A 56,552-nucleotide genomic window follows, 5' to 3' on the forward strand; every position below is an offset into this window, starting at 1 on the left:
GTTTTTATTATTCCGAGCGGCAAATTACCCGGGCGATATCTTTTGAATTATTCAAGGTGCGCACTTCGCCGAACAGCTCGGTCGCCTCGTCATATTCCTTACGTAAATAACCCAGCCACTGCTTGATGCGTGCCACGTGATAAAGGCCGGTATCGCCCTGCTTTTCCAGCTGAACGTATTTTTGCAGCAGCTGCACCACCTGCGGCCAGGGCATGCGCGGTTCATTATACTTCACTACCCGGCTCAGGTTCGGCACGTTAAGCGCGCCGCGCCCCAGCATCACCGCATCACAGCCGGTGGTTTGCAGGCAATCTTGTGCGCTTTGCCAGTCCCAGATTTCACCGTTGGCGATCACCGGTATGGTCAGCCGCTTGCGGATCTCGCCAATCGCCGCCCAGTTGATGCGTTCCGCCTTGTAGCCGTCCTCTTTGGTGCGGCCATGCACCGCCAGTTCGGTGGCGCCCGCCTGCTGGACCGCGTCGGCAATTTCGAAACTGCGGCTGTCGCTGTCCCAACCTAACCGGACTTTTACCGTGACCGGCAAATGATCCGGCACCGCCGCACGCATCGCTTTGGCCCCCTGATAAATCAGCTCCGGATCTTTCAGCAGCGTCGCGCCACCACCGCTGCCGTTGACCAGCTTGGACGGGCAGCCACAGTTGAGATCGACGCCATAGGACCCGAGTTCAACCGCACGGGCGGCGTTTTCCGCCAGCCACTGCGGATATTGGCCCAGCAATTGGATGCGCACCAGGGTGCCGGATGGCGTGCGGCTGGCATGATGCAGTTCGGGGCACAGGCGATAGAAAGATTTGGCGGGTAACAGCTGATCGACTACGCGCAGGAATTCGGTGATGCACAGGTCGTAGTCGTTCACTTCGGTGAGTAACTCACGCACCAAAGAATCGAGAACGCCCTCCATCGGAGCCAATAATACGCGCATGATTACCCCTGCTAAAAAAGACGCGCAATGATACGGGCGAATACCCGCATCAGACAAGCATCCAGGGGAATAAAAGCCGGCTAGCTCAAACGGCGTATCGGTTCATTGGCGAGAAACGCCACGATGTCTTCGATCGCTTCGCGGAAATAAATGCCATAGTTATCATCCGCCACGTAGCCCAGATGCGGCGTCGCCAACACATTGGGCAGACGGCGGAAGATATCGTCGAGCGGCAGAGGCTCGACCTCGAATACATCCAGCCCGGCCCCGGCTATCCACTGGTTCTGCAAGGCGTCAATCAACGCAGCGCGGTCGACAATGGCCGCACGTGAGGTGTTGATCAGGTAAGCGGTTTTTTTCATTGCCTGCAGCTCCTGCTGGCCCACCAGCCCGCGAGTGCGTTCACTCAGCACCAGATGGACGGAAACAAAGTCGCTTTGTTCAAACAGCGCCTGTTTAGATTCCGCCAGGTGAACCCCCTGCTGAGCGGCTTTTTCCGCCGTCAGATTTTGGCTCCAGGCCACCACACGCATGCCAAAGGCCTGCGCGACCACCGCCATCTGACTGCCAATCTTGCCCAGGCCCAACAGCCCCAACGTTTTCCCTTGTAGCGTCACGCCCAGCGCCTGCTGCCAGGGGCCGTTATTACGCAGCCCGGCGTTTTCCGGCACGATATGCTTCGCCAGCCCAAGCAACAGCGCCCAGGTCAGCTCCATCGGCGCGGCCGAACCGCTGGCGGTACCGCAGACCACAACGCCACGTTGCGCCGCCGCGGCCAGATCAACAGACGCATTGCGCATACCCGAGGTGATCACCAGCTTCAACTTAGGCAAACGCACCAACAGCGAGGCCGTGATTGGCGTGCGCTCGCGCATGATCACCAGAATGTCGCAATCCTGCAGGTGCACGGCCAACTCCGCTTCGTCGGTAAAATGCTGGCTCATGGCGAATACTTCTACCCGATCGGCAATAGCCGACCAGTCCGCCATGCCAAGCGCCACCTGCTGATAATCATCAAGAATTGCACACTTCAATTTCATCTTCGGCTCCGGGAAGCAGAGACAGTCAATCAGCGCGTACGTCGATCAGCACCGGGCAGTCGGCGTTTTCTATTACCAAAGCGCTGTGCGAGCCTCTCAACAAACGGTTAAAGGGTGAAAGATGCCTGCGGCCCATAATAATCATGCTGGCATTCAGCTCTTTAGCCTGAGCCACTATGGTTTCCGCCGGTTCACCGGGCACTACCTTGCCACGCGCGCTGACACCGGCATCTTTCAATTCACTCAGCGCCTGACGCACTACGGCTGCCGCTGCGCCTTGTTCATCCTGTGCGCAGCCAAAATCCGCCGGATCTTCACCGACGGCAATCTCATAGGGGCCCGTCGTGGAATAGCTGAGGTCCACACAGCATAGCACCACTACCGTTGCCCGTTGGGCCAACCCCTGTTCAGCAGCCAGTGAAATAACTTTACGAGCAGTGGCGGAATTATCAACTGCGACCAACAGCGTTTTCATCGTCTTCTCCCGTCAATCTCGCGATGTGCCTTTACCAATCTCATCGATCAGCGCCTCTTTGCATTTGAGGATCTCCTCACGATAGCGAGCTTCGTTTTTGATCAAGCGACTGCTGGGCACTAACAGGCTGATGGAGAAGCGCCCGAGGATAGTGTCGATAGCCACCGCCATGGTGGAGACGCCTTCCAGCGTTTCTTCCCGGTCGTAAGCCAGCCCGGTACGGCGTATTTCAGCCAAGCGATCCATCAACCCGGCAAAATCACGTACCGTCAAGTCAGTCACCGCCTGATAGGCTTCACCCAACAGATCCCGCGCCGCATCATCGCTGTTCAACGCCAGTAGCGCCCGCCCGCCGGAGGTGCTGTACAGCGGCAAATTCATGCCGATGCGCGGTACGACTCGCAGTTCCCGATCCGCCACGATGTAGTGCACCACAGCCAACTGCAGCCCGCTGGCTCGTCCCAGAGATACCGTCTCACCGGTAGCATCGCTCAATGCCTGCAACCAGGGGGTGGCAATCGCCACCATTTCAGTATGTACGCTGGCAATCAGCCGCAACAGCGACGGCCCCAGGCGTACGCCGCCGGCTCCGCCACGCACCAGTTGTACAGAATCCAACGCATTGACAATACGCTGCACGGTGGAGCGCGGCAGATCGACCGCCGCAGCGATTTCCCCCAGGCTCATGCCGTTCGGTTTTTCACCCAGGGCATCAAGGATTTTCGCTGCACGGGTAATGACCTGAATACCACCGGCCCTTTCATCATCACAGTAGGTTGTAGGTTCAGACATTGAGGCTCTCTCCCTGACTTTTGGCCCACACTGTAACATTTTTTTATTCCCCCAGACACGATGTACCACATTGCAATACAGCGAACCACAATGTAGCATGCATCACATTGTACCACCATGCAATACAGTGCATCGTTAGTTTCGTTACCGGAGTCACACTATGAATGTTCAGCCTGCGCCTGCCGCTGCACCGCATCCTTTCACCCTGCGCCTGGCATTAGGCCTGGTGGGGGTACTGATTGCTGCCCTGACTTCGGGGCTGAATGACCGGTTAAGCGATCTGGCGTTGGCGGATATTCGTGCGGCTATCGGCATTGGCTATGACGAAGCCAGTTGGATCACCTCGTCTTATCAGGCTGCGGAGGTGGCAGCGATGATGGTCGCGCCCTGGTTTGCCGTGACGTTCTCACTGCGGCGCTTTGCCCTGGTGATGGTCAGCGGATTTGCTGCGGTCGGCGTACTCCAACCCTTAATCTCTGATCCCACGCTGTTTATTGCGCTACGAATCGTTCAAGGGCTGTTTGGCGGTGCCCTGCCGCCGCTGCTGATGACGGTCGCGCTGCGTTTTCTGCCGCCGGGTATCAAACTTTATGGTTTGGCCGCCTACGCGCTCACCGCCACCTTTGGTCCCAACGTCGCGGCGCCGCTGGCGGCGCTGTGGACCGATCATCTGGGCTGGCAGTTTGTCTTCTGGCAGGCTATCCCACTGTGTGTTATCGCTTCTTTATTGATGGGATGGGGGTTACCGCAGGATCCATTCCGCCTTGAACGTTTACACCAGATCGATCTGTTCGGCATGCTGACCGGTTGCAGTGGCATTGCATTGTTGATCCTGTCGCTAACGCAGGGAGAGCGGCTCGACTGGTTTAATTCGCCGTTGATTAGCCTGATGCTGCCGGTTTCCATCGCATTGCTGGTAACGTTTTTAATCAACGAATGGTATAACCCGCTCCCCCTGTTCAAGCTGCAAATGCTAAAGCGGATAAACCTGTCTCATAGTCTGCTGACGCTGGCAGGCGTACTGATACTGGGGCTGTCCGGCTCACTGCTTCCTTCATTCTATTTCTCGCAGGTTGAAGGTTTTCGCACCGCACAATTCGCGCCACTGGCGCTGACCATTGGCTTACCGCAGTTAGTGATAGCACCGCTCGTGGCTACCCTGCTGAATTTCCGTTGGATTGACTGTCGCTGGATGCTCGCCGCCGGCGCGGGCCTCATCGTCAGCGCTTGCTTGCTGGGTATGCAATTAACCGATGATTGGGCACGGCAAAACTTCTGGCTGATCCAGAGCCTGCTGGCGTTTGGTCAACCGATGATGATTTTGCCGGTCCTGATGACCTCCACCAGCGTCGTGCTGGCACCCGAGGGGCCTTTCGCCTCGGCAATGTTTAACACCGTACGCGGCTTCTCGACCGTGGCGGCGGGGAGTCTGGTGGAGAATTTCATGAGTCACCGGGAGAAGTTCCACTCTCAGGTGCTGGTGGATCGACTGGGCAATAGCCCATGGCTAATGACCGCAGAGAACTCAGAACAAGCTAGCGGCGCCATGCCGTTATTGCCGGACGGATCGGTCAGTTCTGCGGAAAACCTCGGGCATTTTTCAACGCTGGTGAAACATCAGGCGATGATCCTCAGCATCAGTGATGTCTATCTGCTGATTATTTGCTGTGCCCTGCTGCTGGTGCTGTTGACTGCCTGGCTACCGACCCGCGTCTACCCGCCGCAAACCCTTTTACCTTTAGTTCCAAAAACATCAGGATCATAACCATGAGCTTCACTCCTGCAAAACGAACCCTAACTCTGGCGCTGCTGCTGGTCATCCTGTTGGCCATCGCTTTCTTTGTCTATTCATCGCTTACCCGCCACCATTTTCGTACCGACGACGCGGTGGTGACGGCCGATTACACACTGGTGGCGCCCAAGGTTTCCGGCTATATCCGCAGCGTCAACGTGACCGATAACCAGCAGGTTAAACCCGGCGAAGTATTGGCCACTATCGACGACCGCGACTATCGCGTGGCGCTGGAAACGGCGGAGGCCAATCTGCAAATTAGCCAGGCCAAGCTGGCCAGTATCCAAGCGCAGCTGGATCAACAACAGGCTAATATTGCCCAACAGAAAGCCGGCGTCAGCGCCAGCCAGGCCACGCTCAACTACGCGGGGCAAAATGCCGACCGCTATCGCCGACTGCTAAAAACCGGCACCGCAACCGCCGATGAACAGCAAAAGTCCGCCTCCGCGATGCAAACCGCCGCGGCACAGCTGAAGCAAAACCAGGCTGGCGTGGTCTCTGCACGCAAAGAGGTCGGGGTATTGCAGGCCAGCAGGAAACAGGCCGAAGCCAATATTGCCGCCTCACAGGCCAGCGTTGACCAGGCACGCCTCAATCTTTCTTATACGCAAATCATCGCGCCCATTGCCGGCACCGTGGGCCAGCGAGCGGTACGCGAAGGGGCCTGGGTCTCTGCCGGGACGAGGTTGCTGGCGGTAGTGCCACTGCAGCAGAGCTATGTTGTCGCCAACTTCCTGGAAACCCAGTTGGCCAATGTCTCCGCCGGCCAACCGGTATCGATCCGCGTAGATGCGCTGCCCGGCATAACGCTGCGCGGTCATGTCGACAGCATAGCGCCCGCCACCGGCGCCACCTTTGCCGCCATCAGCGCCGATAATGCCACCGGCAACTACACCAAAGTGGTGCAACGCCTGCCGGTGAAAATTCTGCTGGAGCCGAACCAGGCTGACCTGGCACGGTTGCGGGTCGGTATGTCGGTGGTGCCGGAACTCGAAATGCGCTGAGAGTTTTTGCCCCTCGCTTTGAGGCGATCATCTGGGTTTTCACGTAAAAAAAAGCCACCGTAAACGGTGGCTTTTTTATCATCAGGTATCAGCTTACTCGGCCGGACGGCTGCGCGGACGACGCGAAGGTGCGCCTGAACGCGGTTTGCCATCACCCTGTGGGCGGGCGCTGCCACCACCGCGGTTTTCACGCTGGCCGCCGTTGCCACTGCGCTGGCCGCCACCGTTACCGGCGCGTTGACCACCGCCGTTGCCGCGCGGCGCACCACGTCCACCACCCTGACGGCCGTTAATGATCGGCTCCGCCTTGATGCTGGGATCCGGCTCGTAGCCTGGCAGGGCAATACGTGGGATTTCACGCTTGAGCAGGCGTTCGATATCACGCAGCAGCTTGTGTTCATCCACGCACACCAGTGAGATAGCCTCACCGGTACGTTCTGCACGACCGGTACGACCGATACGGTGTACGTAGTCTTCCGGTACGTTAGGCAGTTCGTAGTTCACCACGTGTGGCAACTGGTCGATGTCCAGACCACGCGCCGCGATGTCGGTAGCAACCAATACGCGAATTTTGCCGTCTTTAAAATCGGCCAACGCACGGGTACGAGCGCCCTGGCTTTTATTGCCGTGAATCGCAGCGGCCGTAATGCCGTCTTTGTTCAACTGTTCGGCCAGGTGGTTAGCACCGTGCTTGGTGCGGTTGAACACCAGCACCTGCTTCCAGTCACCTTCACCGATCATCTGGGACAGCAATTCCCGCTTACGCTTCTTGTCTACGAAGTGCACGCTTTGTTCGATCTGCTCAGACGCGGTATTGCGGCGCGCCACTTCAACCGATGCCGGGTTGTGCAACAGCTTGTTGGCCAGCCCTTTGATATCGTCGGAGAAGGTCGCAGAGAACAGCAGGTTCTGACGCTTGGCGGGCAGCTTGGCCAGCACGCGGCGGATATCATGGATAAAGCCCATATCCAGCATGCGGTCGGCTTCGTCCAGCACCAGAATTTCAACTTTGGACAGGTCAACGGCGCGTTGGTGTTCCAGATCCAGCAGGCGACCCGGTGTTGCCACCAGAATGTCGACGCCGCCGCGCAGTTTCATCATCTGCGGGTTGATGCTCACACCACCAAATACCACCAGCGAACGCAGGCGCAGGTATTTGCTGTAGGCTTCGACGTTTTCGCCGATCTGCGCTGCCAGCTCACGGGTTGGCGTCAGGATCAACGCACGTACCGGACGGCGGCCTTTGACCGGATGGTCATGCTTACTCAGCAGCTGCAGCAGCGGCAGGGTAAAGCCAGCGGTTTTACCGGTACCGGTCTGGGCGCTGGCCATCAGGTCACGACCTTCCAATACGACAGGAATCGCCTGGCGTTGAATTGGCGTAGGTTCGCGATAGCCCTGTTCTTCAACAGCGCGCAGAATTTCAGCACTTAAGCCGAGGGTTTCAAATGACATAAAGAGAAAAACTCCAGATCCCCCCTAACCTAACAGTGTTCGGTGCAGTTTCCTGGGAGGATTATCAGACGGGACATTAAGCATGACCACGAGGGATTGGCACAAACTGCAGTGCACCAAGCGGGCGATTGTAGCAGAACTCGAACAAGAAAACGCAATTTTACTGGCTCAAAGCACAATATGCCGGGAATTCAGCCTAGTCCGAAAAAATAACCTTAAATAAACGATGCCTACTGGTTGCATTTTACCCAAGCTGGCATAAAGTTAATCATATGATTGATTAACTTTAGCGAGTGCCATCAATGCCAAATAACCAGACCGCCAGCCGGGCACGGGGTGAGCAGGCGCGACAGCAGCTGATCGCCGCCGCCATCGAGATGTTCGGCGAATATGGCATTCAGGGTGCGACCACCCGCGATATCGCCCAGCGCGCCGGGCACAACATCGCCGCCATCACCTACTACTTCAATTCCAAAGAAGGCCTGTATCTGGCCGTTGCACAGTGGATTGCCGATTTTATCCAGCAGGCGTTTCGCCCCCTGGCCGACGAGATTGATCGCTTCTGGCAGTTGCCGGCCACCGAACGCCTGCCGGAGCACTACCTCGACCACCTGAAGCGCGGCCTGCTGGCGTTCAGCGATCTGATGACGCAACCGCAGACGCTGAACCTGAGCAAAATCATGTCGCGCGAGCAGCTTTCCCCCACCGATGCCTACCCGCTGATCCACCAGCAGGTGGTCGCACCGCTGCATGACAAGCTTTGTCGCCTGCTGGCGGCCTACACCGGCCTGGATGGGAATTCGACCAAAATCGTGCTGCATACCCACGCGCTGATCGGCGAAGTGCTGTCGTTTCGCGTGGCGCGGGAAACCGTTCGCCGTCAGGCTGGCTGGCAGCAGATCGGCGCGGCCGAGGCGGAACAAATCAGCGAGGTGCTGGCTGAACATATCGAGATTCTGGTTAATGGGCTGCGCCAACGCTATGGCGCGTAAATTCAGGCAGGGAGTGTTATGAACAAGAAACGCAGTGCCCTCATTGTGGCGGCTATTGTGCTGATCGCCGCGGCCGTTTACGGGGTTTGGTATTACCAGCAGCAGCAGGACAAACCGCTGACGCTGTATGGCAACGTGGATATCCGCACGGTGAATTTGGGCTTCCGCGTCGATGGGCGGCTGGCGTCGCTGACGGTGGATGAAGGCGATGCCCTTCAGCCGGGGCAATTGCTCGGGAAACTGGACGACGCGCCTTACATCAACGCCCTGCAGCAGGCGCAGGCTAACGTCGGCAGTGCCAAAGCCAAACTGGCGCTGCTGCTGGCCGGTTATCGCACCGAAGAAATCGCCCAGGTGCGTTCGGAAATGGCGCAGCGCCTGTCCGCGTTCAGCTACGCCGACAGCTATCTGAAACGTCAGCAAGGGCTGTGGGCGAAAAACGCCACTTCTGCCGACGCGCTGGAAGATGCCCGTACCGCACGCAATCAGGCGCAGGCCAACCTGCAGGCGTCAAAGGACAAGCTGGCGCAATACCTGAAAGGCAACCGGCCGCAGGAGATTGAAGAAGCCAAAGCCAATCTGGCGCAGAGCGAAGCCGCACTGGCTCAGGCACAGCTTAATTTACACGACACCACTCTGGTTTCCCCGTCGGCCGGCACCGTACTAACTCGGGCCGTTGAGCCAGGCACCATGCTCAATGCCGGCGGCACGGTGTTTACTCTGTCGCTGACCCGTCCGGTCTGGGTACGCGCCTACGTGAACGAAGCCAACCTGGGTAAAGCAACGCCGGGCACCGAACTGGAAATTTATACCGACAGCCGACCGAACAAGCCCTATCACGGCAAAATTGGTTTTGTCTCACCGACCGCTGAATTCACGCCGAAAAGCGTCGAAACCCCGGACCTGCGAACCGATCTGGTGTACCGCTTGCGGGTGATCGTCACCGATGCCGATGACGCGCTGCGCCAGGGGATGCCGGTTACCGTTCACTTTGCCAAACCTTGAGGGGACGGTGATGGAACAGGTGATTGAGCTGGAAGCGCTGGAGAAACGTTTTCCGTCGCTGCAAAAACCGGCGGTCGCCAGCCTGACCACCCGGCTGACCAGCGGCGCGGTTACCGGGCTGGTTGGCCCGGACGGCGCCGGAAAAACCACCCTGCTGCGCATGCTGGCAGGTTTGCTCAAACCCAGCAGCGGAACGTTACGCGTCGCCGGGCTGGATCCGATCGCTCAGGATCGCCAGTTGCATGCGATCCTCGGTTATATGCCGCAAAAGTTTGGCCTGTACGAAGATCTGACGGTGATGGAGAACCTGACGCTGTATGCCGATCTGCGCGGCGTCACTGGCGATCTGCGTAAGCAGACTTTTGATCGGCTGCTGACATTTACCGATCTCACCCGCTTCACCACCCGACTGGCAGGCAAACTGTCGGGGGGCATGAAGCAGAAGCTTGGGCTGGCTTGTACGCTGGTCGGGCAACCGCAGGTGCTGTTGCTCGATGAGCCCGGCGTCGGCGTCGATCCGATCTCGCGCCGCGAGCTGTGGCGCATGGTGCATGAGCTGGCCAACGACGGCATGCTGATCCTGTGGAGCACGTCCTATCTGGACGAAGCGGAACAATGCCGTGAAGTGCTGTTGCTCAATGAAGGGGAACTGTTGTTCAGCGGCGCACCTAAAGATCTCACCCAACGCATGGCCGGGCGCACGGTGTTGATAGCACCACCAGCCGGCAGCCACCGTGCCTTGCTGCAACGGGCGATCTGCCTGCCTGCGGTCACCGACGGCGTGATCCAGGGCAAATATCTGCGCTTGATCTTGAAAGAAGGCGAAGATCACCGCCAGGTGTTGCAGGCGTTGGATCTGCCGGACGCCGAGCTGAGCGAAGCGGAACCGCGCTTTGAGGATGCATTTATCGATTTGCTCGGCGGCGGGCCGAACAGCAAGTCGGCGCTGGCGGAAATCATGCCAACCGTCGAAGGGGAAAGCACCGAAACCGTGATCGAAGCGCAGGGACTGACGAAGAAATTCGGTGACTTTGCCGCCACCGACCACGTGGATTTTAAAGTGCAGCGCGGCGAGATTTTTGGCCTGCTGGGCCCCAACGGGGCCGGTAAGTCCACCACTTTCAAAATGATGTGCGGGCTGCTGGTGCCAACCGAAGGCAAGGCGTTGGTGCTGGGAATGGACCTGAAAACCAGCTCGGGCAAGGCGCGCCAGCATTTGGGCTATATGGCGCAAAAATTCTCGCTGTACGGCAACCTGACGGTGGCGCAAAACCTGAAGTTTTTCTCCGGCGTGTATGGCCTGAGCGGCAAGGCGCAGCGCGAAAAAATCAGTGAGATGTCCCGCGCCTTCAACTTCGACCCCATCATTAACCAGACGCCAGATTCCCTGCCGCTTGGCTTCAAACAACGGCTGGCGTTGGCCTGCGCGCTGATGCACGAACCGGACATCCTGTTTCTCGATGAACCCACCTCCGGTGTCGATCCCCTCACCCGGCGTGAATTCTGGCTGCATATCAACGGTATGGTAGACAAGGGCGTCACCGTCATGGTCACCACCCACTTTATGGACGAGGCGGAATATTGCGACCGCATCGGGCTGGTGTATCGCGGCAAAATCATCGCCGCCGGGACCCCGGACGATCTCAAGCATCAGGTGGCCAGCAGCGAGAATCCCAACCCTTCGATGGAGCAGGCATTTATCGAACTGGTGCAGGGTTATGATCAGGAGGAAAAAGCATGAATAGCGAAACGGCCAGCACCGACGACAGCGGTTTCTCCTGGCGGCGGCTGCGCGCGCTGTGCCTGAAAGAGACGCGGCAAATTATGCGCGATCCGAGCAGCGGGCTGATCGCCTTCGTCATTCCGCTGATGCTGCTGTTTATTTTTGGCTACGGCATCAACCTGGATTCCAGCAAGCTGCGGCTGGGGATTTTGATGGAACAACAAAGTGAAGAGGCACGCGATCTGGCTAACGCTTTTACCGGTTCGCCCTATATCGAGCCCACCATCAGCGACAATCGCCAGCAGTTGATCCAGTTGATGCAAGCCGGGCGCATCCGCGGGCTGGTGGTGATCCCCAATGATTTTGCCCAACGCATGGCGCGGCCGCACGACAGCGCCCCCTTGCAAATCATTACCGACGGCAGTGAACCCAATACCGCCAACTTCGTTCAGGGCTATACCCAGGGAGTGTGGCAAATCTGGCAACAGCAGCGCGCCACCGACAGCGGGCGCGAAGAAAAACCGCTGATCGACGTGCAGATGCGCTACTGGTTTAACCCGGCGGCCATCAGCCGGCATTACATCATTCCCGGCGCCATCACCATTATCATGACGGTCATCGGCGCTATCCTCACCTCCTTGGTGATCGCCCGCGAATGGGAGCGCGGCACCATGGAAGCGCTGCTTTCCACTCAGGTGACGCGAACCGAACTGCTGCTGTCGAAGCTGGTGCCATACTACTTCCTCGGCATGATCGCCATGGTGCTGTGCATGGTGGTTTCGGTGTGGGTGCTCGGGGTGCCCTATCGCGGCTCTCTGCCGATTCTGTTCGTCATCAGCAGCCTGTTCCTCGCCAGTACGCTCGGCATGGGGCTGCTGATTTCCACCATTACCCGCAACCAGTTCAACGCGGCGATGGTGGCGCTGAACGCCGCCTTTCTGCCGTCGATTATGCTGTCCGGCTTTATCTTCCAGATCGACAGCATGCCGGCCATCGTACGCGCCGTCACTTACATCATTCCGGCGCGTTACTTCGTCAGCACGCTGCAAACGCTGTTCCTGGCGGGCAACGTCGGCACGGTGTTGATGATTAACCTGCTGTTCCTGATCGCTTCTGCGGTGGTATTTATCGGCCTGACGGCCTGGAAAACCCAGCGGCGGCTGGATTAAGGGGAAAGAAGATGTTTCACCGTCTCTGGACGTTAATCATTAAGGAAATGCAATCGCTGCTGCGCGACCCGCAAACCCGCGCCATTCTGATTTTGCCGGTTATTCTGCAGGTGCTGCTGTTTCCCTTCGCCGCCACGCTGGAAGTGACCAATGCCACCATTGCGGTGTACAGCGAAGACAGCGGCCATGCCTCGGTCGAGCTGACCCAGCGCTTTGCCAAGGCCAAGGCCTTCTCCCACGTGCTGCTGTTGCGCAGTCCGCAAGAGATACAAAGCGTTATCGATAACCAAAAAGCACTGCTGCTGATCCGTTTCCCGGCACAATTTTCACGGGATATCGCCAGCGGCAATACGGCCCCGCTGCAGTTGTTGCTCGATGGGCGCAACTCCAACAGCGCACAGATCGCCGCCAACTACGTGCAGCAGATTGTGCAGGACTACCAAAATGAGCTGATCGGCAACCGTGCCAAGCCTAACAACAGCGAACTGGTGGTGCGCAACTGGTATAACCCGAATTTGGACTACAAGTGGTTTGTGGTGCCGTCGCTGATCGCCATGATCACCACCATTGGCGTGCTGATAGTGACTTCGCTGTCGGTGGCGCGCGAACGTGAACAGGGCACGCTGGAGCAACTGCTGGTGTCGCCGTTAACCACCTGGCAGATTTTTATCGGCAAAGCGGTGCCGGCGCTGATCGTCGCCACCTTCCAGGCCAGCATAGTGTTGCTGATCGGCATCTTTATCTATCAGATCCCGTTCGCCGGGTCGCTGCTGTTGTTCTACGGCACCATGTTGATTTACGGGCTGTCGCTGGTGGGGTTCGGCCTGCTGATTTCGTCGCTGTGCGCCACCCAGCAACAGGCGTTTATCGGCGTGTTCGTGTTTATGATGCCGGCCATCCTGCTCTCCGGTTATGTTTCACCGGTGGAGAATATGCCGGTGTGGCTGCAAAACCTCACCTGGGTAAACCCCATCCGCCACTTCACCGACATCACCAAACAGATCTATTTGAAAGACGCCAGTTTCAGCATCATCTGGCACAGCCTGTGGCCGCTGTTGGCCATTACCGCCACCACCGGCAGCGCCGCCTATGCCATGTTCCGCCGTAAAATTGCATAAAAAAAGACTCTGCGATCGAGATCGCAGAGTCTTTCTATTCGCTGTAAATCCTATGGATTTCATGCTGCGGCTAGGCGACCAACTCGTGTATCCCCAGGAGCTTACTTAAGTAAGTAACTGGGGTAGGCGAGCGCAGTCAACAACGCTGCAGCTTGAAAGACGACGGATTTAACGGCGGTTGCCGAAAATGCGCAGTAACATCAGGAACAGGTTGATGAAATCGAGATACAGCGTCAACGCGCCAACAATGGCGTATTTGCGGAAGCTGTCTTTATCATCGGCATTCAGTTGCTCGCCCATGGCCTTCAGTTTCTGGGTGTCGTACGCCGTCAGGCCAACAAACACCACCACGCCGATATAGGTAATTGCCCACATCAACGCCGTGCTTTTCAGCCAGATATTGACCAGCGAAGCCAGCACAATCCCGATCAGCGCCATAAACAGCATGCTGCCGAAACCGCTCAGGTCGCGCTTGGTGGTGTAGCCGTACAGGCTCATCGCACCGAACATGCCGGCGGTCACCACGAAGGTGCTGGCGATCGAGCTGTAGGTGTAAGCGATGAAAATGCTGGAAAGCGTCAGCCCGGTCAGCGCCGAATAGAGCATAAACAGCGAGGTGGCGACCGTGCCACTAAGACGATTGACCATGCCGGAAATAACGAACACCAACCCCAACTGCGCGATGATCAGGCCAAAGAAGGTGATCTGGCTGGAGAAGATAAAGTTAAGGATCGCAGGCGTGTTGGCCGCGTACCAGGAAACAAACGCCGTCAACAGCATACCGCAGGTCATCCAGCCATAAACCTGCGCCATATAAGCCTGAATGCCGCTGTTGGCACGTTCGACGATTGAACCATTAGAGCGTGGATATCGGTCCATGACGGTTACCTTTTGCATATGAAACAAGATTTCGACCCCCATTTGTGGGGCTCGGCCTGCTATAAGCGTACCACATAAAACCCGATGGCAAAGCGGCAAAGGTATTGATTTGTTTCCGCTGTTTAACGGTTATTTATCTGCGTTATGCCAGCGTTCCGCTGCCTGGCGATCGCTGTCGCGCGCATCGACCCAACGGTCTCCCTGCCCGACGGCTTCGCGTTTCCAGAAGGGCGCCCGGGTTTTCAGGTAATCCATAATGAACTCGGCGGCCTCGAACGCCATACTGCGGTGCGCACTGGTCACGCCAACGAAGACAATCTCATCACCGGGAAACAGTTCGCCCACGCGATGGATCACCGTCGCGCGCTGCAAGGGCCAACGGCTACGGGCTTCGTCCAGGATCTCGGCCAGCGCTTTTTCGGTCATGCCAGGGTAGTGCTCGAGCGTCAGCGCACTGACGTCATCGCCCAGATTATGATTGCGTACCTTGCCGGTAAAGGTGACCACGGCGCCATCATCGTCGCACTGCGCCAACCACTGGTATTCATCGCCGACGCTGAACGGCGCTTCCCCCACGCGGATACGGGTATTTTCCACTCTTAACCTCCGGTTACCGGTGGAAAGAAAGCGACTTCATCGCCGGCGCGTAGCGGATGTTCGGCCGCCACCAGCGACTGGTTCACCGCGGTCAACAGCTTGCCGGACTCCAGCGCCAACGCCCAACGGTCGCCACGTTCGCACAGCGCCTTGCGCAGCGCTTCAACCGTCGGGTAATCTGCCGGCATCGATAAATCGCCGATGCCAACCAGTTCGCGTACCTGAGCAAAAAAAAGAATATTAATCATAGTTCCACCTTAAAATCACCGGATTTGCCGCCGCTTTTCGCCAGCAGCCGCACCGGGCCGATCACCATGTCTTTCTGTACCGCTTTACACATGTCGTAAATGGTCAATGCAGCCACTGAAGCCGCGGTTAACGCTTCCATTTCAACACCGGTCTTACCGGTCAGTCGGCAACAGGTTTCAATCCGCACCCGGCTGTGTTCCGGTTGGGCCTCCAACTGCACTTCGACCTTGCTCAGCATCAGCGGATGGCACAGCGGGATCAGCTCCCAGGTGCGTTTCGCCGCCTGAATACCGGCGATGCGCGCCGTGGCAAACACGTCGCCCTTGTGGTGGCTGCCCTCGATAATCATCGCCAGAGTAGTGGGCAACATCTCGACGAAAGCTTCGGCGCGCGCCTCGCGCACCGTTTCTGCTTTGGCTGAAACGTCAACCATATGGGCTTCGCCCGCGGCGTTAATGTGGGTTAGCTGCGTCATAATTTTTATTTCTTCAGATGTGGCAGAAAGTTGCACGGGCGGTGGCGCGCGTCCAACTGCTCTTCAATAATGCGTTCCCAGGCGGTGCGGCAGGCGCGGGTTGACCCCGGCATGGCAAAAATGACCGTCTGGTTGGCCATACCGGCCAGCGCGCGCGACTGGACAGTGGCGGTGCCAATCTCTTCGTAAGACACCATGCGGAACAGTTCGCCGAACCCTTCCACTTCGCGATCGAACAGCGGCAGCAGCGCTTCCGGGGTGTAGTCTCTGGCGGTAAAGCCGGTGCCCCCGGTGATCAGCACGGCCTGTACCGTTTCGTGTGCAATCCACGTGGAAACGCGTGCGCGGATCAGGTATTTGTCGTCTTTGACGATGGCGCGATCCACTACCCGGTGTCCGGCTTCAAGCGCCGCTTCTTGCAGGTACTGGCCCGAGGTGTCTTCCGCTTCGCCACGGCTGTCCGAAACGGTCAAAATAGCGATATGTACCGGAATGAATTCACTGCTGGCATGACTCATTGTTCACTTTGCTCCTATTCATAGGATACCCAATAGATTTCAAGTTGCAGCTAGGCAGCAAGGCCGTAAATCCCCAAGAGCTTACTCAGGTAAGTGACTGGGGTGAGCGCCCGCAGCCAACAACGCTGCGGCTTGAAAGATGCCGGGGATCAGCCGCCGATAAACGACAGGTTCTGCGTTATGCCACTGTTACCCTGATGCAGGAAGTGAGTCTGTTTCTTACTCAGCAGCCCGCCCTGGATGCGGTCCTTCAGTTCATCAAGCTGCTGGTCATTCGTCAGCAGATCGCGCAGACCAATGCCCTGCTCGCCGAACAGACACAGGTGTAAATTGCCGATAGCGGAAACACGCAGCCGATTGCAGCTGGCGCAGAAGTCTTTTTCATAGGGCATGATCAAGCCCACTTCACCCTGATAATCCGGGTGGCTGAACACCTGCGCCGGGCCGTCGCTGCGGCCGCGCGGCTGACGCTGCCAGCCCTGCTGTTCCAGCTGCAAACGGATCACTTCACCGGAAACGTGGTGCTTGCGAAACAGATCGCCCCCCTCACCGGTTTCCATCAGTTCGATAAAGCGCAGTTGAATCGGGCGGTCTTTGATCCAGTTAAGGAAGGCGCCCAGCTGTTGGTGGTTAACGTCACGCATCAGCACCGCGTTGACCTTCACCTTGCTGAAACCGGCGGTAAAGGCGGCGTCGATGCCGTCCATCACCTGGCGGAACTTGTCCTGCCCGGTAATGGCATGAAATTGGCGGGGATCCAGGCTGTCGACGCTGACGTTGACCGCCGTCAGGCCAGCATCACGCCAGCCGGCGACGTCGCGCGCCATACGGTAACCGTTGGTGGTCACGGCGAGCTGGCGGATGGCCGGGTTTTCACGCACGGCAGCGATGATCTCGGTGAAATCGCGGCGCAGAGAAGGCTCTCCGCCGGTCAGGCGCACTTTTTCGGTGCCCAGTTCGGCGAATGCGCGACTGACGCGTCGGATCTCATCAAGCGACAAGAATGTTTTCGGGCTGCCGTTCGGGCGGTAGCCGTCCGGCAAGCAGTAGGTGCAACGAAAGTTGCACACGTCGGTGATCGACAGGCGCAAGTAATAGAACTTGCGCTCATAAGCATCAATGAGTTGCGGCACCATAACACCTTCCAAAGTCGGGAGATGCGAACGTTTCCGCTCTGCACCCTGGTGGCTGACTTCGCCACGGCCCAAGCGCCATATTGTTCGCAGGAACAACGTAGGCCCAGAGGCTAGGAGTTTTGGTCTCAGTTCCCGCAGTCGGAGTAGCCGGAACGAAACCGTGGTTTTCATCGGAATTCTAGCGCTAAACAAACGCGATAGCCAACGCGCAATTTCGCTATATAATTGTGTATACAGCGATTTTAGGCGATTCCTAATCTGGTAAACCATGATAAACAGCCTTTAGGGAGACGAATTGACCGGAATCACGCAAACCACACTCTTTTTCGCGTTTTTACGCCAAATCCGCTACTTTATGCGGGCAGTTAAGCCCCCTTGTAAGGAAATTTATGCGTAATCGAACCCTGGCCGATCTCGATCGGGTAGTGGCATTAGGCGGCGGTCATGGTCTTGGTCGCGTGATGTCTTCCCTGTCGTCTTTAGGCTCCCGTTTAACCGGTATTGTCACCACCACCGATAACGGCGGTTCTACCGGCCGTATTCGCCGTTCGGAAGGGGGCATTGCCTGGGGCGATACCCGTAACTGCCTGAATCAGTTGATCACCGAACCGAGCGTGGCTTCCGCGATGTTCGAATACCGCTTCAGCGGCAATGGCGAACTGTCTGGGCACAACCTCGGCAATCTGATGTTGAAAGCCCTGGATCACCTGAGCGTACGCCCATTGGAAGCGATCAACCTGGTGCGCAGCCTGCTGAAGGTGGACGCGGCGCTGATCCCGATGTCCGAACAGCCGGTGGACCTGATGGCGCACGATCATGAAGGCAACCACGTTTACGGCGAGGTGAATGTCGATCAACTGACCGACATGCCACAAGAGCTGATGCTGTCGCCCTATGTCAACGCGACGCGCGAAGCGCTGGATGCTATCGCGCAAGCCGACGTGATCCTGATAGGACCGGGCAGTTTTCTGACCAGCCTGATGCCTCTGCTGTTGCTCGATGACCTTACGCAGGCTCTGCGTCGCAGCAGCGCCAATATGATTTATATCGACAACCTCGGACGCGAATTAAGCGTCGCGGCGGCAGCCTTGACGCTGAAGAACAAGCTGGAATTGATGGAGGCGAAAATTGGCCGCCAGATGATTGATGCCGTCATTGTCGGACCAACGGCAGATACCCGTGAAGTGCAGGATCGGGTGGTGATCAAACAGCCGTTGGAAGCGCAGGATATTCCTTACCGCCACGATCGTCAGTTGCTGCGCCAGGCGCTGGATCAGGCGTTGATCGAGTTAGGTGCCCGCGCCTGAGCGTTTATTTGCCGCCACGTAGCCACGGGTTATCACTGGCGGCCTGCTCAACCATATCGAGATAAAGATCTTCCACCTGTTTGCGCGCCCAGGGCGTGCGACGCAGAAATTTCAGGCTGGACTTGATGCTGGGATCGCTGCTGAAGCAGTTGATGCGAATGCGTTCAGCCAGCCCTGACCAACCGTAGTTTTCCACCAGTTTATTCAGAAGCTGTTCCAGAGTGATGCCGTGCATCGGGTCTTTGGACTGGTGTTGGGTCATGGTCGGTGGCTCGCAGTAGTCAAATGGCCGCACACCATAATCAGCTTTGGCGGAGGCGACAAGGATTTTATGTTTTGGCGGCGCCGCGGTCTGCAGCGCGCCAATGGGTTATGAAATGGCAATAAACTGCTCGCGCAGCTGGTGGATTTCGTCACGCAAGCCCGCCGCCTGCTCGAACTCCAGGTTTTGCGCGTGGGTATACATCTGCGCTTCCAACTCGCGAATCTTCTGATCCAGCGCTTTTGGCGTAAGATTTTGGTACTGGGCGGCGTTTTCCGCAGCTTTGCCCTTCCCTTTGCCCTTACTGCGGGTACTGGGTTTACCCAACTGCAAAATATCAGAAATTTTCTTGTTCAAGCCCTGCGGTACAATGCCGTTTTCTTCGTTGAACGCCTGCTGTTTGGCACGGCGACGCTCGGTCTCGCCGATCGCTCTGGCCATCGAGTCGGTAATTTTGTCACCGTAGAGGATAGCTTTACCGTTGAGGTTACGCGCCGCACGACCAATGGTCTGGATCAATGAACGTTCGGAGCGCAGGAAGCCCTCTTTATCGGCATCCAAAATCGCCACCAGCGACACCTCTGGCATGTCCAGCCCTTCACGCAACAGGTTGATACCCACCAGCACGTCAAACTCGCCCAGGCGCAGGTCACGAATGATTTCGACTCGTTCCACGGTATCGATGTCCGAGTGCAGGTAGCGCACCCGCTCGCCATGCTCTTCCAGGTATTCGGTCAGATCTTCCGCCATGCGTTTGGTCAGCGTGGTAACCAGCACACGCTCGTTGATCGCCACCCGCTTGCGGATTTCGGAAAGCAGATCGTCCACCTGGGTGGTCACCGGCCGCACTTCGATTTGCGGATCCAGCAGCCCGGTTGGGCGCACCACCTGATCGATAATGTCACCACCGGATTTTTCCAGCTCGTATTTGCCCGGCGTAGCAGACACATAGATAGTCTGTGGCGCCAGCGCTTCGAACTCTTCAAAGCGCAGCGGGCGGTTATCCAGCGCCGACGGCAGGCGGAAACCGTATTCCACCAGCGTTTCCTTGCGTGAACGGTCGCCTTTGTACATACCGCCGATTTGCGGAATGGTCACGTGGGACTCGTCAACCACCAGCAGGCCATCCGCCGGCAAATAGTCAAACAGCGTCGGCGGTGGCTCACCCTCGCCGCGTCCGGACAGGTAGCGCGAATAGTTTTCAATGCCGGAGCAGTAGCCCAGTTCGTTCATCATCTCCAGATCAAACTGGGTGCGCTGCGTCAGACGCTGTTCTTCCAGCAGCTTGTTATTGGCCAGCAGCACCTTGCGCCGCTCGGCCAGATCCACCTTGATCTCTTCCATCGCCTGCAGGATCCGCTCGCGCGGCGTCACATAGTGCGATTTGGGGTAAATGGTAAAACGCTGCACCTCTTGTTCGATCTGGCCGGTCAGGGGATCAAACAGCGAAAGCCGTTCGACCTCTTCGTCAAACAGCTCAATGCGCAGCGCCAATTCATCCGATTCCGCCGGGAAGACGTCAATCACTTCACCCCGCACGCGGAACGTCGCGCGCTGGAAAGCCTGATCGTTGCGGCTATATTGCAGCTCCGCCAAACGACGCAGGATCGCCCGCTGATCGATGATCATGCCTTTGGTCAGATGCAACATCATCTTCAGGTACAAATCCGGATCGCCCAGGCCGTAAATCGCCGATACCGACGCCACCACGATCACATCGCGGCGTTCCAACAGCGCTTTCGTCGCAGAAAGGCGCATCTGCTCGATGTGTTCGTTCACCGAGGCATCTTTTTCGATAAAGGTGTCGGAGCTGGGGACGTAGGCCTCCGGCTGATAGTAGTCGTAGTAAGAAACGAAATACTCGACCGCATTCTCGGGAAAGAACTCTTTCATCTCACCATACAGCTGCGCCGCCAAAGTTTTATTAGGCGCCAGCACCATGGTGGGCCGGTTGAGATCGGCGATCACATTAGCGACGGTGAATGTCTTGCCCGAGCCGGTTACGCCCAGTAGCGTTTGGTGAGCCAGGCCGTCTTCCAGGCCCTCTTCCAGCTTACGGATGGCTTCCGGCTGGTCGCCGGCCGGCTTGAATTCGGAATGCAGTTTGAACGTTTTACTCATTGACTCGGCTACCCTGTGGAGATGCGCGCGCTCAGGCGGCCATGGAGCTGCTGCTCGGTGAATGGCCTCTAATTATGGAAAGCCCCGGCGATTTTCGCCAGTGCCTATGATACTGGATATAAAACCAGCTTCAAGCGGTTCGTTGCTTTGGCGTGCGTCAATCCGGGCTGAATGCACCGCCAGGGTTACAGCGGCGTGACATTTTTATTGTCAATAACAGTTTTATCCCCAAAATCCGCCACGAATTAACTTATTGATAGCACTGTGGCGAAAAATCATACATAGGCACTTCATCAATACAGAGGCCGCTTGATTTTAGTTAATTTATTGATTAATAATGATTTTATAAAAAAGACGAGATTGCGGACAAAGCGAACAGAACCCGCGTCCGCTCTCGCTTTAAACCGGTTTTCTAAATCTAATGCACAAGGTTATCCACAGGAATAGTGGATAACTCTCACCGCCCCGCCCCCGGCGGGAGTTGCAGAAAGAACGCTTTTTGGCGTTTCTTCTCGCCAAGATGGCTTTTTTAGTTATTTTTTCACAAAAATATCGCTTTGTTTATGCCGATTAATGCTAAAAAGACCCATTGCCAAAAACAGATTTGTCCCATTGTTACCTTCCTTTGCTGCATCTTGCGGCGAGCGATGAAATAGCTTGCACCATAACTCTTCTGCTCAGCACCGGAAGAGTGCAAAAATCGTCCGTGTTAACTTTCCCGCTATTTTCCGCCATTCCACCCAGCCCACGTCTGGCGCGCCAGGCCGTTAACAAGGCAATAACAATCTCTGATTTACAGCGTTCAAAAAGTTGGCCCAAGGGTTGCATTACCCTTTGACGGCGAAAGTGGGCTCGGGGAAATCTACGCCCCGAAACGGCAGAATGAGCTGCTCGGGGTTTAGCGTCACGCCAATGCGAATCAACTGACATTGGCGACATAAACATGAGAGAGCGCTAACGAATGGCCTTTAGGTGCCATTTTCACCTATGTATTGCTCGCTTAAGTCAAAACTTAACTACCTCGTTGAAGGTAGCAGATCAGCATTTTGTTCCAGACATTGAAACACTCGGGAAAGAAACCGCTAAGGCGGAAATCGCAGTAGGGAGTGGATTAAGCGAGGAAGAAGGGGTTCGTCCCCCTTCCCTGCACCGGCCGCCTGCGGTTCCGGCGGGTGAAATCGGCGCGGCCTGTTAACGCCGCGTTACGCCGACGCCCGCTATGGGCGTACAACCACGAGTGGAAGACAGGTCTTTGAGGAGAATGCCGGATGTTGAGTTTAAGGTCAGTGAATCAGTTTTATGGGCAAAACCATACCCTGTGGGATATCAATCTGGAACTGCCGCGTGGCCAATGTACGGTGCTTATCGGCCGTAACGGCGTAGGCAAAACCACGCTGGTCAACTGCATTATGGGTCATTTGCCGGTGGTCAGCGGCAGCATGACCTGGCAGTTGGCAGACGAACCCCCGCAAAATCTGCTGCAGCAGCCGGTAGAAACCCGAACGGAGCTGGGGATCAGCTACGTTCCCCAGGGGCGACAGATATTTTCACAACTCAGCGTTGAGGAAAACCTGCAGGTGGCGCTGATGGCCGGACGCGATAAATCCCGCCGCATCCCGCCGTTGATTTATAACCTGTTCCCCAACCTTCGGGAGATGCGCGGACGTCGGGCCGGCGATTTGGGCGACGGTGAACAGCAGCAGCTGGCGATTGGCCGCGCACTGGTACTGGAACCAGAGCTACTGATCCTCGACGAACCCACCAGCGGTGTTCAACCGTCTATCGCCGCCGATATCGGCAACGTGATCCGCAAGCTTAACCGGGAACTGGGCATGACTATCCTGCTGGTGGAGCACAAACTGCCCTTTGTCCGCCGCGTGGCAGATCGCTTTTGCCTGATGGATAAGGGCCGCAGCGTGGCGGATGGTACGCTGGAACAGTTGGATGAGGACTTGATCAATGCCTATCTGGCGGTGTGACGAACAGGATATGGGGGAAGAAATTTCCCCCGGTCCCTTTATAAAACGCTCAAATCCAGATACTGCCCCAGCGCCTGTCGTTCGGCTTCGGGCAGATGGGGGATCTCCCCCAGCAGCGGGGCCGGTAACATGCGGCGCAGCGTGGCCATATATTCCTGATGGCGGCGACCCGGTGCGCAGACGTCATTGGCGATCCAACCGACCAGCGGCAATCCCGCCTGCCGGATAGCCTGTGCGGTCAGCACGGCATGGTTGATGCAGCCCAGCCGTATTCCCACCACCAAAATGACTGGCAGTTGTTCCTGCTGCACCCAGTCAGCAAAGGTATGTTGCTCACTAAGCGGCGTAAACCAGCCCCCGGCACCTTCGACCAACAGCCACTCGGCCCGCTGCTCCAGGTGACGTAACCCGGCGGAAAGCTGAGCCAGTTCGATCGGCCGCCCTTCGTCGGCGCTGACAATGTGCGGTGAGGTCGGTTCTGCAAACACATAAGGGTTTACTTCGTCATAGCTTAGCGCCACCGCGCTGTTGGCCTGCAATGCCAACGCATCGCTGTTACGTAGCCCTTCCGCGGTCATCTCGCTGCCTGAAGCCACAGGTTTGTAGCCGGCCGTGCGGTAACCCGCCAAATTGGCTGCCTGCAGCAAGGCACTGCTGGCCACGGTTTTGCCCACTTCGGTATCGGTGCCGGTGACAAACCAACGCTTAATCACGATAAATCACTCCATAAACCAGATGATAGCTGAGCGGAAATTGTCCACGGCGGCAGGGATAGGCTGCCTGCAAGGCGGCGAGGCGCTGTCGGGACAGTAACCCAGCCTCTCGTCCCTGATGCAAATGGGTCGCACCTATCCCCTTGAGGGATCGCATCAACGCCATTACGTCCGGGTAATTCAGGGTTTGCCATTCCGCCTGCAGGTGATGGCGATAACCCGCACAGGCCGCCTCAATCTGCGCCAGCGGCAGAAAATCATTAACATGGCGCTCACCGTCCACCTGCTGCCAGGCGTCACCCAATTCATGCAGCGAACCTTCAGCCAGGGTGGAAAATAAAATCACGCCGCCCGGGCGGGTAACGCGGTACAGCTCTGCCAACGCCCGCGGCAGATCGCTGCACCATTGCACCACCAGGCTGCTGAAACTGATATCCACGGCAGCATCGGCTAAGGGAACATTTTCGATGTCGCCCAACAGATAATGATCCGCTGCCTGCTGCTGGCGGGCAAAGGCCAGCATACCCGGTGCCAAATCGAGTGCCGTCACCTGCTTGCCCAGTTCGCGCCAGCGGCGGCTGAAATAACCGGTGCCACAGCCGGCATCGAGCAGTTGCTCGCCCCGGTGCTCCTGCCCCATCCCCAGTAAGCGCTCACCCACATCACGCTGCAATACCGCTGCCGCGTCATAACCCACGGCCGCACGGCTAAAGGCCGAGGCGACCGCTTGCTTGTTAACCTGTTCAAACGCTGACGTCATGCAATACCTCCAGCAGACGATCGATATCCTGTGGCTGATGCGCCGCCGTCAGGGTAATACGCAAACGCGCACCGCCCGGCGGTACCGTTGGCGGGCGGATCGCACTCACCCACAGGCCTTGCCCCCGCAGGTACTGCGCCAAATCAAGCGCTCGCTGATTATCCCCCACCAGCAACGGCTGAATGGCGGTTAGAGACTCCGTCAGCGTCAGCGACAACTGGGCCGCCCCCTGGCGAAATCGCTGAATATTCGTATTCAACCGCGTGCGTAATTCGTCGCCCTGCTGGATACAATGCAACGCTGCCTGCAGCGCACAGGCCTGTGCCGGCGGCATCGCCGTGCTGTAAATCAGATGGCGGGCAAACTGCAACAGGTATTCGGCCGTAGATTCATCGCACAGGACCGCTGCGCCACTGAGGCCAAAGGCTTTGCCGAAAGTGACTACCAACAACTCGGGCCGTACGCCCTGCTGCCAGCAACTGCCGCGCCCCTGCTCACCCTGAACGCCAATGCCATGTGCGTCGTCAACCATCAGCCAGGCGCCTGCCTCGCGGGTCAAACGGTGCAGCTCTGCCAATGGGGCACTGTCGCCGTCCATGCTGAACACCCCTTCGGTGACCGCCAACGTCTGGCCGTTGCAGGGTTTTGCCAGCAAATCGGCCAACGCCTGCGATTGGTTATGGCGAAAGCGTCGGAGTTGGGCCGGTGAGTGAGCTGCCGCCTCCAGCAGCGAGGCGTGGCTAAGCCGATCGGCCAGGATGCGATCCTCGCCCTGCATCAGCGCCGCCAGCAGCGCCTGATTGGCGGCATAGCCAGAGATAAACAGCAGCGCGCGCGGATAACCCAACCACTGCGCCAATTGTTGTTCCAGCGCCTGATGCGCGGTACAAAAACCGGTGACGTGGCCGGAACCGCCGGACCCCACGCCATATTGCTGCGCGCCCTGCTGCCAGGCAGCGATCACCTGCGCATTCTGGCTCAGGCCCAGATAGTCATTGCCGGAAAAATTCAGGTAGCGTTGGTCGTTAAGCTGAAGATGGCGGCCATTGCCGCCCTGATTAACTAAACGGTAGCGGTAAGCGGCACTCTGTTGCCGCTCCTCCAGCGCCTGTTCAATACGTTGTTGCCAGCTCATTACAGCGCCGCGTTGTAAAACTCAGCGGTATCGGCCTGCATCAGGCGCGCAGCCAGCACTTCTTGTTGCTGGTTGTCGCCGTGCTCGGTTTCGGTCTGCTGCGGGTTGAGGCCCAGCTTGCGGAACAATTGCAGATCCTTGTCCTCTTCCGGGTTTGGCGTGGTCAGCAGTTTGCAACCGTAGAAGATGGAGTTGGCGCCGGCCATAAAGCACATCGCCTGGGTTTGTTCGTTCATCTGCTCGCGACCGGCTGAAAGACGCACGTAAGAAGACGGCATCATGATGCGTGCCACTGCGATAGTACGAATGAAATCAAAAGGATCAACGTCGTCGTTGTCCGCCAGCGGCGTCCCCTTAACCTTCACCAACATGTTGATCGGCACGCTCTCCGGCGGCGTGGGCAGATTGGCCAGCTGTACCAGCAGCCCTGCGCGGTCACGCACCGTTTCTCCCAGCCCAACGATGCCACCGGAACAGACTTTGATACCCGCACCACGCACCTTGCCCAACGTATCCAGGCGTTCCTGATAGCTGCGGGTGGTGATGATATTGCCGTAGAATTCCGGCGAGGTATCTAGGTTGTGGTTGTAATAATCCAGCCCGGCTTCGGCCAAGCGTTCCGCCTGTGAGCCATCCAGCGTGCCCAGGGTCATGCAAGTTTCCATCCCCATGGCCTTCACGCCTTGCACCATCTGCTGCAGGTAAGGCATATCGCGCTCGTGCGGGTTTTTCCATGCCGCGCCCATACAGAAGCGGGTCGAACCGTTGGCCTTGGCCTTGCGCGCCGATTCCAGCACCTGTTCCACCTGCATCAACCGCTCCGACTCCAGGCCGGTTTTGTAGCGGGAACTCTGCGGACAGTACTTGCAGTCTTCGGGACAGGCGCCGGTTTTGATTGATAACAGCGTGCTCACCTGCACCTGACGCGGATCAAAATGCTGGCGGTGAACCGTCTGGGCTTCAAACAATAACTCAAGCAGGGGTTTATCAAACAGGATCTGGGCGAGACCCACTGTCCAGTGAATGCGATCGGCCATCACGGCGTCTCCAAAAATGAAAAAAGTGTCGTCAGTTTAGATATTGTGGATATACTGTCAACCATTACACACATGATTTGGTTTACAAGTATGTCTGTCACTGACTCCGACCTGGAATTCGATCAGCGCCATATCTGGCACCCTTACACCTCGATGAGCCACCCACTGCCCTGTTATCCGGTAGAGGCCGCCAGCGGCGTTGAACTGCAGTTGGCCGATGGCCGACGCCTGATTGACGGTATGTCGTCCTGGTGGGCGGCCATTCACGGATATAACCACCCGCAGTTGAACCTGGCCGCCACGCAGCAGTTGGAAAAGATGTCGCACGTGATGTTCGGCGGCATTACCCACTCCGCCGCGATTGAACTGTGTCGCAAGTTGGTCGCTATGACGCCGGAAGCGCTGCAATGCGTGTTCCTGGCGGATTCCGGATCGGTGGCGGTGGAAGTGTCGCTGAAGATGGCGTTGCAATACTGGCAAGCGCGCGGGGAACGGCGGCAGCGCATTCTGACCCTGCGTCACGGCTATCACGGCGATACCTTCGGCGCGATGTCGGTATGCGATCCGGACAACTCGATGCACAGCCTGTATCAGGGCTATCTCGCGCCGCACCTGTTCGCTACCGCGCCGCAGTGCGGTTTCGATCAGGCCTGGGATGAAAATGATATCGCCCCGTTCGCCGCGCTGTTGGAACAACACGCCGGTGAAGTGGCGGCGGTGATCCTGGAACCGGTGGTCCAGGGGGCGGGCGGCATGCGCATCTATCACCCGACTTACCTTGAACGGGTACGCGAACTCTGTGACCGCTATCAGGTGCTGCTGATTGCCGACGAGATCGCTACCGGTTTCGGGCGCACCGGCAAGCTGTTCGCCTGTGAACATGCCGAGGTAGTACCGGATATTCTGTGTCTGGGCAAGGCGTTGACCGGCGGCTATATGACGCTTTCCGCCACCCTGACCACCCGCCACGTGGCGGAAACCATCAGCAACGGCGCTGCGGGCTGCTTTATGCACGGTCCTACCTTTATGGGCAATCCTTTGGCCTGCGCGGTGGCGAATGCCAGCCTGTCGCTGCTGGCGGAAAATCGCTGGCAACAGCAGGTGGCCGCCATCGAGACCCAGTTGAAACAGCAGCTATTGCCGCTGAAAATGCAGCCAAAAGTAGCGGACGTGCGGGTATTGGGGGCGATTGGCGTAGTGGAAATGCGCGAGCCGGTGGATATGGCGCAGCTACAGCGCGGATTCGTCGAGCGCGGCGTGTGGATCCGCCCGTTCGGCAAACTGATTTATTTAATGCCGCCTTACATCATCGAGCCTGAACAGCTCAGCAAATTGACCGCCGCAGTCACCGCCGCGGTCCAATAACAGATTACCAATGCTGGTCCAGATAACGGGCCAGCAATACCAGACACAACACCCACAGCAAAATGATCATTACCGCCGCCATCCGCCCGGTAGGATTGTCGATACGCCTTTGCGCCTTCTCGCGGAACTCCACCATCAGCGGCTTGGGGATCAACCGCACCGCCAGCATTATGCCCAGCGGCACAATAATCACGTCGTCCAGATAGCCCAGCACCGGAATAAAGTCTGGGATCAGATCGATAGGCGATACCGCATAACCCGCCACCAGCAGGGCGATCAATTTGGCATACCAGGGCGTGCGCCGGTCACGGGCGGCCAGCCAAAGAGCATAAATATCGCGCTTGATGCCCTTGGCCCAGCGGCGCAGCCAACCAAACCACGGCGTGCGTTTTTTTAATGAAATCATGATTGCTTGTATCGATCTGTGAATTATTGATGTCGCGTATGTAGCTTCGGCGTTAACGAGGATAACTCATAGAGCAGGCCGCTGGCGAGGCGCAATGAGGCTTGTGTTATTACGTCAAAAAGGTCTAGCTTAGGCATTCAGCTTTTACCGACCAATGGAGTCATTATGAGCTTTCGTTTGTACAGCAACGATTTGCAGGACGGCGCGAAAATGCCGGAGCGCCAGGTATTCAACGGCATGGGCTATCATGGCGATAATCTGTCGCCACATCTGGCCTGGGACGGCGTGCCGGAAGGCACAAAGAGTTTCGTGATTTCGGTATACGATCCCGATGCCCCGACCGGCTCCGGCTGGTGGCACTGGGTGGTAGCCAATATCCCGGCTTCCACGCGTGAACTGCCGCAGGGCGCAGGTTCCGGCAAGGGCGGCTTACCGGCCGGCGCCGTGCAGACCCGCACCGATTTTGGTTCCGCCGGCTATGGCGGCGCGGCGCCACCGCAGGGAGAAAGCCACCGCTATCACTTCACCGTCCACGCACTGGACGTAGAAAGTATTGAGGTGGATGAAGGTTCCAGCGGCGCGCTGGTCGGTTTCAACGTGCACTTCCATAGCCTTGGCAGCGCCACGCTGACGGTGAAATACAGCTGATTTTCGGGAAAAACAACCCCAACCCGAGAGACTGTAGGGGCGCAGCAAGCTGCGCCCTCATTATTCATTCACCCTTACGGCAACCGGGTATCATTTACTTCGCTAATACGCTTACCCACATCGGGCCTTTACCCACCGGGTAACGTGCCAGAGTGGTCAGCTTGCCGCTGGCCTGATCGATTTCATATACCCCGATATGATCGGACTTCTGGCCGGACGAGATCACAAAGCGGCCGCTGTGGTCGATGTTGAAGCCGCGTGGCTGCTCTTCAGTCGGGTGGTAGCCAACGACCGACAGGGTGCTGCCGTCTTCGGAGACGCTGAAAATGGTCAAAATGCTGGCGGTGCGGTCGCTGGTGTAGAGGAAGCGGCCATTCGGCGTGAGGTGAATATCCGCCGCCCAACGGGTGCCGTTGAAATCGGCAGGCATGATATCCAGCGTTTGCGCCAGGGTGTATTTAGCGCCGTTTTCACTGATGGCCAGCACGTCTACCGTGCCGTCCAGCTCGTTGACGCAGTAGGCAAATTTGTCGTTAGGGTGGAATGCCATGTGGCGCGGGCCAGCACCGGCGGCGGTTGCAACCGCTTCCTGAGCATGCGGCGTCAGTTCACCCTGTTGGTCCAAATTGAACAGACGAATGCGATCTTCTTTCAGGCAAGGCACCAGCAGCAGCTGATTGGTCGGATCGATATTGGCCGAGTGCGGCGCAGTTAAACCGTCAATCTGCTGAAGAGGTGCGCCCACTACGCCGTCATGGCCGATCGGACTGACGCTGGCGCAGTTGCCGCTGTAGGAGGCGGAGAACAGATAACGCCCCTGCAAATCGGTGGAGATATGGGTCGGGCTGCCCGGCAGCGGTGCCATGCCCGCCTGTTGCAGCGTGCCGTCCGCCTCGATGCGGTAGCTGACAATGCCGAACGCCGGGCGCACGCCGACGTACAGGTGCGTTCGGTCCGGGTGGATCGCCATCGGTTGCACCTGACCCGGGACTTCGACGGTTTGCAGCAGCGCCAGGGCCCCTGCATCGCCTAACTGCCAGACGTGAATTTGTTGGCTTTCCGGGCTGGCGACATAAACGATTTGCTTCATGTGTTCTCCTTGAATAGGGTAAGAGAGAAACCGGTTTCAGGTTTTTCGGTTTCCCCTAGCTTACCTCACATCCGTGACATAACAACCCTGTGTTGCTGAGGAAATCTGTGCTGTTTTATCCATCGCTTATCCGGTGTACCATCGGTTTAATTTTGTTGCTAACGATAATGAGATCCCTATGAGCTACCGCGTCATTGCCCTCGATCTGGATGGCACCCTGCTGGACAACCAAAAACGCATTTTACCGCAGTCGCTGGCAGCCCTGGCGCAAGCGCGCGCTGCCGGTATCAAAGTGATTGTCGTCACCGGCCGCCATCACGTGGCGATCCACCCGTTTTATCAGGCGCTGGAGATAGACACCCCGGCAATCTGCTGCAACGGCACCTATCTGTATGACTTCCAGCAGCAAAAAGTGCTGGCCGCCGATCCGCTGGCCAAAGATCAGGCCAAACTGGTGCTGCAAATGCTGAAACAAAGCGGCATTCACGGCCTGATGTACGTGGACGACGCCATGCTGTATCAGGAGCCCAGCGGCCACGTCACCCGTTCACTTGCCTGGGCGGAAACCCTGCCGCCGGCGCAGCGCCCAACGCTGCTGCAAGTCAACAGCCTGGTACAGGCGGCCGATGAAGCACAATCCATCTGGAAATTCGCCACTTCGCACGCCGATATTCCCGCTCTGCGCCAGTTTGCCGAAACGGTGGAAAAAGAGCTGGGGCTGGCCTGCGAATGGTCGTGGCACGATCAGGTCGATATCGCCAAAGGCGGTAACAGCAAAGGAAAACGCCTGCAGCAGTGGGTCGAGTCGCAGGGCCTGAGCATGGATCAGGTGGTGGCGTTCGGGGATAACTACAATGACCTCAGCATGCTGGAAGCGGTAGGTCTGGGCGTGGCGATGGGCAATGCCGATGACGCTATCAAGCAGCGCGCCGATTTGGTGATCGCCGATCACCTGCAGCCCGGCATCGCCGAGGTGATCCGCACGCGCGTGCTGGGTCAGTAATTCGTGATTGCCCTCCCCGCGGGGAGGGCGCTATTTAACGCGCCTCGCGGCTGATCGACACGCTTTTCACCTGCGCATACAACCATTGACCCGGTCGGATCGCCAACTCATCACGCGCCCACGGCGTAATACGCGCCCACAGCACGCTCTCTCCCACCGCCAGTTTCACCTCCACCTGCCCATCCACGTCCAGGCACTCGGTCACCTTGGCCGGCAGTACGTTGCGGATACTGCTGTTGACCGGCGGCTGCAGCACCAATGAAACGTCGGCGGCGTTGATTCGGATGCGCAGTTGAGCGCCCAACGCGGCATCGACTCCGCTGACCCACAGGCGTTGGTCGCCCAACGCCAGGGCCGTCATGGCGTAGCGCGCATGATGTTCAATTACGCTAACGCGCAGCACGCTGCTTTGATCTTCACGCTGCAACCATGGCCGCAGTGCGCTGCTGGCCCACACTTCTTCCAGCCCGCCGAATGCCCTTACCTGACCGTTATCCAGCACCATCACCTGCTCGGCCAAACGCAGAATTTCATCCATGCTGTGGCTGACGTAAAGGATCGGCGTATTGACGTCCTGCGCCAACCGCTCCAGATACGGCAGCAGTTCGCGCTTGCGCGGCAGGTCCAGCGACGCCAGAGGTTCATCCATCAGCAGCAACTCCGGCGCGGTCAATAAAGCACGACCAATCGCCACCCGCTGTTTTTCACCGCCGGACAGCGTCAACGGCAGGCGGTTGAGCAAGGGTCCGATACCCAGCAGTTCAACAATGTTGTCGAACTGAGCACGCATACTGGTCGCCATACCGTATTGCAAGTTGCCGCGTACTCGATAATGCGGGAACAGGCGCGCGTCCTGAAACACGTAGCCAATCCGCCGCTTCTCCGGTGGCAGGCACAGGTCGCTGGCGGTATCCACCAGCGTACGGCCATTGAGCACAATGCGGCCTTGCTGCAGGCGCGTCAGGCCGCCAATGGCATTGATTAAGGAAGTTTTACCCGCACCCGACAGGCCAAAAATCGCGGTAATGCCCTGCGCGGGCAGATCCGCGCGCACGTTAAGGTTTAAATCCCCAAGGCGTTGGGAGAAATCCAGCTCCAGCATTTACACGCCCATCCGTTTACGACCCCAGCGGGCCAGCCACTCGGAAACCATCAGTGAAAGCAGTGACAGCACTATGGCAATCACGCACAGGCGCGCGGCGGCGGCTTCAGCCCCCGGCGTTTCAATCAGGGTATACATCGCCAGCGGTATGGTGCGCGTCTCGCCGGGAATGTTGGAAACAAAGGTAATGGTGGCGCCGAACTCGCCCAGAGAACGGGCAAAGGCCAATACCACACCGACAATCACGCCGGGCAGCGACAGCGGCAGCGTGATGGTGAAAAACACCCGCCACGGGTTGGCCCCCAGGGTGCGGGCAGCCTGCTCCAGCCGGGTATCCACCGCCTCCAGCGCCAACCGGATGGCGCGCACCATCAGCGGGAACGCCACCACGGCAGAAGCCAGCGCCGCACCGCGCCAGCTAAAGCTGAAACTGAAGCCAAACCAGTCATACAGCCATTCACCAATCACGCCGCGCCGCCCCATGGCGATCAGCAATAAATAGCCGACCACCACCGGTGGCAGTACCAGCGGCAGGTGAATAATACTGTCCAGCAGCGATTTACCCGGGAAGCGGCAGCGTACCAGTACCCAGGCCATCAGAATGCCAAAGGGTAAGCTGCACACCACCGCCAGGGCGGACACTTTCAGGCTCAGTTCAACGGCCTGCCACTCGTACTCACTCAGGATCATTTACGCGGGGAGAATCCATAATGTTTGAAAATAGCAGCCGCTTCCGGGCTCTTCAGGTAGCTGTAGAACGCGCTGACGGCCGGGGTTTGATGACCTTTCACAATCGCCATCGGGTATTCCACCGGTTTGTGGCTGTCTTCCGGGAAGATGGCCACCACGCTGACTTTATCACTGGCTACCGCGTCTGAACCATAAACAATGCCCAACGGCGCTTCGCCACGTTCTACCAGTGCCATGGCGCTACGTACGTTGTTGGCCCGTGCCAACTTAGGTTCCAGCGCGGTCCAGGCTCCGAGATTCTGCAGCGCTTCCTTGGCATAAATGCCGGCCGGCACGTGATCCGGATCGCCCACCGACAGGCGGCCGCCATTGAGCAGTTTTGCCCAGTCGGTTTGCTTGTCGAGCGTGATTTTAGCCGGTTTGGCGTCTTTTGCCGCGATCAACACCAGTTCGTTGCCCAACAGGGTGTAACGGGTGTCTTTGACCATTTGCTGTTTGTCGATGGCGTAATCCATCCACTGCTGATCGGCAGAGATAAACAGATCGGCCGGCGCGCCCTGCTCAATCTGGCGCGCCAGCGTGGAAGAAGAGGCGAATGAGGAAACCACCTGCACATCCTTGCCTTTCTGGTATTGGGTCGCGATATCCTGCAGTGCGTTAGTCAGCGAGGCGGCCGCAAAAACGGTAATTTTATCCGCTGCCGATGCCTGCATAACCATACCGGATACCAATACGATACCGCCGACCCACTTAGTCCATTGCTGTTTCATTGTTTTCTCCGCAAGTTAACGTGCATTATCACTCTTCGTTATATAAAAAATAATATAACGTCGCGCAGAAGCTTGTCATGCGGTTTATCGGCAGGGTGTGAGATATCTTGAGAAACACCTGCCGAACGACGCCGGCAGGCTTTGAAATGGGGATGGGTAACGATCAGTGCTGGGTACGATTTTCTTTCGAACGGCCCACTTTGGAGAAAATGTTGAACACTTCCGCCAAACCGTAGATCAGGCCGAGAATGATGGCCATCACAACCGGAACCATGACCACAGCGAACAGCAAACTTTTCAATAAATCCAACATGGTAGCCTCACTTAACTGCCCATTGAGCGGTAATGAACACCGCCACGTAAATTCTAGTTTAAACCAAAAACCCGACTAAAACGGGGTTATTTTAAAGACTGGGCGGAATTTGTAACCGGCCAAACGTGCCATTTGTGCTCCGGTGGCGCCTATCGGCCTGCGGCGCACGCTATTGAACAGGGTAATAGATCAGCGGCGCGGCATAATCGCTAACCGCCGCCAGCCTGGCCTCTACCCCATAAACCCTGTCTATCGTCTCCGATGTCAGCACCTGCTGCGGGGGGCCGAACGCGTGTAAACCGCCCTGCTTTAACAACATCAGCCGGTCACAGTAGCAGGCCGCCAAATTCAGGTCGTGCAGCGAAACCACTACGCTGATGCCCAGCCGCCGCAATAACGCCATAAACTGCTGCTGATGGGCAATATCAAGATGGTTGGCAGGCTCATCCAATAACAGCCATGGCGTTTGTTGCGCCAGCGCGCGTGCCAGATGAACGCGCTGCTGTTCCCCGCCGGACAGCTGATGCCATTCACGCTCGGCCAGGTGCGCAATGCCGACCTGCTCCATCGCCTGGCCGGCAATGCGATAATCTACCGCGCTGAACCCTGCCCAGCGGCTGGCGTAAACCAGACGCCCGAGCAACACCACGTCTTTCACCGCAATGGCAAAGGCGCCGGGCCCGGACTGTTCGAGGAAAGTCATGCATTTGGCTCGTTCGCGCCCTTTCATTGAGGCAATATCGGTTTGCTGCAAATACACCCGGCCACGGCTGGGGGGAATCAATCCCGCCAGTAACTTGAGCAGCGTAGATTTTCCGCTGCCGTTGACACCGAGCACGCCGGTAATTTCCCCGGGCCGGGCGTGAAAACTGAGGTTATTCAGCACCACTCTTTCTGCCGTTGACCACCCCAACCCTTCGGCACGCAGCCCCGATAACCGGCTTTCAATGTTCATGCGTTTATTTTCCGATACAGCAAGGCGAGAAATACCGGGACACCCAACAACGCGGTCAAGACGCCCACCGGCAGTTCACGCGGTTCAAACAAGGTTCTGGCCAGGGTGTCCGCCGCGACGGCAAACAACGCGCCGCACAGCGCGCTGGCCGGCAACAGCAACCGGTGACGCGGCCCGACCAGCAGTCTGGCGACGTGCGGCACCGTCAGCCCAATAAACCCCACCGCGCCGCTGAATGCGACGATAACGGCCGTCAGCGCCATGGTAATGCCGTACAGCAGCAGCTTCAGCGGCGCCACCGCCACTCCCAACGACGCCGCGGTCAGGCCGCCGAACGCCAGTGCGTCCAGCTCGCCCGCTTTCATCCAGCAAATCGCCAGTGCCGCCGCCAGCAGCAGAGCGCAAAGCCCCACCTGCGACCAGCGGGCGTCACTGAAGGATCCCAATAGCCAGAACATCACGCCACGCGTGGCGTTAGCGTCCGCTTGCCACAGGGTAATCAGCGAGGTCAGTGCCGAAAGCAGTTGCGTGACCGCGACCCCCGCCAAAATAAACAGCGATGACTCGGCGTTCAAGGAACGTCCGGCGAGCAGTAAAACCAGAGCAAAGGCCCCGGCCGCACCGATAAATGCTCCGCCAGACACCGACAACAGGCCGCCGCCGAGCCCCAACACCAGCACCAGAACAGCGCCCACGCCCGCCCCGGAAGAGATCCCCAGCACCCAGGGATCGGCCAACGGGTTGCGCGTCAGCGACTGCAGGACCGTGCCGGCCAGGGCCAGACCGGCCCCCGCCAGCGCGGCCAACAGCGCCCTCGGCATTCTCAATGACCAGATTATCCGTTGATAAATCTCGCTACCGTCCTCGGCGTTAGCGGCGCCAGGGGCAGACAAAATACGCCACGCGTCATGCAGCGATATTGGCGCCGGTCCGTACAACGAGGCAGCGAGCAAAAATAGCGGCAACGCCAGCGCCAGCATGCACAACCAACCGCCTGAACGCCTGGCCCCCCGACGTACCGATCCGTCCATACTATTTCCAGCCTGCAATCACGTAGTCATCCAACAACTGCCAGACCGGCCCTACTTCGGTAAACCCCGCCTGCGTCAGGCTGGCCAGTTGGAAATCTAATGCCGTCGCCGGAGGGACAGGACGCCCGGCGAACAGCTTTTCCCGCTGTTGCCGATATTGCGCCAGCTCCGGCAACTGCTGCACCTTGTCAAACCACTGCTCCCAGTCTTCGACACCGTTGCGCCAGGCCTGTTGCTGCGTCTGATTATCGTGCAGTTCAGCCAACGTTTTAACGCGTGGCTGTCGATGGTCATAACGCTGGTGGTCAGCATTCAAAAATACGCCCCCCGTGGGCAGCCGTTCGGCGATGTTGCGATACAGCACCGTCAGCTGTTCCGGCATTAACCAGTGCAGCGCCGTGCTGGAAACCACCGCGTCAGGCGTTCCCCCCTCGAGCGATGAGAAACACTCAGGATCGACGAGATCGGCCTGAAGAATGCGGATCCTGTCGCCATATTCCGCCAGGGCACCGCGGGCGATAGCCAACAGTAACGGATCGAGATCCATCGCCGTCACTTTGGCCTGCGGGAAACGCTGAAGGATGCGCAGGCTTAGCGATCCCGGCCCACAAGCCAGATCTAGTACGTGAAAATCCTCGCCGACCGAAAGCGCTAACACGTCGAGTTGGGCATTAAAACGCGCTTCTCGCTCGGCGATGTAAGCCCCTTGTTGCTGATCCCACGAGGTCAACAGTGAGGAGAATGAAAGAGAAGACATATCAGGGTTCCTTTTTGAGAATGGATGATCCCAAGGCCTGTTGCTGCAGGCCCTGAATTAAACGTTGCAAGGCTGCCAGGGTACGCACCGAGGGATCCAGGTCGTAGCCGGGCAAAATGACATAGCGTTTTTGGCGCACGGCGCGCAGGGTTGAGGTCAGGGGGTGATGCTCCAGAAAATGGATCTTATCTTTGGCACTGTCGCCGAGGCCGCCACGAGGCAAATCGCCCAGCACAATCACGTCGGGATCGCGGGCGGCAATGGTTTCCCAGGATACAGTGGGCCAAAGCTCGGGCAGATCCCCAAACAGATTTTGACTGCCAATCTGACGGGTCAACAGTGCAGGTGCGCCGCAGCATCCCGCCACGTAAGGGGTTTGCGTACCGGCATACCACCAAAGTAGCCGCTGTTGGGGCAAGGACACCGCCTGTCGCTCCAGTTCCCGCAGTTGTGACTGCTGCTTTTTAATTAAGCGCTCAGCCACGCCGGTGACGTGAAAAATTCGGGCAATTTCACGCAGTTCGGCAAAAATACCCTCGAAGCTCGCCGAGCGGCTTACGGTACTTTGTTGGCCCCTGCAGACGTCAGGCGAGAGATAGGTGGCGATTCCCCACTCCGTCAGCCGATCGCGGCTGGGCGTTTCCGGGCTGTTAAACCAGTAGTAACTGGCCGAATAGACCAAATCCGGATTGAGCAACAGCAAAGGTTCTGCCGCCGGCGGTGCGGCGGCCGACAGCTGGCTCAGGGCTTTGCCCCGCGTCGTCGGAGACGGAGCCGTATCCCGTGCATAGTCATAACCGATAATGCCGACGATGCGCTGCGCCAGTCCCAGCGCCAGCAGGTTTTCCAACGCGGGGTTGGCGTAAACCAGCACCCGCTCAGGCGCCGTGGGGTAGCGGTAAGCCTGGTCACAGTTATTGAGGGTGACAGCACCGGCCTGTGCCAGCGCATGAAACGACAGGCCCAGCGCCACCAGCAGGCAGATTATCGGCTGCATGGCAGGATCAGAACCTCACCGAAATAAAGCTTTCATAGGTGCGTGATGGCGCAATCAGCACCTGATCCGGGTAAGTACGTTGATAGGCATACAACTGGTTGGTGACGTTTCTGATACGCACGCCCACACCCACGGTCCGGGTGATCTGATAGTCCGTCGCCAGATCGAGCGTGGTGTAGGATGGCATTTTACGCTGGTTGGCGTCGTCGTTATAACTGCTGCCCACGTAGCGCAGCGATGAGGTGAGCCCCCACTGTTCCGTCGGCATATAACGTGCCGTAAGGTTGGCGGTCCAGTCAGGGATGTAGGCCGGACGATTAGCGTTATAGCTACGTAACGGGCTGCCGCCGCGGTACTCATCATAACGGGCGTGGGTGTAGGCCGCATTGGCGGCCAGCTCCCAGCGTTCGCTGGGGCGCAACATCAGGCTTAATTCCACGCCGCGCGAGGTCTGCCGGCCAACGGCATTTAGCGTATCCGGCTGCTGCGCATTGGGCACAAACAGGTTGTCCTTGCGCAGTTCGTACAACGCCAGCGTGGCCTCTCCCTTGTTATCCCAAAACTGCCCCTTGGTGCCGACTTCCCATTGGCGTACCCGGGTGAGCGGCAGACCGGTTTGCGCCGGACTTAAAAAGAACAGGTCGTTGCCCGGCTCCTTGCCGGTGGTGTAGTTGGCGTAAATATTGATGTTATCGGTCAAGGCATAGCTGGGGCCAAGGCTCCAGACGCTGAAGGCGTAGGTTTGCGCGGAGCGCTCTTCTTGCGGGCCCTGAAAATGCCAATCCATATCCATATGGTTGTAGCGCAACTGCCCCAGCAGGGTTAAACGTTCAGTCAGGCTGAAGCGGTCTTCCAGAAAGGCAGCGTACTGGTTTTGCGTAACGTGGCGAACCGGTGAACGTTGGCTAGCGGTGCCCTGTGAAAAACTTTCTCTGATCGGTGCCTGCAGCGGAACCTCTTCGGAACCGGGGAAGCCGTTGGAGTAGTACTGAAAGCGACGTTTACTCAGATCAAAACCGACAATAAACCGGTTATCGAAGCCGCCCAACGGCCGGTCGAACACCAGTGAACTGCGGTTGCCGATCAGGTCGTCATCGTGGGCCAGCGCCCCGAATGAATCGCGATTGACATAGCCGGGCTGGGTGGCGGCCGAGATGCGAAAGCGTTCCACATTGCGCCATTCACGAAAGCCGCTGTAGTAGTAGAACTGGTTATGCAGCTCAATTTCAGGCGTGGTGAACCAATCCAGGCTGGCCTGAAACGACGTGGCGTTGCTCTGGATACGGCTGTCGGTCAGGTTGTTGTAGTTGATATCACGCAGTTCGCGGGCGATGTTCCCTTCCACCAGCGGCGTGCCGTAGTAAGGGTTGTTGGTGCGATTGAGCATGCGATCCAGGCTTAACGTCAGCAGGGCATTATCAGACAATTTAAACAGCAGCGCGCCGGATACCCGTTTCTGTTTGTCACGCTCATATTGCACATTGGTGCCGCTGTCGCTGCCGCTGACGTCCAGACGATAAGCTGCCACGTCGTCGACTAACGTCCCTCCCGCTCCCAGGTGCAGGCGCTGGCTGTTATAACTCGACAGGCCATAGTCGAACTCGATGGGCTGGCGGCTGAAGGTCGGCTGGCGCGAAAGCAGATTGACGCTGCCGCCGGCGGCGCTCAGGCCATTGAGCACCGATCCGGGGCCGCGCAACACTTCTACACTGCCGTAATGGGAAGGATCCGCTAGCTGAAGGGTGCTGCCCGGCGTTTCGACGCCGTTATACAGCCAGGACACCGGCCTGAAACCGCGAAGTGAAAAGTTATTGCTGAGCGTGGGGGAAGCCACGCCGGACATGCCGGGAGCACGCTCGACAACGGCGGCGAGCGATTTATCACCCCGCTGCTGGATAGCCTGTGCGCTGATAACCTCAATACTGCGTGGGGTTTCCAGATTGGTCAGCCCCAGGCGCGAAGCCGACTGGGTGACGACCTCCAGCGAGCCATAGGTGCTCTGGGGCTGGCTGGATGCCTGCACGGTTAAGCTGTCTTCGCAACGTGATGACTTTTCGGTTTTGTCGCAAGCGCCGTCGGCCAGCGCGGCGTTCGGCAGGCTTAACAGCAAAGCGGTAATCAGGTAATAAGGTGGTTTTTTGGGCGTGACGAAACCCAGACGTGCAGCACTCATTTACAGCATCCCTTTGGTGAAATAAAAACCCGCCGTGGCCGGCATCAATCATTATATTTTTTGTTATGTTATAACATTTCAATAATTGAAGGCCAGTTTTTATTGTTACCGAGCCCTGGTTGTTGCCGACGCATCCTTTGGCGCTTTGCGGCTAAATCGGCGACAATAAGGCTTTTGCAGCCGACAGGACGCGTTATGCAGGCCGAAATTCTTCTTACCCTAAAACTTCAGCAGAAGCTGTTCGCCGACCCGCGCCGCATCGCGCTGCTTAAACAGGTCCGGCACACCGGTTCCATCAGCCAGGGCGCCAAACTGGCGGGCATCAGCTATAAAAGTGCCTGGGACGCGATTAACGAAATGAACCAGTTGGCGGAGCAGACGGTGGTGGAACGTGCCACCGGCGGCAAAGGCGGTGGCGGTGCGCAGGTGACTCGCTATGGTGAGAGGTTGATCCAGCTTTACGATCTGCTGGGGCAGATCCAACAAAAAGCCTTCGACGTGCTGCAACAGGACGAGTTGCCGCTCGATAGCCTGTTAGCGGCAATCTCGCGTTTCTCGCTGCAAACCAGCGCCCGCAACCAGTTCTTTGGCACCGTGATCGAACGCGATCACCAGCAGGTGCAGCAGCATCTGGATATTCTGCTTAACGACGGCAAAACCCGTCTCAGCGCGGCCATCACCCAACAGAGCGCCGATCGGCTGCAGCTCTCCCCCGGCAAGGAAGTGCTGGCGCTGATTAAAGCCCCCTGGGTGAAACTGAATACCGATCCGGCCCTGGTCGGGGCAGCGGACAACGCATTGGCGGGCGTGGTCGCCAGCATTCAACCGGGTGCCGATCACAGCGAGGTGCTGGTCACGCTGACGGGCGGTGAAACCCTGTGCGCCACCGTGGCCAACCCAGAGCTGCAGCAGCTTAAACTGCGTCCCGGCAGCCAGGTTCACGCCCTGTTTAACGCCGATCGGGTGATTGTCGCCACGTTGTGCTAAACGCAACGTAACGTTGCATTTTTGCCGATTGACATCGCTCCGCAATGCGCCTATTTCTAAACAAAATAATTGCATAAAAAGGAACAGGTGATGTCGTCGTTGCACATTTCGCAAGGTTCATTTCGCTTAAACGATACCCGTACCCTGACGCTGGAAGCGCTGGAGATTCAGGCCGGCGACAGCTGGGCCTTTGTCGGCGCCAACGGCAGCGGCAAATCCGCCCTGGCACGCGCACTGGCCGATGAACTGGTGTTGCTCAACGGCGAGCGCCACAGCGATTTCAAGCATGCGGTGCGCATCTCCTTCGAACAGTTGCAAAAGCTGGTCAGCGACGAATGGCAACGTAACAATACCGACCTGCTCAGCCCGGGCGAGGAAGATACCGGACGCACCGCAGCGGAAATCATTCAGGAAGAGGTCAAAGACCCCACGCGTTGCGCGCAGCTGGCGGAGCAGTTCGGCATTACCTCGCTGTTGTCACGTCGCTTTAAATACCTTTCTACCGGCGAAACGCGCAAAACCCTGCTGTGCCGGGCGCTGATGCCACAACCCGATTTACTGATCCTGGATGACCCCTTCGACGGGCTGGACGTGAATTCACGCGCTCAGTTGGCTGCGCTGTTGAATGACCTCTCCGGGCATGGCTATACCCTGGTGCTGGTGCTCAATCGTTTTGACGAAGTGCCGGACTTTATCCGTAACGTGGGCGTGCTGGCCGATTGCACCCTGGCAAGCCAGGGGACGCGCCGGCAGGTGATGGCGGAAGCGCTGGTAGCGCAACTGGCGCACAGCGAGAATCTGGATGGCCTGGCGCTGCCGGAAACCGAAGATCCGGCGCAGAAAACCCCGCTGCCGGCGGATCAACCGTTAATTATCCTGCGCGACGGGAGGGTCAGTTACAACGATCGACCTATTCTCAATCACCTCGACTGGCAGGTTAATCCCGGCGAACACTGGCAGATCGTCGGCCCGAACGGCGCCGGTAAATCGACGCTGCTCAGCCTGATCACCGGCGATCACCCTCAGGGGTACAGTAACGATCTTACCCTGTTCGGCCGGCGGCGCGGCAGCGGGGAAACCATCTGGGATATCAAACGCCATATCGGATATGTCAGCAGCAGTCTACATCTGGATTACCGCGTCAGCGCCAGCGTGCGCAACGTGATCCTGTCCGGTTTTTTCGATTCGATCGGCATTTACCAGGCGGTATCCGATCGCCAACGGCAGTTGGCTGACCAGTGGCTGGCGTTGCTGGGGCTGGGCGGTGCAAACGGCGAGGCCCCCTTCCACAGCCTTTCCTGGGGCCAGCAACGGTTAGCGCTGATCGCCCGCGCACTGGTCAAACACCCGGCGCTGTTGATCCTCGACGAACCGCTGCAGGGGCTGGATCCGCTCAATCGCCAGTTGGTCCGTCGCTTTGTCGACGTGTTGATCGGCCAGGGATCGACCCAACTGCTGTTTGTCTCCCACCATGCGGAAGACGCGCCGCAAAGTATTACCCACCGCCTGAGCTTTGTCCCTGACGGCGACGGCTACCGTTATCAGTTGGATACGCTGATCTGAAATCCTCGATAATCCGCGCGGATGGGTAGCCCCGCTACTCATCCGATGACATATCCGGCAACACTTCCTCTGCAACACATCACATTTGGCCTTTTATCATAAGGAGTAAAGGATCCGCTTCTGGAGACACCATGTCCGCCGCACTGATTATTATCGATCTTATCGACGATCTGATTGGCCCCAAAGGGCGTGCGAACCATTGCCGTGAGCAGGTGTTGGCACTAAACCTGATTGCCAACACCAACGCCGCCGCGGCTTACGCCCGGGTACGTAAAATTCCGGTGATTTGGGTGCGCGTCGGTTTTGCCGACGATTATCACGACATTCCCGCTCACTCTCCGCTGTTCAGCCACCTGAAACAGATTGGTGCACTGCGTCTGAGCAGCCCCGGCTGCCAATGGGATAAGGATTTGCAGGTGCTGCCAACGGATATTCAGTTCGAAAAGCACGGCGTTGGCGCCTTTGCCGGTAACAATTTGTTAGCCTGGCTGCAGCAGCATCGCTGCCATCATTTGCTGCTAGGCGGGGTCAGTACCCCACTGGCGATCGAAAGCACCGCAAGACAGGCGCACGACGCCGGTTTTCAGGTGACGGTCTTGCAGGACTTATGCGCCGCACCGACGCAGGAAATCCACCAGCAGAGTCTGGATATCCTGCAGAACCTGGCGGAAATCACCCGTTCGCAAGCCTGGATGAAGGGTTAACAGCACTATTTCACCCACTGCACCGACCTTTATCGTCATTTCGCTGTGCTACTATCCGGCATAGTGCCCAACTCACCGATCATTCGCACACCGATAAAGCAATGATTGCCTTCGGTAATGGGTACCGTGTGCATATTTTAAAGGGACATAGTTATGTGGGGCGTACTGGCTTCTTCGTTATTCTTTTTGCCATTTAACCGGCTTATTGCCTGGTTGATTCTGGCCGCATCGGCGGGGATGGGCATGTACCACGCGGTACTCACCCCACTCAGCCTGACTTGCTTATTAGGCATTGCCGCCCTCGCAGGGCTGCGACACCATTTTCGGACACGGCGTAATCTGGCTGTCCCACTTGAAGTGTTAGTGGTTTTAAGCTGTGTGGCGCTATTCCTGCACCTGGTGCCGGGGATCAATAACCAATTGATGATCGACGGCGATAAAGCAGGCCCGTTAAGCGCACCCTTCACCATGTATTACAACTTTGACAAGGCGATAGTGCCCTTCCTGTTATTCGCCTGTCTGCCAACGCTGTTTAAACGCGATAAACCTGAAAAAAGCGTAGGTACATCGGCATGGATGGCGCTGATTATCAGCGTTCCGGCCTTGCTGTTGCTGGCGGTGGCGCTCGGCGGCCTGAAGATTGAGCTGCATGCCCCAGCCTGGATCCTGCCGTTTATCATGGCCAACCTGTTCTTTGTCTGCATGGCTGAAGAAGCGCTGTTCCGCGGTTATCTGCAGCAACGGCTGAGCCAATGGTTAGGGGCCTGGCCGGCATTGATTATTGCCGCGCTGATTTTTGGCGCCGCGCATCTGGCCGGTGGCATGCTGATGGTCATTTTCGCCACGCTTGCCGGGTTGATTTACGGCCTGGCATGGATGTGGAGTGGCCGCTTGTGGGTGCCGATTTTATTCCATTTCGGACTTAATCTGACCCATCTGCTGCTGTTCACTTACCCGCTGTACCAGCATTCCTGATCGCCATAACCGGCAGGTGAACGCCTGCCGGTTACCAGTGTGAAAACGCTATCACTCCCAGCCCGATGCCAACTTTTTCAGCTTTCCCCCTCCTACACTGCCAGCGGTTTTCTCACTTGCATCACGCAGTGTAAACGATTCCATTTTTCGCTCTGGATCACCTTTTTCCCCTGTGGGACGTGCTATCTTTTTGCTCATAGTTATCCATTTGTATGAGTCAAGGGTAGGTTAGCGGCAGATGAAAGCGATTACACCGCGCCGCATCGCCCGAGAAAAAGGAACCACCATGACGGATTTTAACCCCGTAGATCATCCCCATCGCCGCTACAACCCGCTGACCGGCCAATGGGTATTGGTCTCGCCACACCGTGCCAAACGGCCGTGGCAAGGCCAGCAGGAGTCCACACAGCAGGAAACGTTGCCGCAGCACGATCCCGACTGTTTCCTCTGCCCAGGCAACACCCGTGTTACCGGGGATAAAAACCCGAACTATCAGGACACCTACGTATTCACCAACGACTTTGCCGCGCTGATGACGGATACCCCGCTGGCACCGGAAAGTCAGGATCCGTTGATGCGCTGCCAGAGCGCCCGTGGCACCAGCCGGGTGATTTGTTTCTCGCCCGACCACAGCAAGACACTGCCGGAACTGCCGCTGCAAGCGCTGGAACGAGTGATTGCCACCTGGCAGGAACAGACCGCCGATCTGGGACGCAGCTATCCGTGGGTGCAGGTTTTTGAAAACAAAGGCGCCGCGATGGGCTGCTCTAATCCGCATCCGCATGGACAGGTTTGGGCCAACAGCTTCTTGCCGAACGAAGTCGAGCATGAGGACCGGCTGCAACGCGAGTATTTCCAACGGCACCACTCCGCGATGTTGACGGATTACGTCCAGCGCGAACAGGCTGACGGCAGCCGTACGGTGGTGGAAACCGAACACTGGCTGGCCGTGGTGCCCTACTGGGCGGCCTGGCCGTTTGAAACGCTGCTGTTGCCGAAGAGTTCCGTGCAGCGCATTACCGATCTCAGCGCCGAACAGAGCCGTGACCTGGCCGTGGCGCTGAAAAAACTGACCAGCCGTTACGACAACCTGTTCCAGTGCTCCTTCCCCTACTCCATGGGCTGGCACGGCGCCCCGTTTAACGACGCAGATAACCGCCATTGGCAACTACACGCCCACTTCTATCCGCCGCTGCTGCGTTCTGCCACGGTGCGTAAATTTATGGTGGGTTACGAGATGCTGGCAGAAACCCAGCGCGATTTGACTGCAGAACAAGCCGCAGAACGTCTGCGTGCCGTTAGCGATGTTCATTACCGTGAAGCCGGAGCCCAACAATGAGTTTAAAGAACCTTACCCACACCCTTTTTACCGAACGTTTTGGCTACGCGCCCGCGCTGACTATCCAGGCCCCGGGCCGGGTGAACTTGATCGGCGAGCATACCGACTATAACGACGGTTTTGTGCTGCCGTGCGCCATCGATTACCAGACAGTGATCGCCTGCGCCAAACGCGACGACCGTCAGATCCGGGTGATCGCCGCCGATTACGACGCCCAGCAGGATCTGTTTTCGCTCGACGAACCGATCGTCAGCCATCCAACCCAACGCTGGTCCGATTACGTACGCGGCGTGATCAAACACCTGCAGCAACGCAACAGCGATTTTGGCGGTGCGGACCTGGTGATTTCCGGTAATGTGCCGCAAGGTGCCGGCCTCAGTTCTTCCGCCTCTTTGGAAGTCGCCGTTGGTCAGGCCATGCAGGCACTGTATGCCCTGCCGCTGGATGGCGTAGCGCTGGCCCTCAATGGTCAAGAAGCAGAGAACCAGTTTGTCGGCTGTAACTGCGGGATTATGGATCAACTGATTTCCGCGCTCGGCGAACGGGATCATGCTTTGCTGATCGACTGCCGAACGCTGGAAACCCGCGCAGTATCGGTGCCGGAAGATATCGCGGTGGTGATCATCAATTCCAATGTGAAACGCGGTCTGGTAGACAGCGAATACAACACTCGTCGCAAGCAGTGTGAGGAAGCCGCGCGCTTCTTCGGTGTCAAAGCGCTGCGCGATGTCAGCCCGGATCTGTTTTTCCCGATCCAGCATGAGCTGGACCCGATCGTCGCCAAACGAGCGCGTCATGTGATCAGCGAAAACGATCGTACACTGGCTGCTGCCGATGCGCTGGCCGCTGGTGATATGAAGCTGATGGGCGAACTGATGGCGGAGTCGCACGCCTCGATGCGTGATGATTTTGAGATTACCGTGCCGCCGATCGACCGGCTGGTGGAGATCGTCAAAGCCGTTATCGGCGACCGCGGCGGCGTGCGCATGACCGGCGGCGGTTTTGGCGGCTGTATCGTGGCGCTAATGCCACAGGCGCTGGTCGAGCCGGTCCGCGAGGCAGTAGCACGCGAATACCCGCTGCAGACCCATGGGCTGAAAGAAACCTTTTACGTCTGTAAGGCGTCAGAGGGGGCCGGCAGATGCTGAGCGACAGTCAAACGTTGGCCCCTGACGGCCAGCCCTACCAATTGACCCGGTTGAAAAACGCTGGCGGAATGACGGTAACGCTGATGGATTGGGGCGCCACCTGGCTCTCCGCAGTATTGCCGCTGAAATCGGGCAAAACGCGCGAGTTGCTGCTGGGGTGTCGTACCCCAGCGGACTACCTGAATCAAGCGGCCTACCTGGGCGCTACTGTCGGGCGCTACGCCAACCGCATCGCGCACGCCAGCCTGCAGATTGATGGCAAACCGCATCCGCTGGTCGCCAATCAGGGAGAACACCAGCTGCACGGTGGGCCAGAGGGATTTAATGCCCGCCGCTGGCGCATAATCCAGCAGGATCAGCAGCAGGTGAGCTACGCCTTGCATTCGCCAGACGGTGACCAGGGTTTTCCCGGCAATCTCGACGTTCAGGTCAACTATCGACTCACTGCCGACAATCGACTGGAAATCAGCTATCAGGCGCGGACCGACAGCGCCTGTCCGGTCAATTTAACCAACCACGCCTACTTCAACCTCGACGGTGCCGGAACCGACGCCCGCCATCAGCGGCTACAGCTGTTTGCCGACCGCTATCTGCCAGTCGACAGCGAAGGCATCCCCTGTGCCGATCTAACCCCAGTGGCAGACAGCGGCATGGACTTCCGCCAGCCAAAAACGCTGCTGCAGGATTTTTTGAGCGATCGCTGTCAACAGCGGGTAAAAGGCTACGATCATGCCTTTTTGCTGCATCGTACCTGTGGCGCATTGGACTGCCCGGCGGCCCATCTTTGGTCGGCTGATGGCCAGGTACAAATGAGCGTCTTCACCAGTGCGCCGGCGTTGCAGCTCTACAGCGGCAACTATCTGGGCGGAACGCCGGCACGTGAAGGCGGCAGCTATGCCAATTACGCCGGCGTGGCGCTGGAAAGCGAGTTTTTGCCGGACAGCCCGAACCACCAGGAATGGCCGCAGCCCGACTGTTGGCTGCAGCCGGGACAACAATACCTGAGCGCCACCCATTATCAGTTTTATCCTATCTGACCCGCTACGCCCCTTGCCACGCGGCGAGGGGCCGTTTGTTATAAATGCTTACCTTTTTACCCCGCTGCCGCGCCGAGGGCTGCCTTTCCTTATTCCAAAGCGCGCACTAGAATCAGGCTACGGTGATAAGCACAACATCTTGTGCAACGTCACAATTTTCGGCCACCCCGGCCGGCCAATAGCTGAAGGAACACCTATGCGTCTGATTACTGCACTTCCATTACTGGCGGGTTTACTGCTGAGCACCAATCTGATGGCTGCCGAGACCGCAGCAAAAACGCCATCACCGGCACAGGCCGCGCAGCAGAAACGCATGACCGATTGTAATCAACAGGCCACCAGCAAAACGCTGAAAGGCGCGGATCGCTCTACCTTTATGAGCACCTGCCTGAAATCCGAAGGCACCGCTGCGACCAAAACGCTGACTCCGCAGCAGCAGAAAATGAAAACCTGTAACGCCGACGCCAAGACCAAAAGCCTGAAGGGTGACGAGCGCAAAACCTTTATGAGCAATTGCCTGAAAAAAGCAGCCTGATTGCCCTTCCCCACGGCACGGCCGAATCTCCCTTCGCCGTGCCGCACTCCCTGTCTGCACCAGCCTGATCGATTCAGCTTTTCCTCAGAACAGCACTTACTTTGCGGCAAGAAATTGGCTATGGTTAAACACTATCGATTGCCGAGCCCCCGGCCGCGGCAATATAATGATTTTCGTTATCATTGAAATGTCAGATTATTAAGGAGTTAAGCTATGGCTGTAACTAAGCTGGTTCTGGTGCGTCACGGCGAAAGCCAGTGGAACAACGAAAACCGCTTCACCGGTTGGTATGATGTTGATTTGTCCGACAAAGGCCGCACCGAAGCGAAAGCCGCAGGCAAACTGTTGAAAGACGAAGGTTTCTCTTTTGACTTTGCTTACACCTCCGTACTGAAGCGCGCTATCCACACCCTGTGGAACATTCTGGACGAACTGGATCAGGCCTGGCTGCCGACTGAGAAATCCTGGAAACTGAACGAACGCCACTACGGCGCGCTGCAGGGTCTGAACAAGGCTGAAACCGCAGAAAAATACGGTGACGAGCAGGTTAAGCAATGGCGTCGCGGCTTCGCCGTTACTCCACCAGAGCTGACCAAAGATGACGAACGTTACCCGGGCCACGATCCGCGTTATTCAGCGCTGACCGAGAAAGAGCTGCCGCTGACCGAGAGTCTGGCGCTGACCATCGATCGCGTGATCCCTTACTGGGACGAAGAAATTCTGCCACGCATCAAAAGCGGCGAGCGCGTTATCGTTGCTGCACACGGCAACTCCCTGCGTGCGCTGGTGAAATACCTGGATAACCTGAGCGAAGACGAGATCCTCGAGCTGAACATCCCAACCGGCGTGCCGTTGGTGTATGAATTTGACGAGAACTTCAAGCCAATCAAACGTTACTACCTGGGCAATGCCGACGAGATCGCTGCTAAAGCGGCCGCCGTGGCAAACCAGGGTAAAGCGAAGTAATTTTCTCCGCGTGATCTAAAAAGCCCCCGGTTTTGGCCAGGGGCTTTTATCGTTTAGCGTAACGATTTATCTGTTATACCATTGCGACAGCTTCAACCTCTGCACTGTTCTCTGTCATCTGTTGAGTTGCCGTATCCAGCGTTGAGAGATCCCCTTCGACTGCTGTACAGTCCGCCATATATCGGGCAAATCTGACTTTCGCCACTGGAAAAGCAAAGCCTAAGGTGAGTACAGTCATAAGGCTATTACTCAGTATCAACCACATATATGGGAACATTTTCACAGAAGAGTGAAACCTGATATTCGTATTCAACGTCATTTGATTATAAAGATAATTTCGCTGAGCCACGGTATAGTAACTATTGGCAATCAGGAAGCTGAACAGTAATACAAACATATTCAAAAGTAGAATACCGCCATTATCCTGCAGCAAGGACAACACATCAAATACCCTCCCCAATAACACCGTCTGATACAGGGAAATATAAAATGTTCTGCCAAGCACGAGCGAACTAATCAAAAATAATATGATAATTGACCAACTAACAAGATAAATTTTTATAAAGGATAACTTCTTCAATTTAACGACGAACGGGCTATGACCAAAGTACATGTTTTTTACGTACAGATCATATTGCATCGCACAAAGTATACCGTTGATCAGCGCCAACGCTGGCACTATCAAAATAACAACTGTCAGTAGCATAATGGCATATCCAAAGATACTACTGATACCGGCTAACACCGCCAGTGCGGTATAAACGCCAGCACCCAGTAGGGCTGGGCACAGCATTAAAACCCAATATGTACGCAAAACACGACAAGTGTAATTAAATCGGACGCCGCGATAGCTTGACATGACGGCATTGTAACGCCAATTATGAATAATTCCCCAAGGAATCAACGCCATCAATAACAGCAATACTGCTAATCCCTGCTTTGGTGCCATTTTTAAAAGAAAGAATAAAATGACGATACCGGCAACCACCAATAATCTGCCGATGAGAATTTGCAATGGCTGTGCGTGATAATCAAATTTTTCGCCATCCAGCTCCATATGATTATAAAAATAGCGATGTTCGCGCACCGTTGCCCAGGCAGAATACACGCCTAATGTTATCGTTATTAAGAAAATATTAGTTAACCAAATAAAAAAGTATTCGCTACTTTTACCAGTGAATTTCATACGATGCAGCCCTTGCAGCTGCGACTTGTTTTCAGCCATGACCCTTTCATCCTGAAGGTAATAAATAACGTTCCATGTCCCCTCGCAAATAAAGGGAACAGCTTAACGAAATATAGAAAGCGGGCTATGTAATCATAGTTTTCAGATGACAGCAAACATTTTATTCTTAAAATCGTCATAAGTAATAAATAAAAAACATAAATATCATTTTTTAAAATGATTTAAATTTTAAAATACAAAATATTTATATATTTTTAGTTAAATAGATAAAAAAAGGGCCACCTTTTTAGGCGGCCCTATAAATATCGGTTTATCAACCGCGGCGCGCTTTCACCGCTGTTGCCAACTCGCGCAGCACGGTTTCGGTGTCTTCCCAACCGATGCAGGCGTCGGTGACGCTCTTGCCATAAACCAGCGGATCGCCGCTTTCCAGGTTTTGGTTGCCTTCCACCAGATGGCTTTCAATCATCACGCCCATAATCGCCTTTTCGCCGCCGGCAATCTGCTTGCAAACGTCAGCATTCACTTCCAGCTGCTTTTTGAATTGCTTGCTGCTGTTGGCATGGCTGAAATCGATCATCACCTGCGCCGGCAGACCCGCTTTGACCAGGCCTTCTTTGACTTCTTTCACATGTGCCGCGCTGTAGTTCGGCTCTTTGCCGCCGCGCAGAATAATGTGGCAATCACCGTTACCGCTGGTGTTCACAATGGCTGAATGGCCCCATTTGGTCACCGACAGGAAACAGTGCGGTGCGCTGGCAGCATTGATGGCGTCAATAGCAACCTTGATGGTGCCGTCGGTACCGTTCTTGAAGCCAACCGGGCAAGACAGGCCGGAAGAGAGCTCGCGGTGCACCTGAGATTCAGTGGTACGTGCGCCGATCGCGCCCCAGCTCATCAGATCTGCCAGATACTGCGGGGTGATCATGTCGAGGAATTCGCCCGCCGCCGGCAAACCGGTATCGTTAATATCCAGCAGCAGCTTACGGGCCAGACGCAGACCGTCGTTGATCTGGAAGCTGTTATCCATTTGCGGATCGTTGATCAACCCTTTCCAGCCCACGGTGGTGCGCGGCTTTTCAAAATAAACCCGCATCACCACCTCCAGCTCGCCGCTCAGTTCCTGACGCAGCGACAACAGGCGACCGGCATACTCTTTCGCCGCTTTGGTATCGTGGATTGAACAAGGACCAATCACCACCAGCAGGCGATCGTCACTGCCGCGAAGGATCTGATGAATGGCACTGCGTGCCTTTGACACCGTCTCTGCTGCACGTTCAGTAGCCGGAAACTTCTCTAACAGGGCCACCGGTGGCAGGAGTTCCTTAATTTCTTTAATGCGTAAATCGTCGTTTTGGTAATTCATAACTTTTCCATTCGGTATCGAGAGGCGGTATTTCGCAGAGCATAGATCCAACCAATTTAGCCTGTGCGGATAACGCTGTAAATCACCTTTGCCACCTGCCGAATGAACCTCTAAATTAACAGTGGATTGTGCTGTTTCATCAGGGAAGCGCAGTGGCTCCTTTTTCGTTATGCTAACGGCCAGGATACTGTTACTCGAGCCAAGCCATGCCCTCTTTGTTATTAGTTGATGACCACCCGGTGGTTCATGTCGCACTGGAAGCGGCGCTAATCAAGTCATCCCGCCGCTTTCACCTGCAGGCGGTGCAAGACGACGTTCAGGCAATGGCCCAATTGGCCACGGCCGACTTTGCGCTGGTGATCCTCGATATCGGTCTGCCACAGGTGGACGGTTTGCAATTATTGAAAAAAATCCGCCGCCACTATCCGCAGCAACCGATCCTGATCTATACCGCACAGGAAGAAGATATCTACGCCCGTATGGCCTATTCGGCCGGCGCCAACGGATTTGTGCACAAGGGCAGCCGTCTCGAAGAACTGGTGCTGGCGATTGAAACCGTACTGGATGGAAGCTTGAGCTTTCCCGCCACCGCCATGACCGAGGAGGCGCTACCCGCAGAAGGTACACTGCTGACGCCAAAAGAACTGCAGGTGCTCGGGCTGCTCAGCAAAGGCTTGTCCAATCTGCAAATCGCCGAGATGCTGAACATCAGCAACAAAACCGTCAGTACCCACAAGAAAAATATTCTGCGTAAGACCGGCGCCAGTAATCTGTTGGAGCTGGTGGCGGTGTTTAAAGAGCTGGCGCCATGATGCGTGCGCTTTTGCTACTGGTAACGATGTTGCTGTGCGTCGGCAGCCTGGCGCACGCGGCGCAGCCGGTACGTTATCAATTGGTCAGCAACCTGAATATCCCGCCCGACCTGCTGATCGCCAGCGAGAAAAATCCCTGGCGCGACGCGACGCTGCGCATCGGTATCATCAGTGAAAATACCAGCCCTTATAACATTATTGTGGATGACGACCTGTACGGTCTGAATGCCGACTACCTGGGCTATGTTCAGCAGGTCACCGGCATCCACTTTCAGATCTACGGCTTCTCCGATCTGGCGAAACTTGAGCAAGCGCTGCATGACGGGACTGTCGATCTGGTGTACGGCATTCCACAAAACGAAGCGCTACACGGCCTGAAAATTTCTCAGCCTTATTACGTCAGTAACCTGCGCGTACTGCGGGATCGCAGCAACGATCGCAAAGTGATGCTCAACTCCGCCAATGCCCGGGTGGCGATCAGCACCCTGACCGATATGCAGGCCGGCAATGCGCTAAAGACGGTGTCGTCCCACGTACAACGCTATGACAACAACCTTCAGGCGGTGTATGCCCTGCTCAATGGCAGCAGCGACTACTTTATTGCCGATGAAGCCAGCGCCAGCTTTATTATCGACCAGCTGCAGCTCGGCCAGCTTTATCAGATCGAAAGTACCCTCAACCTCGGCAACCTGTCGTTCGTATTTGCCGCCGCCAACCCGGCGCTGATCGAGACCCTCAACGTGGCCATCGCCGACACCCCGATGGAGTTGATGAATGCCATCCAAAGCCGCTGGAGTAAAAAGATCCCCAGCTATCTCGATACCGGCAACGCCGATCTGACGCAGATGGAGAAAAGCTGGGTGAAGACTCACCCCACCGTCTATTACGCCGCCATCGAGAATAACTTCCCCTTCGCTTACCGCGGTTCCGGTGGGCAAGCGCGCGGTTATGCCATCGACATTTTGAATATCATTGCGCAAAACACCGGGTTGCGCTTTGTTCCGCTGTGGGCGCGCAATGCCGAACAGGCCGATCAATTGGTGCAATCCGGCCAGGCCAGCTTTCGCACCGCGTTGCCATTGGCGCGTGGGGTTAAAGCGCGCTACAGCGCAAGTATGCCCATCCACCGTTCGCTGTGGGGGGTGTATGTTGGCCAACACGACAACGGGATTTCCACCTGGAGCGATCTGGCCGGTAAACGCATCGGCGTACTGCAAGGCGATCTGGCACAAGGCCTGGTGCCTGCCAACGAAGAACAGATCCGTTTTGCCGACAGTAAGGCCATGTATGACGCTCTGGCTAATGGCCAGTTGGATGCGCTGGTGGATAATGTGATTTCGGCAAACTTTGTCGCTTTGTCTCGTTACTCCGGGGCGATAAAGTTGGCGTTCGCCGCCAATAATATTGCCTACCCGGTAGCGTTCGGCGTGCGGCAGGATCAGCCATTACTGTTGGCTATCCTCGATAAAAACCTGATGCAGATCCCGTCGGAAACGCTGCAATCACTGCGCGATGAGTGGATTGTCGATCGTAGCAACCTGATTGACGCCGTGAATGAAAACCGTATGCAGCCGCAAACCACCTGGCTGCTGGCGCTGCTGGCTGCGGCGATCCTGTTGCTGTTGGGGCTGACCCTGCGCCGGTTTATCCTGCAGAGACGGGATAAGCGCGAACGGGAAGTGCTTGAACAGGCTCGTCGGCATGCGGAAGCCGAAAACCGAATGAAGAGTAAATTCCTGGCTACCGTCAGCCATGAATTGCGCACTCCGATGCACGCCATTCTTGGTTTGTTGGAACTGGAGCTGAAACGTCAGCCAACGCCCGAGGGGCTGCCGGTGATCTACAGCTCGGCATCATCGTTGCTCAACCTGCTCAATGACTTGCAAGATCATGCCCGGCTGGCCACCGGCTCGTTAACCTTAGCGCCCAAGGCCGTAGCCCTGCACCCTTGGGTGGCCCACATTAGCGCCCTGTACCGACCGCTGATTGGCGAACGCCCGGTGACGCTAAACGTGAGTGCGGCCGACAACCTGCCCGCAGCCGTTCTTATTGATGGTGAGCGTTTACTTCAGGTCGCTAACAATCTGATAAATAATGCGATTAAGTTCACCCCGCGCGGCAGTATTCAGGTCAGCATCGGCTGGCGTGAGCAGTCTGCACAGCAGGGAGAACTGTCGCTGACGGTGACCGACAGCGGGTGTGGCATCGCCGCCGATGAGATTGGCAAACTGTTCCAGCCGTTTTACCGCGCGCGTGGTGCACAGCGTGTATCCGTACAGGGAACAGGATTAGGGCTGTCTATTTGCAAGGAAATTATCGAACAAATGGGCGGACGGATTGAGTTGCACTCGCGTCTCGGCGTCGGCACTGAGGTTTCCCTGTCGGTACCGGTCACCGAGGTTGCTCTTGACTCGGCGACACAGCAAACCGATAAGCCGCTCAACCTGCCGCCGCCGAGTTTGCGCGTGGCGCTGATTGACGATCACCCCACCAATCTCCTGCTGATGGAACGACAGTTGCGCCACTTCGGTCTGCAGCCGACGCTGTTCGAGCAGGGTTATCCGCTGCTGAAAGCCCATCGTCGGCAGCCGTTTGATCTGCTGTTCATTGATTACAATATGCCGCGCCCGGATGGCCTGACGTTAGCAAGACTGATACGCCGCGACGAGCAACGCCATCATCTCCCGGCTTGCCAAATTATCCTCTGCTCGGCGGACGTGCAGGAATTTACCCGTATCCCGCCGGAGCTGGTGGCTATAGATCGCTTTTTAACCAAGCCCATCTCGCTGGACGCACTCGCTCAAGCGTTGCCACAGCAACCCCAGGCGCTGGAGCAGCAGTTAGTCCTTACTGACCTTCAGCAGTCCCTGGCCGATATGGCCGGTAATGACCGACCGATGATCCAACGTTTGGCGACAACGCTGCTGACAACCCTGCAGCAAGACCGACAGCGGCTCGCGCTAGCAGCACAAAGCGAGGACTGGCTACAGCTTGGGCAAGCCGCGCATCGCATTAAGGGTAGCCTGTTGATGTTGCAACTGCCGGCAGCGGCCAGCCTGTGCCAACAATTGGTGGAAAGCGGTCGTGAAGGAACATTGCTTCAGGACGCCTATACTGAACTAAGTACGTTAGTGGAACAGATACTGATAGAACTGGATGATCTGGTCAGCGCTAACGAGTCGTATATTGCTATGCATCATAAGGATGAATAATGTCGGATAGCCCGCACGTACACCTACCGAAAGACAGTAATAGTAAACGCCTACTGACCGCTTTTTTAGTCACTGCGGTATTCATGATCGCCGAAGTGATCGGTGGGTTAATTTCAGGGTCCCTGGCGCTGCTGGCCGATGCCGGCCATATGCTCACCGATGCGGCGGCGCTGCTGGTGGCATTGATGGCGGTGCACTTCTCGCAGCGTAAGCCCAATGCACGCCATACCTTCGGTTATCTGCGCTTGACGACGCTGGCAGCTTTCCTCAACGCCGCCGCGCTGTTGGTGATCGTGGTATTCATACTGTGGGAGGCGATACGGCGTTTCTTCGAACCGCAGCCGGTGATGGGTACCCCAATGCTGATTATCGCCATAGCGGGGTTGCTGGCTAACCTGTTCGCCTTCTGGCTGTTGCACCGCGGCAGCGAAGAGAAGAACATCAACGTGCGGGCCGCGGCATTGCACGTATTGGGGGATTTACTGGGGTCGGTGGGTGCCATTGCCGCGGCGATTGTGATCCTGACCACCGGCTGGACGCCGATCGACCCGATATTGTCGGTACTGGTATCCTGCCTGGTGATACGCAGTGCCTGGCGGCTGCTGAAGGAGAGCTTCCACGAGCTGCTGGAAGGTACGCCACAGGAAGTCGATATCGCCAAACTGCAAAAAGACCTGTGCCTGAATATTCCGGAAGTACGCAATATCCACCACGTCCACGTCTGGCAGATTGGTGAACAGAAGCTG

At 57.1% G+C, this 56,552-nt stretch carries 54 protein-coding genes and 1 riboswitch (1 of these 55 cut by a window edge); of the genes, 24 read left to right on the forward strand and 30 right to left on the reverse strand.

The window, feature by feature from the left end; genetic code table 11:
- Window positions 1–7: 7 nt before the first annotated feature.
- The 4 genes from dusC to AC1RKC_RS07190 all read right to left on the reverse strand — a co-directional run bounded on the left by dusC (window position 8) and on the right by AC1RKC_RS07190 (window position 3,250).
- On the reverse strand, window positions 8–943 hold the full coding sequence (gene dusC / locus AC1RKC_RS07175) for a tRNA dihydrouridine(16) synthase DusC (protein WP_234529437.1): 936 nt from the start codon (window positions 941–943) through the stop codon (window positions 8–10).
- 80 nt (window positions 944–1,023) lie between these two features.
- Window positions 1,024–1,983 carry a D-2-hydroxyacid dehydrogenase family protein gene (locus AC1RKC_RS07180; protein ID WP_261439885.1) on the reverse strand — a complete coding sequence of 320 codons (960 nt, stop codon included), beginning with the start codon at window positions 1,981–1,983 and terminating at the stop codon, window positions 1,024–1,026.
- A 25-nt stretch (window positions 1,984–2,008) separates the two neighbouring features.
- Window positions 2,009–2,458, reverse strand: coding sequence for a universal stress protein (locus tag AC1RKC_RS07185; protein WP_046374231.1), 450 nt, complete (start codon window positions 2,456–2,458; stop codon window positions 2,009–2,011).
- 12 nt (window positions 2,459–2,470) lie between these two features.
- A complete protein-coding gene (locus AC1RKC_RS07190) occupies window positions 2,471–3,250 on the reverse strand; it encodes an IclR family transcriptional regulator (protein WP_046374232.1) in 780 nt (259 codons plus the stop codon).
- Between the two features lie 160 nt (window positions 3,251–3,410).
- Between AC1RKC_RS07190 and AC1RKC_RS07195 the strand changes: the two genes are divergently transcribed.
- Together AC1RKC_RS07195 and AC1RKC_RS07200 are read left to right on the forward strand one after the other, a co-directional pair.
- Window positions 3,411–5,015 (forward strand): MFS transporter, encoded by a 1,605-nt coding sequence (locus AC1RKC_RS07195; protein WP_493091753.1) that lies wholly within the window; start codon window positions 3,411–3,413, stop codon window positions 5,013–5,015.
- A gap of 2 nt (window positions 5,016–5,017) precedes the next feature.
- On the forward strand, window positions 5,018–6,046 hold the full coding sequence (locus AC1RKC_RS07200) for an HlyD family secretion protein (protein WP_493091751.1): 1,029 nt from the start codon (window positions 5,018–5,020) through the stop codon (window positions 6,044–6,046).
- A gap of 93 nt (window positions 6,047–6,139) precedes the next feature.
- Here the strand turns inward: AC1RKC_RS07200 and rhlE are convergent, their stop codons facing one another.
- Window positions 6,140–7,501, reverse strand: a complete 1,362-nt coding sequence (gene rhlE / locus AC1RKC_RS07205; RefSeq protein WP_020825734.1) for an ATP-dependent RNA helicase RhlE — start codon at window positions 7,499–7,501, stop codon at window positions 6,140–6,142.
- Between the two features lie 302 nt (window positions 7,502–7,803).
- Here rhlE and AC1RKC_RS07210 point away from each other — a divergent pair, with 302 nt between their 5' ends.
- From AC1RKC_RS07210 to AC1RKC_RS07230, 5 genes are read left to right on the forward strand one after another with little or no spacing between them, the layout of a single operon-like run.
- Entirely contained in the window at window positions 7,804–8,493 is a 690-nt protein-coding gene (locus AC1RKC_RS07210) for a transcriptional regulator (protein WP_020825733.1), read from the forward strand.
- 18 nt (window positions 8,494–8,511) lie between these two features.
- Window positions 8,512–9,498, forward strand: coding sequence for a secretion protein HlyD (gene hlyD / locus AC1RKC_RS07215; RefSeq protein ID WP_122077655.1), 987 nt, complete (start codon window positions 8,512–8,514; stop codon window positions 9,496–9,498).
- 10 nt (window positions 9,499–9,508) lie between these two features.
- Window positions 9,509–11,239: an ATP-binding cassette domain-containing protein gene (locus tag AC1RKC_RS07220; RefSeq protein ID WP_122077653.1), complete on the forward strand. Its 1,731-nt coding sequence runs from the start codon at window positions 9,509–9,511 to the stop codon at window positions 11,237–11,239.
- On the forward strand, window positions 11,236–12,390 hold the full coding sequence (locus AC1RKC_RS07225; protein ID WP_115059572.1) for an ABC transporter permease: 1,155 nt from the start codon (window positions 11,236–11,238) through the stop codon (window positions 12,388–12,390). The genes AC1RKC_RS07220 and AC1RKC_RS07225 overlap by 4 nt, the downstream gene beginning before the upstream one ends.
- Window positions 12,391–12,401: 11 nt before the next feature.
- Window positions 12,402–13,508 carry an ABC transporter permease gene (locus AC1RKC_RS07230; RefSeq protein WP_020825729.1) on the forward strand — a complete coding sequence of 369 codons (1,107 nt, stop codon included), beginning with the start codon at window positions 12,402–12,404 and terminating at the stop codon, window positions 13,506–13,508.
- A gap of 168 nt (window positions 13,509–13,676) precedes the next feature.
- Here the strand turns inward: AC1RKC_RS07230 and AC1RKC_RS07235 are convergent, their stop codons facing one another.
- From AC1RKC_RS07235 to moaA, 6 genes are all read right to left on the reverse strand, one after another.
- The gene (locus AC1RKC_RS07235; protein WP_020825728.1) at window positions 13,677–14,387 is read right to left on the reverse strand and encodes a Bax inhibitor-1/YccA family protein; all 711 of its coding nucleotides are present in this window, start codon (window positions 14,385–14,387) and stop codon (window positions 13,677–13,679) included.
- Between the two features lie 129 nt (window positions 14,388–14,516).
- On the reverse strand, window positions 14,517–14,984 hold the full coding sequence (gene moaE, locus AC1RKC_RS07240) for a molybdopterin synthase catalytic subunit MoaE (protein ID WP_020825727.1): 468 nt from the start codon (window positions 14,982–14,984) through the stop codon (window positions 14,517–14,519).
- 2 nt (window positions 14,985–14,986) lie between these two features.
- Window positions 14,987–15,232 carry a molybdopterin synthase sulfur carrier subunit gene (moaD, locus tag AC1RKC_RS07245; RefSeq protein WP_046374236.1) on the reverse strand — a complete coding sequence of 82 codons (246 nt, stop codon included), beginning with the start codon at window positions 15,230–15,232 and terminating at the stop codon, window positions 14,987–14,989.
- Window positions 15,229–15,708 (reverse strand): cyclic pyranopterin monophosphate synthase MoaC, encoded by a 480-nt coding sequence (moaC, locus tag AC1RKC_RS07250; protein ID WP_012005756.1) that lies wholly within the window; start codon window positions 15,706–15,708, stop codon window positions 15,229–15,231. The genes moaD and moaC overlap by 4 nt, the downstream gene beginning before the upstream one ends.
- A 5-nt stretch (window positions 15,709–15,713) precedes the next feature.
- Window positions 15,714–16,226: a molybdenum cofactor biosynthesis protein B gene (gene moaB / locus AC1RKC_RS07255; protein WP_493091749.1), complete on the reverse strand. Its 513-nt coding sequence runs from the start codon at window positions 16,224–16,226 to the stop codon at window positions 15,714–15,716.
- Between the two features lie 149 nt (window positions 16,227–16,375).
- On the reverse strand, window positions 16,376–17,362 hold the full coding sequence (moaA, locus tag AC1RKC_RS07260; RefSeq protein WP_020825724.1) for a GTP 3',8-cyclase MoaA: 987 nt from the start codon (window positions 17,360–17,362) through the stop codon (window positions 16,376–16,378).
- Window positions 17,349–17,491, reverse strand: a riboswitch (molybdenum cofactor riboswitch). It overlaps the preceding gene by 14 nt.
- 260 nt (window positions 17,492–17,751) lie before the next feature.
- Here moaA and AC1RKC_RS07265 point away from each other — a divergent pair.
- Window positions 17,752–18,669 (forward strand): gluconeogenesis factor YvcK family protein, encoded by a 918-nt coding sequence (locus tag AC1RKC_RS07265; RefSeq protein WP_116690984.1) that lies wholly within the window; start codon window positions 17,752–17,754, stop codon window positions 18,667–18,669.
- 4 nt (window positions 18,670–18,673) lie between these two features.
- On the opposite strand, the gene AC1RKC_RS07270 is transcribed toward AC1RKC_RS07265, so the two are convergent.
- Complete coding sequence (locus AC1RKC_RS07270) at window positions 18,674–18,931, reverse strand: VF530 family protein (protein WP_020825722.1); 258 nt, start codon at window positions 18,929–18,931, stop codon at window positions 18,674–18,676.
- A gap of 108 nt (window positions 18,932–19,039) precedes the next feature.
- Window positions 19,040–21,052, reverse strand: a complete 2,013-nt coding sequence (gene uvrB, locus AC1RKC_RS07275) for an excinuclease ABC subunit UvrB (RefSeq protein ID WP_020825721.1) — start codon at window positions 21,050–21,052, stop codon at window positions 19,040–19,042.
- Window positions 21,053–22,320: 1,268 nt separating this feature from the next.
- Between uvrB and AC1RKC_RS07280 the strand changes: the two genes are divergently transcribed.
- The gene (locus AC1RKC_RS07280) at window positions 22,321–23,031 is read left to right on the forward strand and encodes an ATP-binding cassette domain-containing protein (RefSeq protein ID WP_041414306.1); all 711 of its coding nucleotides are present in this window, start codon (window positions 22,321–22,323) and stop codon (window positions 23,029–23,031) included.
- Window positions 23,032–23,069: 38 nt separating this feature from the next.
- Here AC1RKC_RS07280 and bioD read toward each other — a convergent pair whose 3' ends face one another.
- The 4 genes from bioD to bioB are packed head-to-tail and all read right to left on the reverse strand — an operon-like array spanning window position 23,070 to window position 26,676.
- Window positions 23,070–23,744: a dethiobiotin synthase gene (gene bioD / locus AC1RKC_RS07285; RefSeq protein ID WP_493091748.1), complete on the reverse strand. Its 675-nt coding sequence runs from the start codon at window positions 23,742–23,744 to the stop codon at window positions 23,070–23,072.
- Window positions 23,737–24,504 carry a malonyl-ACP O-methyltransferase BioC gene (bioC, locus tag AC1RKC_RS07290; protein WP_234529446.1) on the reverse strand — a complete coding sequence of 256 codons (768 nt, stop codon included), beginning with the start codon at window positions 24,502–24,504 and terminating at the stop codon, window positions 23,737–23,739. The genes bioD and bioC overlap by 8 nt, the downstream gene beginning before the upstream one ends.
- Window positions 24,488–25,639 carry an 8-amino-7-oxononanoate synthase gene (bioF, locus tag AC1RKC_RS07295; protein ID WP_392456986.1) on the reverse strand — a complete coding sequence of 384 codons (1,152 nt, stop codon included), beginning with the start codon at window positions 25,637–25,639 and terminating at the stop codon, window positions 24,488–24,490. The genes bioC and bioF overlap by 17 nt, the downstream gene beginning before the upstream one ends.
- Entirely contained in the window at window positions 25,639–26,676 is a 1,038-nt protein-coding gene (bioB, locus tag AC1RKC_RS07300; RefSeq protein WP_392456987.1) for a biotin synthase BioB, read from the reverse strand. The genes bioF and bioB overlap by 1 nt, the downstream gene beginning before the upstream one ends.
- Before the next feature lie 90 nt (window positions 26,677–26,766).
- Here bioB and bioA point away from each other — a divergent pair, with 90 nt between their 5' ends.
- On the forward strand, window positions 26,767–28,041 hold the full coding sequence (bioA, locus tag AC1RKC_RS07305; RefSeq protein ID WP_401525901.1) for an adenosylmethionine--8-amino-7-oxononanoate transaminase: 1,275 nt from the start codon (window positions 26,767–26,769) through the stop codon (window positions 28,039–28,041).
- Between the two features lie 4 nt (window positions 28,042–28,045).
- Here bioA and AC1RKC_RS07310 read toward each other — a convergent pair whose 3' ends face one another.
- Window positions 28,046–28,447 (reverse strand): YkvA family protein, encoded by a 402-nt coding sequence (locus AC1RKC_RS07310; protein WP_048761208.1) that lies wholly within the window; start codon window positions 28,445–28,447, stop codon window positions 28,046–28,048.
- 165 nt (window positions 28,448–28,612) lie between these two features.
- Here AC1RKC_RS07310 and AC1RKC_RS07315 point away from each other — a divergent pair, with 165 nt between their 5' ends.
- The gene (locus AC1RKC_RS07315; protein WP_261156749.1) at window positions 28,613–29,095 is read left to right on the forward strand and encodes a kinase inhibitor; all 483 of its coding nucleotides are present in this window, start codon (window positions 28,613–28,615) and stop codon (window positions 29,093–29,095) included.
- Between the two features lie 94 nt (window positions 29,096–29,189).
- On the opposite strand, the gene pgl is transcribed toward AC1RKC_RS07315, so the two are convergent.
- Window positions 29,190–30,185, reverse strand: coding sequence for a 6-phosphogluconolactonase (gene pgl, locus AC1RKC_RS07320; protein WP_020825712.1), 996 nt, complete (start codon window positions 30,183–30,185; stop codon window positions 29,190–29,192).
- A 178-nt stretch (window positions 30,186–30,363) separates the two neighbouring features.
- On the opposite strand from pgl, the gene AC1RKC_RS07325 reads away from it, so the two are divergent.
- Window positions 30,364–31,188 carry a pyridoxal phosphatase gene (locus AC1RKC_RS07325; protein ID WP_020825711.1) on the forward strand — a complete coding sequence of 275 codons (825 nt, stop codon included), beginning with the start codon at window positions 30,364–30,366 and terminating at the stop codon, window positions 31,186–31,188.
- A 34-nt stretch (window positions 31,189–31,222) separates the two neighbouring features.
- Here the strand turns inward: AC1RKC_RS07325 and modC are convergent, their stop codons facing one another.
- From modC to AC1RKC_RS07370, 9 genes are all read right to left on the reverse strand, one after another.
- Window positions 31,223–32,290 carry a molybdenum ABC transporter ATP-binding protein ModC gene (modC, locus tag AC1RKC_RS07330; RefSeq protein WP_493091747.1) on the reverse strand — a complete coding sequence of 356 codons (1,068 nt, stop codon included), beginning with the start codon at window positions 32,288–32,290 and terminating at the stop codon, window positions 31,223–31,225.
- A complete protein-coding gene (gene modB / locus AC1RKC_RS07335; protein WP_020825709.1) occupies window positions 32,291–32,980 on the reverse strand; it encodes a molybdate ABC transporter permease subunit in 690 nt (229 codons plus the stop codon). It lies immediately after the preceding gene.
- Window positions 32,977–33,750, reverse strand: a complete 774-nt coding sequence (modA, locus tag AC1RKC_RS07340; RefSeq protein WP_493091746.1) for a molybdate ABC transporter substrate-binding protein — start codon at window positions 33,748–33,750, stop codon at window positions 32,977–32,979. The genes modB and modA overlap by 4 nt, the downstream gene beginning before the upstream one ends.
- 163 nt (window positions 33,751–33,913) lie before the next feature.
- Entirely contained in the window at window positions 33,914–34,063 is a 150-nt protein-coding gene (locus tag AC1RKC_RS07345) for an AcrZ family multidrug efflux pump-associated protein (RefSeq protein ID WP_020825707.1), read from the reverse strand.
- Between the two features lie 169 nt (window positions 34,064–34,232).
- Window positions 34,233–35,018, reverse strand: a complete 786-nt coding sequence (locus tag AC1RKC_RS07350; RefSeq protein WP_308530978.1) for an ABC transporter ATP-binding protein — start codon at window positions 35,016–35,018, stop codon at window positions 34,233–34,235.
- Entirely contained in the window at window positions 35,015–36,049 is a 1,035-nt protein-coding gene (locus AC1RKC_RS07355) for a FecCD family ABC transporter permease (RefSeq protein WP_493091743.1), read from the reverse strand. The genes AC1RKC_RS07350 and AC1RKC_RS07355 overlap by 4 nt, the downstream gene beginning before the upstream one ends.
- 1 nt (window position 36,050) lies before the next feature.
- The gene (locus AC1RKC_RS07360) at window positions 36,051–36,806 is read right to left on the reverse strand and encodes a class I SAM-dependent methyltransferase (protein WP_420283127.1); all 756 of its coding nucleotides are present in this window, start codon (window positions 36,804–36,806) and stop codon (window positions 36,051–36,053) included.
- 1 nt (window position 36,807) lies between these two features.
- The gene (locus AC1RKC_RS07365) at window positions 36,808–37,803 is read right to left on the reverse strand and encodes an ABC transporter substrate-binding protein (protein WP_493091741.1); all 996 of its coding nucleotides are present in this window, start codon (window positions 37,801–37,803) and stop codon (window positions 36,808–36,810) included.
- Window positions 37,804–37,810: 7 nt separating this feature from the next.
- Entirely contained in the window at window positions 37,811–39,976 is a 2,166-nt protein-coding gene (locus AC1RKC_RS07370; RefSeq protein ID WP_493091739.1) for a TonB-dependent receptor, read from the reverse strand.
- Window positions 39,977–40,171: 195 nt separating this feature from the next.
- Between AC1RKC_RS07370 and modE the strand changes: the two genes are divergently transcribed.
- The 9 genes from modE (at window position 40,172) to gpmA (ending at window position 49,230) form a co-directional block, all read left to right on the forward strand.
- Entirely contained in the window at window positions 40,172–40,963 is a 792-nt protein-coding gene (modE, locus tag AC1RKC_RS07375) for a molybdenum-dependent transcriptional regulator (RefSeq protein ID WP_020825701.1), read from the forward strand.
- 90 nt (window positions 40,964–41,053) lie between these two features.
- Window positions 41,054–42,526 carry a molybdate ABC transporter ATP-binding protein ModF gene (gene modF, locus AC1RKC_RS07380; RefSeq protein ID WP_493091738.1) on the forward strand — a complete coding sequence of 491 codons (1,473 nt, stop codon included), beginning with the start codon at window positions 41,054–41,056 and terminating at the stop codon, window positions 42,524–42,526.
- Window positions 42,527–42,657: 131 nt separating this feature from the next.
- A complete protein-coding gene (locus AC1RKC_RS07385; protein WP_020825699.1) occupies window positions 42,658–43,230 on the forward strand; it encodes a cysteine hydrolase family protein in 573 nt (190 codons plus the stop codon).
- 153 nt (window positions 43,231–43,383) lie between these two features.
- Entirely contained in the window at window positions 43,384–44,205 is an 822-nt protein-coding gene (locus AC1RKC_RS07390) for a CPBP family intramembrane glutamic endopeptidase (RefSeq protein ID WP_493091736.1), read from the forward strand.
- 286 nt (window positions 44,206–44,491) lie between these two features.
- Entirely contained in the window at window positions 44,492–45,544 is a 1,053-nt protein-coding gene (gene galT, locus AC1RKC_RS07395; protein WP_020825697.1) for a galactose-1-phosphate uridylyltransferase, read from the forward strand.
- Window positions 45,541–46,692 carry a galactokinase gene (gene galK / locus AC1RKC_RS07400; protein WP_493091734.1) on the forward strand — a complete coding sequence of 384 codons (1,152 nt, stop codon included), beginning with the start codon at window positions 45,541–45,543 and terminating at the stop codon, window positions 46,690–46,692. The genes galT and galK overlap by 4 nt, the downstream gene beginning before the upstream one ends.
- Window positions 46,686–47,729, forward strand: coding sequence for a galactose-1-epimerase (gene galM / locus AC1RKC_RS07405; RefSeq protein ID WP_493091733.1), 1,044 nt, complete (start codon window positions 46,686–46,688; stop codon window positions 47,727–47,729). Before galK ends, galM begins: the two co-directional genes overlap by 7 nt.
- Window positions 47,730–47,925: 196 nt before the next feature.
- The gene (locus tag AC1RKC_RS07410; RefSeq protein WP_020825694.1) at window positions 47,926–48,264 is read left to right on the forward strand and encodes a PsiF family protein; all 339 of its coding nucleotides are present in this window, start codon (window positions 47,926–47,928) and stop codon (window positions 48,262–48,264) included.
- 213 nt (window positions 48,265–48,477) lie between these two features.
- A complete protein-coding gene (gene gpmA / locus AC1RKC_RS07415; protein ID WP_004941818.1) occupies window positions 48,478–49,230 on the forward strand; it encodes a 2,3-diphosphoglycerate-dependent phosphoglycerate mutase in 753 nt (250 codons plus the stop codon).
- 73 nt (window positions 49,231–49,303) lie between these two features.
- Here gpmA and AC1RKC_RS07420 read toward each other — a convergent pair whose 3' ends face one another.
- Together AC1RKC_RS07420 and aroG are read right to left on the reverse strand one after the other, a co-directional pair.
- Complete coding sequence (locus AC1RKC_RS07420; protein ID WP_337047140.1) at window positions 49,304–50,455, reverse strand: YjgN family protein; 1,152 nt, start codon at window positions 50,453–50,455, stop codon at window positions 49,304–49,306.
- 274 nt (window positions 50,456–50,729) lie between these two features.
- A complete protein-coding gene (gene aroG, locus AC1RKC_RS07425; protein ID WP_020825692.1) occupies window positions 50,730–51,782 on the reverse strand; it encodes a 3-deoxy-7-phosphoheptulonate synthase AroG in 1,053 nt (350 codons plus the stop codon).
- A gap of 206 nt (window positions 51,783–51,988) precedes the next feature.
- Here aroG and AC1RKC_RS07430 point away from each other — a divergent pair, with 206 nt between their 5' ends.
- The 3 genes in view from AC1RKC_RS07430 to zitB are tightly spaced (each overlapping or abutting the next) and all read left to right on the forward strand, a layout consistent with a single transcriptional unit that may run on beyond the window.
- The gene (locus AC1RKC_RS07430) at window positions 51,989–52,594 is read left to right on the forward strand and encodes a response regulator (RefSeq protein WP_020825691.1); all 606 of its coding nucleotides are present in this window, start codon (window positions 51,989–51,991) and stop codon (window positions 52,592–52,594) included.
- A complete protein-coding gene (locus tag AC1RKC_RS07435; RefSeq protein ID WP_048761158.1) occupies window positions 52,591–55,806 on the forward strand; it encodes an ATP-binding protein in 3,216 nt (1,071 codons plus the stop codon). Before AC1RKC_RS07430 ends, AC1RKC_RS07435 begins: the two co-directional genes overlap by 4 nt.
- A protein-coding gene (zitB, locus tag AC1RKC_RS07440) for a CDF family zinc transporter ZitB (RefSeq protein WP_046374259.1) crosses the window boundary here: on the forward strand, window positions 55,806–56,552 show its 5' portion. It continues 216 nt past the right edge of the window; the window shows 747 of its 963 coding nt (coding positions 1–747); it begins with the start codon at window positions 55,806–55,808; its stop codon lies beyond the right edge, outside the window. Before AC1RKC_RS07435 ends, zitB begins: the two co-directional genes overlap by 1 nt.

The sequence above is a fragment of the Serratia sp. GW822-FHT06E05 genome (genome assembly GCF_058799445.1).

What these genes read in the sequence shown, in the direction of transcription:
- dusC (WP_234529437.1), bottom strand. Translation starts at nt 943, where the DNA reads ATGCGCGTATTATTGGCTCCGATGGAGGGCGTTCTCGATTCTTTGGTG.
- AC1RKC_RS07180 (WP_261439885.1), bottom strand. Translation starts at nt 1,983, where the DNA reads ATGAAATTGAAGTGTGCAATTCTTGATGATTATCAGCAGGTGGCGCTT.
- AC1RKC_RS07185 (WP_046374231.1), bottom strand. Translation starts at nt 2,458, where the DNA reads ATGAAAACGCTGTTGGTCGCAGTTGATAATTCCGCCACTGCTCGTAAA.
- AC1RKC_RS07190 (WP_046374232.1), bottom strand. Translation starts at nt 3,250, where the DNA reads ATGTCTGAACCTACAACCTACTGTGATGATGAAAGGGCCGGTGGTATT.
- AC1RKC_RS07195 (WP_493091753.1), top strand. Translation starts at nt 3,411, where the DNA reads ATGAATGTTCAGCCTGCGCCTGCCGCTGCACCGCATCCTTTCACCCTG.
- AC1RKC_RS07200 (WP_493091751.1), top strand. Translation starts at nt 5,018, where the DNA reads ATGAGCTTCACTCCTGCAAAACGAACCCTAACTCTGGCGCTGCTGCTG.
- rhlE (WP_020825734.1), bottom strand. Translation starts at nt 7,501, where the DNA reads ATGTCATTTGAAACCCTCGGCTTAAGTGCTGAAATTCTGCGCGCTGTT.
- AC1RKC_RS07210 (WP_020825733.1), top strand. Translation starts at nt 7,804, where the DNA reads ATGCCAAATAACCAGACCGCCAGCCGGGCACGGGGTGAGCAGGCGCGA.
- hlyD (WP_122077655.1), top strand. Translation starts at nt 8,512, where the DNA reads ATGAACAAGAAACGCAGTGCCCTCATTGTGGCGGCTATTGTGCTGATC.
- AC1RKC_RS07220 (WP_122077653.1), top strand. Translation starts at nt 9,509, where the DNA reads ATGGAACAGGTGATTGAGCTGGAAGCGCTGGAGAAACGTTTTCCGTCG.
- AC1RKC_RS07225 (WP_115059572.1), top strand. Translation starts at nt 11,236, where the DNA reads ATGAATAGCGAAACGGCCAGCACCGACGACAGCGGTTTCTCCTGGCGG.
- AC1RKC_RS07230 (WP_020825729.1), top strand. Translation starts at nt 12,402, where the DNA reads ATGTTTCACCGTCTCTGGACGTTAATCATTAAGGAAATGCAATCGCTG.
- AC1RKC_RS07235 (WP_020825728.1), bottom strand. Translation starts at nt 14,387, where the DNA reads ATGGACCGATATCCACGCTCTAATGGTTCAATCGTCGAACGTGCCAAC.
- moaD (WP_046374236.1), bottom strand. Translation starts at nt 15,232, where the DNA reads ATGATTAATATTCTTTTTTTTGCTCAGGTACGCGAACTGGTTGGCATC.
- moaC (WP_012005756.1), bottom strand. Translation starts at nt 15,708, where the DNA reads ATGACGCAGCTAACCCACATTAACGCCGCGGGCGAAGCCCATATGGTT.
- moaB (WP_493091749.1), bottom strand. Translation starts at nt 16,226, where the DNA reads ATGAGTCATGCCAGCAGTGAATTCATTCCGGTACATATCGCTATTTTG.
- moaA (WP_020825724.1), bottom strand. Translation starts at nt 17,362, where the DNA reads ATGGTGCCGCAACTCATTGATGCTTATGAGCGCAAGTTCTATTACTTG.
- AC1RKC_RS07265 (WP_116690984.1), top strand. Translation starts at nt 17,752, where the DNA reads ATGCGTAATCGAACCCTGGCCGATCTCGATCGGGTAGTGGCATTAGGC.
- AC1RKC_RS07270 (WP_020825722.1), bottom strand. Translation starts at nt 18,931, where the DNA reads ATGACCCAACACCAGTCCAAAGACCCGATGCACGGCATCACTCTGGAA.
- uvrB (WP_020825721.1), bottom strand. Translation starts at nt 21,052, where the DNA reads ATGAGTAAAACGTTCAAACTGCATTCCGAATTCAAGCCGGCCGGCGAC.
- AC1RKC_RS07280 (WP_041414306.1), top strand. Translation starts at nt 22,321, where the DNA reads ATGTTGAGTTTAAGGTCAGTGAATCAGTTTTATGGGCAAAACCATACC.
- bioC (WP_234529446.1), bottom strand. Translation starts at nt 24,504, where the DNA reads ATGACGTCAGCGTTTGAACAGGTTAACAAGCAAGCGGTCGCCTCGGCC.
- bioF (WP_392456986.1), bottom strand. Translation starts at nt 25,639, where the DNA reads ATGAGCTGGCAACAACGTATTGAACAGGCGCTGGAGGAGCGGCAACAG.
- bioB (WP_392456987.1), bottom strand. Translation starts at nt 26,676, where the DNA reads ATGGCCGATCGCATTCACTGGACAGTGGGTCTCGCCCAGATCCTGTTT.
- bioA (WP_401525901.1), top strand. Translation starts at nt 26,767, where the DNA reads ATGTCTGTCACTGACTCCGACCTGGAATTCGATCAGCGCCATATCTGG.
- AC1RKC_RS07310 (WP_048761208.1), bottom strand. Translation starts at nt 28,447, where the DNA reads ATGATTTCATTAAAAAAACGCACGCCGTGGTTTGGTTGGCTGCGCCGC.
- AC1RKC_RS07315 (WP_261156749.1), top strand. Translation starts at nt 28,613, where the DNA reads ATGAGCTTTCGTTTGTACAGCAACGATTTGCAGGACGGCGCGAAAATG.
- pgl (WP_020825712.1), bottom strand. Translation starts at nt 30,185, where the DNA reads ATGAAGCAAATCGTTTATGTCGCCAGCCCGGAAAGCCAACAAATTCAC.
- AC1RKC_RS07325 (WP_020825711.1), top strand. Translation starts at nt 30,364, where the DNA reads ATGAGCTACCGCGTCATTGCCCTCGATCTGGATGGCACCCTGCTGGAC.
- modC (WP_493091747.1), bottom strand. Translation starts at nt 32,290, where the DNA reads ATGCTGGAGCTGGATTTCTCCCAACGCCTTGGGGATTTAAACCTTAAC.
- modB (WP_020825709.1), bottom strand. Translation starts at nt 32,980, where the DNA reads ATGATCCTGAGTGAGTACGAGTGGCAGGCCGTTGAACTGAGCCTGAAA.
- modA (WP_493091746.1), bottom strand. Translation starts at nt 33,750, where the DNA reads ATGAAACAGCAATGGACTAAGTGGGTCGGCGGTATCGTATTGGTATCC.
- AC1RKC_RS07345 (WP_020825707.1), bottom strand. Translation starts at nt 34,063, where the DNA reads ATGTTGGATTTATTGAAAAGTTTGCTGTTCGCTGTGGTCATGGTTCCG.
- AC1RKC_RS07350 (WP_308530978.1), bottom strand. Translation starts at nt 35,018, where the DNA reads ATGAACATTGAAAGCCGGTTATCGGGGCTGCGTGCCGAAGGGTTGGGG.
- AC1RKC_RS07355 (WP_493091743.1), bottom strand. Translation starts at nt 36,049, where the DNA reads ATGGACGGATCGGTACGTCGGGGGGCCAGGCGTTCAGGCGGTTGGTTG.
- AC1RKC_RS07360 (WP_420283127.1), bottom strand. Translation starts at nt 36,806, where the DNA reads ATGTCTTCTCTTTCATTCTCCTCACTGTTGACCTCGTGGGATCAGCAA.
- AC1RKC_RS07365 (WP_493091741.1), bottom strand. Translation starts at nt 37,803, where the DNA reads ATGCAGCCGATAATCTGCCTGCTGGTGGCGCTGGGCCTGTCGTTTCAT.
- AC1RKC_RS07370 (WP_493091739.1), bottom strand. Translation starts at nt 39,976, where the DNA reads ATGAGTGCTGCACGTCTGGGTTTCGTCACGCCCAAAAAACCACCTTAT.
- modE (WP_020825701.1), top strand. Translation starts at nt 40,172, where the DNA reads ATGCAGGCCGAAATTCTTCTTACCCTAAAACTTCAGCAGAAGCTGTTC.
- modF (WP_493091738.1), top strand. Translation starts at nt 41,054, where the DNA reads ATGTCGTCGTTGCACATTTCGCAAGGTTCATTTCGCTTAAACGATACC.
- AC1RKC_RS07385 (WP_020825699.1), top strand. Translation starts at nt 42,658, where the DNA reads ATGTCCGCCGCACTGATTATTATCGATCTTATCGACGATCTGATTGGC.
- AC1RKC_RS07390 (WP_493091736.1), top strand. Translation starts at nt 43,384, where the DNA reads ATGTGGGGCGTACTGGCTTCTTCGTTATTCTTTTTGCCATTTAACCGG.
- galT (WP_020825697.1), top strand. Translation starts at nt 44,492, where the DNA reads ATGACGGATTTTAACCCCGTAGATCATCCCCATCGCCGCTACAACCCG.
- galK (WP_493091734.1), top strand. Translation starts at nt 45,541, where the DNA reads ATGAGTTTAAAGAACCTTACCCACACCCTTTTTACCGAACGTTTTGGC.
- galM (WP_493091733.1), top strand. Translation starts at nt 46,686, where the DNA reads ATGCTGAGCGACAGTCAAACGTTGGCCCCTGACGGCCAGCCCTACCAA.
- AC1RKC_RS07410 (WP_020825694.1), top strand. Translation starts at nt 47,926, where the DNA reads ATGCGTCTGATTACTGCACTTCCATTACTGGCGGGTTTACTGCTGAGC.
- gpmA (WP_004941818.1), top strand. Translation starts at nt 48,478, where the DNA reads ATGGCTGTAACTAAGCTGGTTCTGGTGCGTCACGGCGAAAGCCAGTGG.
- AC1RKC_RS07420 (WP_337047140.1), bottom strand. Translation starts at nt 50,455, where the DNA reads ATGGCTGAAAACAAGTCGCAGCTGCAAGGGCTGCATCGTATGAAATTC.
- aroG (WP_020825692.1), bottom strand. Translation starts at nt 51,782, where the DNA reads ATGAATTACCAAAACGACGATTTACGCATTAAAGAAATTAAGGAACTC.
- AC1RKC_RS07430 (WP_020825691.1), top strand. Translation starts at nt 51,989, where the DNA reads ATGCCCTCTTTGTTATTAGTTGATGACCACCCGGTGGTTCATGTCGCA.
- AC1RKC_RS07435 (WP_048761158.1), top strand. Translation starts at nt 52,591, where the DNA reads ATGATGCGTGCGCTTTTGCTACTGGTAACGATGTTGCTGTGCGTCGGC.